This window comes from Fulvivirga sp., from assembly GCF_040218215.1.
In the GTDB taxonomy this organism is placed as follows: Bacteria; Bacteroidota; Bacteroidia; order Cytophagales; family Cyclobacteriaceae; genus Fulvivirga.
Map to the genome: position 1 here is coordinate 519042 of NZ_JAVJQL010000014.1, position 57671 is coordinate 576712.

47 protein-coding genes (2 of these 47 cut by a window edge) are annotated in these 57671 nt (G+C 38.3%); 21 read left to right on the plus strand and 26 right to left on the minus strand.

Annotation, left to right across the window (positions count from 1 at the left end; translation table 11 throughout):
- The 6 genes from RIB54_RS11040 to RIB54_RS11065 form a co-directional block, all read right to left on the minus strand.
- Window positions 1–467, minus strand: partial view of an ABC transporter permease gene (locus RIB54_RS11040; protein WP_350100963.1) — the beginning only. Its footprint begins 1951 nt before the window's first position; 467 of the gene's 2418 nt are visible here — the first part of the coding sequence; the start codon lies at window positions 465–467; the stop codon falls past the left edge of the window.
- Window positions 468–623: 156 nt separating this feature from the next.
- Window positions 624–1382, minus strand: a complete 759-nt coding sequence (locus tag RIB54_RS11045) for a LytR/AlgR family response regulator transcription factor (RefSeq protein ID WP_350100964.1) — start codon at window positions 1380–1382, stop codon at window positions 624–626.
- A gap of 1 nt (window position 1383) precedes the next feature.
- On the minus strand, window positions 1384–2394 hold the full coding sequence (locus RIB54_RS11050) for a sensor histidine kinase (RefSeq protein ID WP_350100965.1): 1011 nt from the start codon (window positions 2392–2394) through the stop codon (window positions 1384–1386).
- A 32-nt stretch (window positions 2395–2426) separates the two neighbouring features.
- Window positions 2427–3665, minus strand: coding sequence for a hypothetical protein (locus tag RIB54_RS11055; protein WP_350100966.1), 1239 nt, complete (start codon window positions 3663–3665; stop codon window positions 2427–2429).
- 140 nt (window positions 3666–3805) lie between these two features.
- Window positions 3806–4156, minus strand: a complete 351-nt coding sequence (locus RIB54_RS11060; protein ID WP_350100967.1) for a translation initiation factor — start codon at window positions 4154–4156, stop codon at window positions 3806–3808.
- 12 nt (window positions 4157–4168) lie between these two features.
- The gene (locus RIB54_RS11065; protein ID WP_350100968.1) at window positions 4169–5230 is read right to left on the minus strand and encodes a PorP/SprF family type IX secretion system membrane protein; all 1062 of its coding nucleotides are present in this window, start codon (window positions 5228–5230) and stop codon (window positions 4169–4171) included.
- Window positions 5231–5425: 195 nt separating this feature from the next.
- On the opposite strand from RIB54_RS11065, the gene RIB54_RS11070 reads away from it, so the two are divergent.
- The 12 genes from RIB54_RS11070 (at window position 5426) to RIB54_RS11125 (ending at window position 22191) form a co-directional block, all read left to right on the plus strand.
- Window positions 5426–9838, plus strand: a complete 4413-nt coding sequence (locus RIB54_RS11070) for a T9SS type B sorting domain-containing protein (protein ID WP_350100969.1) — start codon at window positions 5426–5428, stop codon at window positions 9836–9838.
- A gap of 9 nt (window positions 9839–9847) precedes the next feature.
- Window positions 9848–10204, plus strand: a complete 357-nt coding sequence (locus RIB54_RS11075; protein WP_350100970.1) for a carboxypeptidase regulatory-like domain-containing protein — start codon at window positions 9848–9850, stop codon at window positions 10202–10204.
- Complete coding sequence (locus RIB54_RS11080) at window positions 10205–10765, plus strand: NUDIX hydrolase (protein ID WP_350100971.1); 561 nt, start codon at window positions 10205–10207, stop codon at window positions 10763–10765.
- 419 nt (window positions 10766–11184) lie between these two features.
- Window positions 11185–12144, plus strand: coding sequence for an L-threonylcarbamoyladenylate synthase (locus RIB54_RS11085; protein WP_350100972.1), 960 nt, complete (start codon window positions 11185–11187; stop codon window positions 12142–12144).
- Between the two features lie 12 nt (window positions 12145–12156).
- Window positions 12157–13344, plus strand: coding sequence for a phosphoglycerate kinase (locus RIB54_RS11090; protein ID WP_350100973.1), 1188 nt, complete (start codon window positions 12157–12159; stop codon window positions 13342–13344).
- A gap of 172 nt (window positions 13345–13516) precedes the next feature.
- Window positions 13517–16951: a T9SS type A sorting domain-containing protein gene (locus RIB54_RS11095; RefSeq protein ID WP_350100974.1), complete on the plus strand. Its 3435-nt coding sequence runs from the start codon at window positions 13517–13519 to the stop codon at window positions 16949–16951.
- Window positions 16952–17007: 56 nt separating this feature from the next.
- Window positions 17008–18186 (plus strand): MFS transporter, encoded by a 1179-nt coding sequence (locus tag RIB54_RS11100; protein ID WP_350100975.1) that lies wholly within the window; start codon window positions 17008–17010, stop codon window positions 18184–18186.
- 103 nt (window positions 18187–18289) lie between these two features.
- Window positions 18290–19132, plus strand: a complete 843-nt coding sequence (locus tag RIB54_RS11105) for an alpha/beta fold hydrolase (protein WP_350100976.1) — start codon at window positions 18290–18292, stop codon at window positions 19130–19132.
- Entirely contained in the window at window positions 19122–19613 is a 492-nt protein-coding gene (locus RIB54_RS11110) for an RNA polymerase sigma factor (RefSeq protein ID WP_350100977.1), read from the plus strand. The genes RIB54_RS11105 and RIB54_RS11110 overlap by 11 nt, the downstream gene beginning before the upstream one ends.
- The gene (locus RIB54_RS11115) at window positions 19610–20212 is read left to right on the plus strand and encodes a hypothetical protein (RefSeq protein ID WP_350100978.1); all 603 of its coding nucleotides are present in this window, start codon (window positions 19610–19612) and stop codon (window positions 20210–20212) included. Before RIB54_RS11110 ends, RIB54_RS11115 begins: the two co-directional genes overlap by 4 nt.
- Before the next feature lie 297 nt (window positions 20213–20509).
- Window positions 20510–21472: a hypothetical protein gene (locus RIB54_RS11120; protein WP_350100979.1), complete on the plus strand. Its 963-nt coding sequence runs from the start codon at window positions 20510–20512 to the stop codon at window positions 21470–21472.
- Complete coding sequence (locus RIB54_RS11125) at window positions 21469–22191, plus strand: EF-Tu C-terminal domain-related protein (protein ID WP_350100980.1); 723 nt, start codon at window positions 21469–21471, stop codon at window positions 22189–22191. Before RIB54_RS11120 ends, RIB54_RS11125 begins: the two co-directional genes overlap by 4 nt.
- 198 nt (window positions 22192–22389) lie before the next feature.
- Here the strand turns inward: RIB54_RS11125 and RIB54_RS11130 are convergent, their stop codons facing one another.
- Window positions 22390–25257, minus strand: coding sequence for a PD-(D/E)XK nuclease family protein (locus RIB54_RS11130; protein WP_350100981.1), 2868 nt, complete (start codon window positions 25255–25257; stop codon window positions 22390–22392).
- The gene (locus RIB54_RS11135; protein ID WP_350100982.1) at window positions 25247–28411 is read right to left on the minus strand and encodes a UvrD-helicase domain-containing protein; all 3165 of its coding nucleotides are present in this window, start codon (window positions 28409–28411) and stop codon (window positions 25247–25249) included. The genes RIB54_RS11130 and RIB54_RS11135 overlap by 11 nt, the downstream gene beginning before the upstream one ends.
- An 89-nt stretch (window positions 28412–28500) precedes the next feature.
- Between RIB54_RS11135 and RIB54_RS11140 the strand changes: the two genes are divergently transcribed.
- On the plus strand, window positions 28501–29022 hold the full coding sequence (locus RIB54_RS11140) for a hypothetical protein (RefSeq protein ID WP_350100983.1): 522 nt from the start codon (window positions 28501–28503) through the stop codon (window positions 29020–29022).
- A 74-nt stretch (window positions 29023–29096) separates the two neighbouring features.
- Here the strand turns inward: RIB54_RS11140 and dnaN are convergent, their stop codons facing one another.
- The 5 genes from dnaN to gldA all read right to left on the minus strand — a co-directional run bounded on the left by dnaN (window position 29097) and on the right by gldA (window position 34579).
- The gene (gene dnaN, locus RIB54_RS11145; protein ID WP_350069084.1) at window positions 29097–30221 is read right to left on the minus strand and encodes a DNA polymerase III subunit beta; all 1125 of its coding nucleotides are present in this window, start codon (window positions 30219–30221) and stop codon (window positions 29097–29099) included.
- Between the two features lie 84 nt (window positions 30222–30305).
- Entirely contained in the window at window positions 30306–31250 is a 945-nt protein-coding gene (locus RIB54_RS11150) for a DUF4340 domain-containing protein (protein WP_350100984.1), read from the minus strand.
- Window positions 31250–32941, minus strand: a complete 1692-nt coding sequence (gldG, locus tag RIB54_RS11155) for a gliding motility-associated ABC transporter substrate-binding protein GldG (RefSeq protein WP_350100985.1) — start codon at window positions 32939–32941, stop codon at window positions 31250–31252. Before gldG ends, RIB54_RS11150 begins: the two co-directional genes overlap by 1 nt.
- Window positions 32935–33663, minus strand: a complete 729-nt coding sequence (gene gldF / locus RIB54_RS11160; RefSeq protein WP_350100987.1) for a gliding motility-associated ABC transporter permease subunit GldF — start codon at window positions 33661–33663, stop codon at window positions 32935–32937. Before gldF ends, gldG begins: the two co-directional genes overlap by 7 nt.
- A complete protein-coding gene (gene gldA / locus RIB54_RS11165; RefSeq protein WP_350100988.1) occupies window positions 33656–34579 on the minus strand; it encodes a gliding motility-associated ABC transporter ATP-binding subunit GldA in 924 nt (307 codons plus the stop codon). Before gldA ends, gldF begins: the two co-directional genes overlap by 8 nt.
- A 134-nt stretch (window positions 34580–34713) precedes the next feature.
- Here gldA and RIB54_RS11170 point away from each other — a divergent pair, with 134 nt between their 5' ends.
- The 4 genes from RIB54_RS11170 (at window position 34714) to RIB54_RS11185 (ending at window position 42246) form a co-directional block, all read left to right on the plus strand.
- Window positions 34714–36132: a redoxin domain-containing protein gene (locus RIB54_RS11170; RefSeq protein WP_350100989.1), complete on the plus strand. Its 1419-nt coding sequence runs from the start codon at window positions 34714–34716 to the stop codon at window positions 36130–36132.
- Between the two features lie 71 nt (window positions 36133–36203).
- Complete coding sequence (locus RIB54_RS11175; protein WP_350063412.1) at window positions 36204–36665, plus strand: hypothetical protein; 462 nt, start codon at window positions 36204–36206, stop codon at window positions 36663–36665.
- A 471-nt stretch (window positions 36666–37136) separates the two neighbouring features.
- The gene (locus RIB54_RS11180) at window positions 37137–39011 is read left to right on the plus strand and encodes an outer membrane protein assembly factor BamB family protein (RefSeq protein ID WP_350100990.1); all 1875 of its coding nucleotides are present in this window, start codon (window positions 37137–37139) and stop codon (window positions 39009–39011) included.
- A gap of 70 nt (window positions 39012–39081) precedes the next feature.
- Window positions 39082–42246 carry a caspase family protein gene (locus tag RIB54_RS11185; RefSeq protein WP_350100991.1) on the plus strand — a complete coding sequence of 1055 codons (3165 nt, stop codon included), beginning with the start codon at window positions 39082–39084 and terminating at the stop codon, window positions 42244–42246.
- Window positions 42247–42367: 121 nt separating this feature from the next.
- Here the strand turns inward: RIB54_RS11185 and RIB54_RS11190 are convergent, their stop codons facing one another.
- Together RIB54_RS11190 and RIB54_RS11195 are read right to left on the minus strand one after the other, a co-directional pair.
- Window positions 42368–42940, minus strand: a complete 573-nt coding sequence (locus RIB54_RS11190; protein ID WP_350100992.1) for an outer membrane beta-barrel protein — start codon at window positions 42938–42940, stop codon at window positions 42368–42370.
- A 5-nt stretch (window positions 42941–42945) separates the two neighbouring features.
- Complete coding sequence (locus RIB54_RS11195; protein ID WP_350100993.1) at window positions 42946–43737, minus strand: hypothetical protein; 792 nt, start codon at window positions 43735–43737, stop codon at window positions 42946–42948.
- Between the two features lie 316 nt (window positions 43738–44053).
- Between RIB54_RS11195 and RIB54_RS11200 the strand changes: the two genes are divergently transcribed.
- Both RIB54_RS11200 and RIB54_RS11205 read left to right on the plus strand, forming a co-directional pair.
- Window positions 44054–46033 carry a tetratricopeptide repeat-containing sensor histidine kinase gene (locus RIB54_RS11200; protein WP_350100994.1) on the plus strand — a complete coding sequence of 660 codons (1980 nt, stop codon included), beginning with the start codon at window positions 44054–44056 and terminating at the stop codon, window positions 46031–46033.
- A gap of 122 nt (window positions 46034–46155) precedes the next feature.
- Window positions 46156–46779 (plus strand): response regulator, encoded by a 624-nt coding sequence (locus RIB54_RS11205; RefSeq protein WP_350063418.1) that lies wholly within the window; start codon window positions 46156–46158, stop codon window positions 46777–46779.
- A 22-nt stretch (window positions 46780–46801) separates the two neighbouring features.
- On the opposite strand, the gene RIB54_RS11210 is transcribed toward RIB54_RS11205, so the two are convergent.
- From RIB54_RS11210 to RIB54_RS11230, 5 genes are all read right to left on the minus strand, one after another.
- Window positions 46802–49195: a TonB-dependent receptor gene (locus tag RIB54_RS11210; RefSeq protein ID WP_350100995.1), complete on the minus strand. Its 2394-nt coding sequence runs from the start codon at window positions 49193–49195 to the stop codon at window positions 46802–46804.
- Between the two features lie 82 nt (window positions 49196–49277).
- A complete protein-coding gene (locus RIB54_RS11215) occupies window positions 49278–49631 on the minus strand; it encodes an MmcQ/YjbR family DNA-binding protein (RefSeq protein WP_350100996.1) in 354 nt (117 codons plus the stop codon).
- Window positions 49631–49843 (minus strand): DUF6728 family protein, encoded by a 213-nt coding sequence (locus RIB54_RS11220; RefSeq protein WP_350063421.1) that lies wholly within the window; start codon window positions 49841–49843, stop codon window positions 49631–49633. Before RIB54_RS11220 ends, RIB54_RS11215 begins: the two co-directional genes overlap by 1 nt.
- Window position 49844: 1 nt before the next feature.
- A complete protein-coding gene (ispG, locus tag RIB54_RS11225; RefSeq protein ID WP_350100997.1) occupies window positions 49845–51833 on the minus strand; it encodes a (E)-4-hydroxy-3-methylbut-2-enyl-diphosphate synthase in 1989 nt (662 codons plus the stop codon).
- A gap of 65 nt (window positions 51834–51898) precedes the next feature.
- Window positions 51899–52603: an SDR family oxidoreductase gene (locus RIB54_RS11230; protein WP_350100998.1), complete on the minus strand. Its 705-nt coding sequence runs from the start codon at window positions 52601–52603 to the stop codon at window positions 51899–51901.
- A 131-nt stretch (window positions 52604–52734) separates the two neighbouring features.
- Between RIB54_RS11230 and RIB54_RS11235 the strand changes: the two genes are divergently transcribed.
- Entirely contained in the window at window positions 52735–53463 is a 729-nt protein-coding gene (locus RIB54_RS11235) for an MlaE family ABC transporter permease (protein WP_350100999.1), read from the plus strand.
- Complete coding sequence (locus RIB54_RS11240; protein WP_350101000.1) at window positions 53464–54210, plus strand: ABC transporter ATP-binding protein; 747 nt, start codon at window positions 53464–53466, stop codon at window positions 54208–54210.
- 434 nt (window positions 54211–54644) lie between these two features.
- Here the strand turns inward: RIB54_RS11240 and RIB54_RS11245 are convergent, their stop codons facing one another.
- The 6 genes from RIB54_RS11245 to RIB54_RS11270 form a co-directional block, all read right to left on the minus strand.
- Complete coding sequence (locus RIB54_RS11245; RefSeq protein WP_350101001.1) at window positions 54645–55118, minus strand: DUF6265 family protein; 474 nt, start codon at window positions 55116–55118, stop codon at window positions 54645–54647.
- Between the two features lie 10 nt (window positions 55119–55128).
- Window positions 55129–55668 carry a YciI family protein gene (locus RIB54_RS11250; protein ID WP_350063427.1) on the minus strand — a complete coding sequence of 180 codons (540 nt, stop codon included), beginning with the start codon at window positions 55666–55668 and terminating at the stop codon, window positions 55129–55131.
- Window positions 55665–56180 (minus strand): RNA polymerase sigma factor, encoded by a 516-nt coding sequence (locus tag RIB54_RS11255; protein ID WP_350101002.1) that lies wholly within the window; start codon window positions 56178–56180, stop codon window positions 55665–55667. Before RIB54_RS11255 ends, RIB54_RS11250 begins: the two co-directional genes overlap by 4 nt.
- A 214-nt stretch (window positions 56181–56394) precedes the next feature.
- Window positions 56395–56688, minus strand: a complete 294-nt coding sequence (locus tag RIB54_RS11260; RefSeq protein ID WP_350101003.1) for a type II toxin-antitoxin system RelE/ParE family toxin — start codon at window positions 56686–56688, stop codon at window positions 56395–56397.
- Window positions 56595–56918, minus strand: coding sequence for a hypothetical protein (locus RIB54_RS11265; RefSeq protein WP_350101030.1), 324 nt, complete (start codon window positions 56916–56918; stop codon window positions 56595–56597). Before RIB54_RS11265 ends, RIB54_RS11260 begins: the two co-directional genes overlap by 94 nt.
- Window positions 56919–57211: 293 nt before the next feature.
- Window positions 57212–57671: the 3' portion of a DUF5063 domain-containing protein gene (locus RIB54_RS11270; protein WP_350101004.1), read on the minus strand. It continues 2 nt past the right edge of the window; the window shows 460 of its 462 coding nt (coding positions 3–462); the start codon is cut by the window's right edge — 1 of its three bases falls inside, at window position 57671; the stop codon is at window positions 57212–57214.

A 57671-nucleotide genomic window follows, 5' to 3' on the forward strand; every position in this document is an offset into this window, starting at 1 on the left:
TTTTTTGCAGCACGTTGCGTTAAAATGACACCATCCTTGCGCTTAAAAAAATCATTAGTAAGACTACCTTTTATAACAGGGGCGTGGAAAATATCAAAAAATCCTGAATCCACAGTGGTAATTTCCTGATCCCGAAGTTTGGTGCCTGAACGACCAAATGGTAAATCCTCCATTGTGACGTGTGTGTAGTTCTCCACCTCTGGAAGCAACTCTGTTATTGTTGGAGCCACTGGTACTGGAATAATTGCCCAATTGACTTCGTTTTGTGGGTATATGCGGTTTAACGCAATACGGTACAGGTTTTCAGACTGAGGGTGGTGCTTATCATAAGAGAGCTCGAAATTCACATAAATTGCGATAATAAAGCATGCTGCAAGGCCCACTCCTAAACCAATAATATTGAGAATAGAATGTAGTTGGTGTTTTAAAATGTTTCGCCAGGCAACGAGTAGATATTGAGATAACATAACATTGGTGGTTTAATGAAAATTAATCAATTAAAACCAAACCCAATGCCTAAAACATAAACATCTGAAAACCAACTACTTAAAATATAATGCATTAATGTATCGTATCATAATGATACAATTGATTGTGTCATTATCTTACGGAGTATCAAAATCTTACTGGTCCAGCCACTTTTTAAACTCTGGTGTCCTATCTGCACTAATGACAATTTCATCTTCGGCTTCAGGATTGAGGTTTATTTTAATCCTGCCTTTGAAATAAGGGTGTATCTCGCTAATGGCATCGAATTTCGTGATGTATTTTCTATTTGCTCTAAAGAATAGTTTTGGATCAACCTGCTGATCTACAACTTCAAGTGTTTGGTCATAAGGATACTTCTTGCCATCATAACCCACTATATAAGTCAGCTTGTTTATGCTGCTGAAATAGGCAATTTTCTCAACTGGAATCGCCAAAATCTTCTGCCCGGCCTTGATCATGAAGCGGCTCTTGAAATCCTTCTGCTGCGACTGCATCAAAGCAATAATTTCCTGATAAGGAATTTTATCAGCATTGCTGGCATTATTCTTTTGAACTTTTTTTAACGCCTGCTCCATTTTCTCCTTTTGAATAGGCTTAAGCAAATAGTCTACACTATTGACTTCAAATGCCTTAATGGCATACTGATCATAAGCCGTAGTAAAGATTACAGGGTTGTTGTATTCTATCGATTCAAAGAACTCAAAACTAAGTCCGTCAAGAAGGCGGATATCGCTGATGATTAAATCGGGAGTTTCATTCTCATCATACCAGGCCTTGGCATCTTCTACTGTTTTTATAATGTCCAAAATTTCTAAGCTATCATCTATCTCATGAAGCAGTTGCTTTACTTTCTGCCCTGCGAGTGTTTCATCTTCCAGTATTAATACCTTCATATCAAATGCTTTCTACCTCCAAAATAGGCACAGTAATACAGAATTCATCATTACTCTTGTTAATAACTACTTGCTCTTCAGTAAAATAGCTGTACCTACGTTTTATATTCTTTATTCCTGATCCTTCAGGTTGCCCCGGATCTTTTGGCCTTTCATTTAGATTATTGCACACTTTAAGGAGTTTCCCCTTCGTCTCCACATCAATTTTTAAAGGCTTCTTTTCACTGGCCACATTATGCTTAATAGCATTTTCAATCATCAGCTGAATGGTCAATGGTGGGATCATCATAAACCTTACAGACTTATCAATATCAATATTGAAGATTATGTTTTCTTCAAACCTGGTCTTAAGCAGATAGATATAGGCATTGATAAACTCCAGTTCATCTTCAATGGCTATGAGATCTTCATCTTTGGTTTTCAACAACGACCGATATACATCGGCAAACTTATCCAGAAAGCGTTTTGACTCTTCTTTGCTGGTATCTATCAAAGAAGACAGAATATTTAAATTGTTGAAAAGGAAATGCGGATCAAGATGACTTTTAAGGTTGTCCAGCTCAAACTTCAAAGTCTCCTTTTTGAACTTTTCGGTCTCCAGTACCGATTTCTGCCAATGTCTTAAAAAGTACATGCTGAAATAAACTGAAAATGCAGGGATAAAAAGTACAAGCCCATAAGCATTAGTAACTACCATCTGAGAGGTGGTTGGTGGCTCGTTCGTCAGCACCCATTTAAATAACAAATAGGCCAGGTTTATTATAATCAATGAGTAAACGATGCCGAAACCAAGGTGGGAAAACAACCTTCTACTGCCAAACTTTAACCAAGGTAGTTTTTTATCAAAAAGCATTGAAATAAAGCCGTTGCCTATTATCAATAATGCCACCACGGCAAGAATCCACCCAATGGTATAATAAACCTCTACGGCTAGGCTAAGTGCATATAAGATATAGGCAAATGCCAGAAGAAATACTGTAAGAATGGTAAGTAAGAGCTGCTTTTTCTTCAACGAATAGAGAATTGATGTTTTACGAATTTAACTTAATCGAAAACAATTTCCGTTACATTCTTCCACTCAATGTAAACAGGCTCGTTTCCACCTTTTGTATAAACCAAGAGCCCGGCATTTCTATCAGACACATCGCGTGCATCACCTAATAGAAGCTCATTTCCATTTCTCAAGACAACCATTGAGTAGTTATAGTTCTTTGGCCTTATAGACTTAATATTTCTGAAAGGTATTTTATATTCTACATCATCATCCTTGGCCTCAAGTATCTCCAACTCATAAGCTTCATCAAGGTCAAAAATGATCTGACCATTAATCTGCTCATCATCATAAGTATAAACCTTACCACTTAAGCCTTTGGGCACCGCATAGCTAGCATAAGATGGTCCAGATGCTTTTGCCTTTTCATAGGTAACAGACCTAAAACTACTCCAGGGAATATCTATCTTACCAACATTGTCTACACTCACGATTATTCCTCTATTACCACTATTCACATCATTCGATCCTGTTAAGAAAAGCTCTCTGCCAGAATACAATACAATCTGACTGCCATTACCGCTTCTCTCAATGCTTTTAATATTGTCAAAGGTTATTGAAACATCGCCATCTCGGGTATCGCCATCCAGCTTATCAGTACCAATACGTTCATCATGATCCCATTGAACATAGCCAGTAAAAGTACCTTTACGATGGGTGTCCACAGTACCGTACAAAGGTGCTCCCATAATTCTAGGGAGATTTTTAGGAGTTTCCATAAACTCAACTCGTCTTACCCTGCTCCACGGAATATTCACTACACCAAGCTCATCATCCAATATCACCACTTGAGAGCTACCATCATTATAACCAGATCCTGATAGCCTGATTTCTTCGCCATTTTTAAGCACAACAGTCATTCTCTCGTTTCCGTTGTTGTGCAGCTCTTTCATATCTCCAAACTGACAGGAAAATTGATGAACTGAGTTACTTGATTTATCATCCCAGATGGAAGAAATTCTCCAATCTAAATCCCTCCAGCTATCGCTACTGCTACTCTTTCTTCTTTTAAATTTCTCGTATTGGTTTTCAACCTTGGCAGCATTGAAGTGATCGTTCCAATAAGCCTCCTCTTTACCCCAGCGCAGCTGACCTGTATAACTATTGTCAGAGGTGTATACTCTTCCATAAATAAACCCCTCAGTATTTTGTGCCTTCAACGAGTTGATGGCAATTAACATGGCCACCGCAATTCCCAATATCAACTGCAGTGCTTTTCTATTCTTCTCCATAAAACATATTAAGTTCTCCAACGAATCCATGGCACAAATAACTTATAAATAAAGAGAAGCGGACAGGCATTGGGGCTATAACGGTATTTGAAAAGACTGAAATGAGAAATCAAGTTACTGAATCGGGCGGCACAAAATTGTTAGCCACCTGATTGTTTGGCTTTGTAGCCTTCGGCATGCAATAGCTCAAGGACTTTTTTTCTGAAATCCCCCTGAATAAGAATTTCGCCATCCTTGGCAGAACCACCAACACCACATTTAGATTTAAGGAGCTTGCCCAAATCCTTAAGGTCATCTTCACTTCCTACAAAACCTTCTATCAAAGTTACCTGCTTGCCGCCCCTGGACTTTTTGTCAAGCATCACCTTTAGTTGCTGGTGTTGAGGGTCAAGCGTTTCCTGCTCCTCGTCTCCTGAAGATTGATAGTCATAATCGTTGCTGGTGGAATAGACAACACCATCACGATTTTTCCATTGATTTTTTTTAGCCATCTTAAAATATTTTTAGAAATCAGGACATGGGATTTGCATCACATGCTTCGGTGGTTTTCTAGGATCCCGGTTAGACCATGAGTAAGATATTGATATCTCGTGTGCTCCTCCACTACCGGCACCGAGTTGTGAAATCGTATAATCATAACTATAGCCGATATTAAGCACATCATCCTTACCTTTTTTAGTAAAGCCTACAAGCATTACAATTGATTCATTATTACTAAAACCTTCTATCGATTTGGTTGGCAAGCCTCTATACCAAACACCAAAAATCATCGGCTCCATGGTTAAATAAAGGCCCAAATCCAGCTGGTCAAACTCGCCTTGAGATTTATATTGAAATGTTGGTGTAATGCTCCTTTCCTGCGGCCTGGTATACATACCTGATCCCATTATCCCCGACTTAAAAGGAATTCTTAACCCACCATGAAATGATGTTTTCATCGGCAACTCTTTAGGGTCTGCATCTTCTTCAAAAGCCTGATTAGGTGTATTAATATGATTCACAGTAGTACCCAGCCAAGCATTTTTTGTATAGAATACTCCGCCAAAAGAAAGGTCAAAAAAGCTCTTAGTCAGGTTTCCAAATGTTTCTAAAGAAGGGTTTTCTATCTCTCCCGTTACAGGATTAAACTGATCTCCAAAAGTTAAATCCGCAAAATTTACATTACGATTATAAAACCCAACCTGAACTCCCGGGCGAAAGGTCAGCCACTCTGTCAAATAAAGTTGGTAGGCGTATTGCAATCCCACCATGGTAGACTTCAGTCCGGCCTGTCCCTCCGTGTCACGCATCAGAAGAAAGCCCACACCGCTGTTATAATCTTCCAAATAAGTATCAAAATAGGCTGATAGCGTGACGAAATTAGCCTCAATAGCAGGCCATTGGTTTCTATAATTAAGACCAACCCGGGCTTGTTGAGTGGCTCCGGCAAATGCCGGATTTAAGTACAACGGTGCTGAATAAAACTGCGAGAATTGAGGATCCTGTGCAGTTACCAATACTGGTAATGTCAGCATAAACAGGCAAATTAACGTGAAGAATTTACGCATGAAAAATTGGTCTATCATTTGCTCCAAATAGCAAAATACGTATAAAAATTAAAACAAGTACCGCTTCCAAAAATAAACAAACTTAGATTCATACCATAACGGCATTTTGAGCTTATTTGTATAATTTAGTATTTAGACTTAAAAATTTTCTTGCGCTGTATGGCAATCAGAACCACACTAAAACAGTTTAATAGATAAATAAATTTTGTGAGAATGCTCCATAGTTTACCCCGCAGGTTATTTCTGCTTTTCATTTTCTTAGTTGGTGGTTTATTTCAGGTTTCTGCTCAGAGCAACGCTAACCTTAATTGGTATTTTGGCAACAACCAAAACAATTTCCGCTTTGTACGTCCTGACTACACCACTGAAAATGTAACGCTGCCGAATAATCTGGGAACAGGAGGTAGTGCAGTAGCTACCGACCCGGTAACAGGAGCATTATTATTTTACACTGACGGAGTAACAGTTTATGATGCATTTAATAGTGCCTTAAGCCCTAATTTAAATGGTAATTCGTCTTTCAATCAGGGAGTTGTAATCTGTACAAATCCCACTAACTCAGATGAGTTTTTCATCTTCACCAATAATGGAACAAATATCAGTAGATCAGTATTTGATAAAACGGCCTACGCACCAGGAGCAACACCTTTTCCTGCTCCTGGCCAAGGAAGTTTAAGTACTCCGATTAACGATATAACAAGCCTACCTTCAGGAACACTGTCTGAAGGTATGATCATAGTTCCTAACAACACCCGGGATGGCTTTTGGTTGATTACTTATGATGAAGCCTCGGACAATTATAATGTGACCAGCATTGATAATGCAGGGACAATTAATACTACTTCTGTTGCGATTGGCGGTACCCCAACTTCAGTAGAGAACTTTTCTTATAATTCATTTACAAATCAAATAGCGGTTGCACCATCAAACCCTGCGGAAGAGGTTGCTATACTCAACATAGACCCTGCTACAGGCACATTGACTTTTGTTTCAACCATAGCAGGGACCAATACCAGCGGTTTATCTTCCAATATCTACGATACTGAATGGAGTAATAATGGAGACATCCTTTACCTTTCCGGCAACTTTGGAGGTGGAATAGATGAATTGATGCAAATAAATTTCACAGACAGTCCACCTACCTTAAGACCAGTTAGTGGGCAGATATTATCCAGAAGTTTTGGTCTTCAAATGGGTCCCGACAGTACTATTTACCATCTTTATGAGGCGGGGTTTGGGCAATTCAGGGTTGGAAGGATCAATGCTCCTGATTCCGTGGTATCGCAAACACTATACAACCCAAGAGCATTTGGTAATGTAGCCTTTGCCGGGATGCAATTTCCCGCATTCTTACCTGATATAGACCCGATGGCCTCTGTGGATTTTACATTTGCAGGAATCTGTGCTAATGTACCAACTTTCTTTTTTCCAGAGATTAATCCTCCCGCTGACAGTGTAGTTTGGGATTTTGGTGACGGAAATTTTTCAAGACAATTGAACGGCATCAATACCTATGCTGCCGCAGGGCAGTATGATGCTAAACTATTCGCCTTTCTCAATGGGTCTGTTGACTCTGTTACTAAAACGGTAGATATTATTGATTTTGATATACAGATAAGTGGATTCCCTCAATCAGACACCTTATGTGCTGAGGATTTTCCCAAAGACTATACCGCTACTGCATCAGGCACCAATGCAGGAAGTGTTACTTTCCGATGGTCCAACAATGATGTGGATGGTGCAACTACCACTATAACAGAACCTGGCAGTTACTATGTAATAGCCACTGATCCTAATGGCTGCGAAGCCTATGCACCTTTACAGGTGGTGGAATATAGGGCAATTGAACAACGTGCTTTTATATGGTATTTTGGTAATAATGCCGGTATAGATTTTAATCCATTATCAGATGACCCACCAGGTCCGGCTGTGCCTATACCTTTCGGAGATGCTACTATTTACAATGGCGGTAATCAAATGCAGAGCTCCGAAGGAGCTGCCATTTATTGTGATGACAATGGAAACCCTATCTTCTATACTAATGGAGAAAGTGTTTTTGATAGAAGCGGAACTCCCGCAGGGTCACCATTCGCCACAGACATTGGTGGTGATCAAAATGCTGCTCAATCTTCTTTTATAGTACCCTTTCCAGGTGATGCCACCTTGTATTACATTTTCCTATCTAAGCCCACCTACAGTACGTCTGGGGCATTTGAATACCAGTTTAGTTATGTTATTTATGATCTTAAACAGCGCCAGGGACTTGGTGACCTGATAAGGGATAGTAATGGAGATGTAGTTTCTACAGTATTATATAATGGCAATACTGAAAGAATAACCGGAAACAACAATTGGGTGATTGTTCATGAGTTTGGCAATAACAATTTCAGGGCTTATCCAATAACAGCATTAGGGTTAGGTAACCCAGTGATTTCTAATGTTGGCACTTCGCATACAACTACTTCATCAACTGCCGGACAGGGTTACATGAAACTTTCAAATACTGGCCAGTTGGCAGTAGCCTTGTCAATATCAAGTACTGAAAATTTTGTTGAACTGTTTCAGTTTGACAATGCAACAGGAGCGGTTAGTATGCCTGTAAGTTTAGATTTTGGAAGTGAAACAGGTCAGGTTTATGGTGTTGAATTCTCTCCCGATGAAAATAAGGTTTTTGCTACTTTGCGAAATGCCAATGGAGGTGGTACTAAAATATTCTGGTGGGAAATTGACACTACTACAGTAGCTGGAGAAGTTACCGATCCTGACTATATAAGAAATTCGAGAGAAGAAGTGGCCTTTGAGGCTGGTGTTGATTTGGGAGCCTTGCAGCAGGGACCTGATGGCACCATATATATAGCCAAGGATGGCGCACCTAATCTGGCCACTATTACTAACCCTAATGGCATACCCGGCCAGACTGACCCGGGTTACAATGCTTCAGGCTTTAGTCTTGCAGGAGGAACAACCAGTACATTAGGCCTGCCCAACTTTATTAATCAATTTAATACCTCTCCACCAAATCTATTACTAGCAGTGTTTAATGGTTGTTCAGGTGAACAAAATGATTTTAGTATACTCAATACTTCCAGCCTTGAGCGCTACAGGTGGAGAATTAATGACATTGATGGAAATGAAGTACTAAGAAGTGCTGTAACAGATGATGGGGATTTCAGTTTTACAATTACAACTCCGGGCACCTACACTGCGATTGTTGATGTAATACCTGAATGCAGCACTTTTGATGTGCCTGTTTCTTCCGTCCAGCAGAATTTTACTATTAGCCCATTACCTTCTTTTACCATAGAAAATGCAACGGATCCTACCGGATGTAACATTAATGATGGAAGCTTTGATTTAGATATTACCAGTACTGGTACTTTTGTGTATGCTATTTCGGGTCCGGTTGGTGTAAGCCCTGATACGGTTACCGCACCTACTGTGGTGAATATCCCAAATCTTGCAGCTGGTGGTTATACAGTTACTGTGACAAACGCAGTAACAGGATGTATTGAAACAGATGCTGTAGCATTAAATGACCCAGCTCCATATGATGTGTTTGCTTCTGCTACTAATTCAGACTGTGAAGGAAACAATGGAACTATTGAAGTTATTGCAAATGGAGCTCCTCTTGACCTGACCTATGTATTAAGAATTCAGGCTAACTCTCAAGTGATAGCTACAGGAACAGAAAGTGTAAACTTATTTAGCATATCTGCACCAGTAGGCACCTATCTATTAGAGTTGACAGATGTAAATGGCTGTACCAAAACAGTTTCTGATCTAACAATCACTCCACCCCCATTGGCTGAATTGAACATTCCGGATGAAGTGATAGTTTGTGATGATGAAGTAGCCTTAATAATTTATTCATCGTCTAATGCTATATCTGTAAATGTCACCGGGCCTTCACAGCCGGTGTTTCAAAATGATAATAGCGCAGATGCTGATACTGTTACTGTAAGTACAGCTGGTGTTTATACTTTTGTAGCCACTGGCGATGGTATAAACATATGCGATAATGTAGATGCCTTGGAAGTTATCTTTAATTCACCTAGCGACAATCCATTTGACTCTCGATTTGTGATATGCCCACAGGACCCATCGCCAGATAATAGAACGGTCACTTTACCAAGTCCACCTGTTGGCTTCGAGTCTGTAAGGTGGTTCACGCCAAGCGGTAATGAGATTACAGGCAATCTGGCAGACTACCAATTTAATGCTGCTGGTGATTCATTACAAATATTAAATAATGGTGTTATCACGGCCGAACTTACCAACTTCTTTGGTTGTGTCACTGTTGCCGAAATTAACATTTTCGAGGATTGTAAGGCAAGAATAAACGCACCTACTGCCTTCTCTCCAAATGGTGATGGCAGAAATGACAGCTTCTTCGTATTCCCTGTTTTAGTTTCTGAAGAGGATTTTGAAATATTTATTTTCAACCGTTGGGGCGAATTGATTTTTCAGTCCAATCAGCTTGACTTTGCATGGAATGGTACGTATAATAACGAAGATTCACGACCATTGCCTGGTGGCACTTATGCATATAGGATAAACTTCAAAAGTGCAGCTAAGCCTGAGGAAGGCATTCAGGAAATGCGTGGAGGAGTAACTTTAATTAGATAAACAAAAAATATGAAAACAAGTAAATTATTGATCTTCTGTGGTTTAATGCTGGCTTTATCATCATTTTCCACCTTTCAGGTTTTTAATACTTCTATGAAAATCAATGTGCGCAACGAGCTGGGCAATATTGAAGAAGGTGTGTCTGTACAACTTTTTGGTAGCGAAGAGGATTACAGAAATGAAACCAATCCAGTTACTGAAAAACTAATGACCGACAAAAAGGGCAATGTTAAATTCAAAGAACTGGAAAGCAAGGTTTACTTTGTGAATGCAGTTAAAGGTGATAAAAACAATGTTGGTGCTGGTGTGGCAACTGCTAAATTAGAAGATGGTAAAATGAACAAGCTAACCATAATCATAGAGTAATTGCACAGGAAGAATTTAATTCAAAAATTAGAATACTACAGCCCTGAAGATGAAAATGAAAAAGCCTTCAGGGCTTCTTTTTTATCCTTTATTAATACTTACCCTAATTGTTTTGAAAGATCATTGCAAATAGGTCATATCACAGGGTCAGCCTGGATTGTGAATCAAGCCTATGACAAGGCACTCCTGACCCACCATAAAAAATTGAACAGATGGTTGCAGCTTGGAGGTCATGCAGACGGTGAAACCGATATCATCAAAGTATCGGCTGATGAAGCATTGGAAGAATCAGGTTTATCTTCAATTAAGTTAGTTAGCACAGATATTTTCGATATCGACATCCATACCATTCCCGCTCGCAAATCAGACCCAGAACATTTGCATTATGACGTGAGACTGCTTTTCACTGCTGATGAAAACGAGTCCTTCAGTATCAGTAATGAATCCAACGACTTGGGATGGATAGCCCTTAATGAGCTTAAGTCCTACTCAAAAAACAATGAATCTATACTTAGAATGGCCGAAAAGACAAGAAGGCTACTTGCCGGAAATAAACAATAAACCGAAGGCTATAACTACCATCCAAAACATGTGAGGTACCAGCACAGGTATGATGATGATTGACATTTTCATCAATACACAAAGTACTACAACTAATATGGCCACCAACTTTAGAATTGAACGTGTTTTGCTACTCATGTTATTTCTTTTGATTAGATAAGAGTAAAGATAATAATTATCTCAGATTGACCTAGACTCTATTTTATTGGAGTTGGAGATTCCTGACTCGCTGCGCCTGCCTACCGGACAGGCAGGCTCTCAGAAATGACGGTTTTCGATTTTGTCTTTTCTTCTCGTCATTCCTGCACGCGCATGTCGCTGAAGCTTTAGCGCAAACACAGGCAGGAATCTCAGCCGAGTATACAAACCCTACTCGCTAAAAAGATAAAAATCAATAAGTTTGCACATCAAATTGAATCATGGCTGAAATAGGCAAAGACATATTAAAAGCAAAAGCACTTCTGGAAGATGGACAGCTGGTAGCCATACCAACTGAAACGGTATATGGGCTGGCAGGAAATGCCTACAATCTGGATGCTGTTGCCAATATCTTTGCCACTAAAAACCGGCCTGCATTCGATCCTTTAATTGTGCATACTTACAGTCTGGATCAAGTGAAGAATCTTGTAACTGAGATTCCTGAAAAGGCTGCTATTTTGGCAGAACATTATTGGCCAGGGCCTTTGACAATGCTATTAAAAAGAAAAAGTATCATCCCAGATCTTGTCACCTCGGGACTTGACACTGTGGCTGTAAGAATTCCTAATAAGGAAATAACCCTTGAACTGCTAAGGTCACTGGACTTTCCATTGGTTGCGCCAAGTGCTAATCCTTTTGGGTACATAAGTCCTACTTCTGCACAGCATGTAGAAGATCAGTTGGGAAGCAAAATACCTTATATTTTAGACGGTGGAGAAAGCAATGTAGGTATTGAGTCTACCATCATTGGTTTTGAAAATGATGAGATTACCATTCATCGTTTAGGTGGTGTCAGTGTTGATGAAATAGAAGCTCTAGTTGGTAAAGTAAAAGTTAAAACACATTCCAGTTCTAACCCACTTGCTCCCGGAATGCTGGAAAATCATTATAGCCCTTTGACTCCAATTCTGTTAGGAGACATCGAATCAAACATTGAAGATCATAGTGGCAAAAAGATAGGCATACTCTCTTTTTCGGTCGATTTTGGACAGCAAACTCAAAAAATTTTAGCTCCTGATGGTAAAATGACCACTGCAGCAAAAAACTTATTCGCTTATTTGAGGTGGTTAGACCGACAGCCCTTAGATTTGATACTTGCAGAACTAGTGCCAGAAGAAGGCCTCGGTTTAGCCATTAATGACAGACTCAAAAGAGCTGCAGCAAAGAAAACAACACATTAAAAACATATACAGATGAAATCAATAGATGATATTAATTTCAGTGGTAAAAAGGCATTAATCCGCGTGGATTTTAATGTGCCATTGAATGCTAAATACGAAATAACTGATGACACAAGAATAAAAGCCGCAGTACCTACCATTAAAAAGATCTTAGATGATGGTGGTTCAGCGATATTAATGTCTCACCTAGGACGGCCTAAAGAAGGGCCAGAAGAGAAATTCTCTTTGAAGCATTTGGTGAAAGACCTTAGTGGCCGATTTGGCACCGAAGTGAAGTTTGCTTCTGACTGTATTAGTGCTGATGCCAAAACATTAGCAGAAGGCCTTAAAGCAGGTGAAGTATTGCTTTTGGAAAACCTTCGCTTTTACAAAGAAGAAGAAAAAGGTGACGCAGACTTTGCTAAAAAGCTTTCTGAACTTGGCGATATCTATGTCAATGATGCCTTTGGAACCGCCCACAGAGCTCATGCCTCCACTAGTATTGTTGCTCAGTTTTTTGATACAAAAGTAAGTGGTTATGTAATGGCTGCAGAGCTTGACAATGCTCAAAAGGTATTGGACAACGCCCAAAAGCCATATACAGCTATAATGGGTGGCGCTAAAATCTCTGACAAGATTTTAATCATAGAAAGACTACTAGACAAAGTGGACAACCTGATCATTGGTGGTGGTATGTCATACACCTTCTTCAAGGCCATGGGCGGACAGATTGGTTCTTCATTAGTTGAAGAAGATAAACTAGACCTTGCAAAAACGTTGATTACAAAGGCAAAAGAGAAAGGTGTCAACCTTGAGCTGCCTTTTGACAGTATCATTGCTGATAAGTTTGCTGCTGATGCCAATACTCAAACAGTAGCCAACACGAGCATACCTGATGGCTGGATGGGACTTGACATTGGCCCTCAGGCAACCGAAGTATTTAGCAACATTATTAAGAAATCTAAAACCATATTGTGGAATGGACCTATGGGCGTTTTCGAAATGGAGAAATTCTCGAACGGCACCAACAACGTGGCTAAAGCAGTTGTAGAAGCTACTAAAAATGGTGGTTTCTCATTGATTGGCGGTGGTGACTCAGCTTCAGCTGTCAACAACCTAGGCTATGGCGATGATGTGAGTTATGTATCTACAGGTGGTGGTGCATTATTAGAATATATGGAAGGCAAAGTACTTCCTGGTGTAGCCGCATTGGAAAATTAATCGATTGATAAATATAAAAGTTAAAAAGCAGCCAAGGCTGCTTTTTTTATGGTTTCGAACACTATATTTACACCGAAGTATATGGTATAGCGAATATTAAATAAATTATAACTTAACAAATATCTTAAGCCTTCAATTAAACTATTATTATAGCCTTCTTTGAGATAACTACATGAAAAACATTCTCCTCATTTTATTAGTGTTGATTACCTATCATTCAAACAGTCAACATCTGGTTGATAGCTTTAACATGCCCACACCAAAGACTTTTGCCTCAATCGATGAAATCAAAGTTACTCCCGATAACAAAATACTTCTTGCTGGGGACATTGACTTTCATAATGGTACTGAAGTTCAGAGTGTAATTAAGTTAAATTTAGATGGTTCACTGGATTCGAATTTTGAATTTACACACGAAAAAAGCATTAAGAAAATAGAGTTTCTATCGACAGGTGAAATTATAGCATTAGATCGTGATTCTTTATATAAGATAAATGAATTTGGAACAATTATCAGCTCGATTAACCTCGGGGTTTCAACGTTTTATTCAGATTTTAAAATCAAAAATGACTATATTTTTCTTGCAGCAAATGGACTAGGGCTAAAAAAATATGATTCCAATTTCACACTGGTTACAGGTTTCAATAATGACAATTTGTTTGAAAATGGTGTTGTGAGAACTTTGGCCTTTCAAAATGAAAAAATACTCGTTGCAGGAACCTTTAGTTCCGTTAATGGTTTCTTGAAGAATGATATTGCAAGGTTTGATTCAAATGGAAACTTAGATGAAACTTTTGATACTGGGTTAGGAACAAGTGATCCTTTGACTGCTATGGTTGTTCAAGATGACAATAAAATCATTTTGTCAGAATCCTTTATAAATAACTTTAATGGTATATCATGTAACGGTTTGGCAAGACTCAATGAAAATGGAAGTGTTGATCTTGAATTTTCACCTCCAATTATCAATAGTCATGTTGGCAGTAATGTTATTGTACACAATGACCAAATCTTAGTCACGGAATACTATTATGTTGGGGAAGATAGTTATGTCAGATTAGTAAAATTGAACTTGGATGGCGCTTTAAACAGTAGCTTCGACCTGAATGATCTCTCATTTAAAATTGCGCTTCACCCAGATGGAGATATTTTGATTGACACAGATGTCTTAAAGAAATACTCCATAGATGGAACAATAGACAGCGATTTCAATCCTATATTAGAACGCATAGGTTATTTTAATAACGCAGCATATTATGATGATTTCATAATAGTAACTGGCGATTTTCATAGCCTTAATGGCGTAGCAACCGATCAAATTGGGAAAATTGATCTCGAAGGAAATGTGGATTCAAATTTCATATTTACTAATGAAACAACTATTAGAACCTTACCAAAAGAAGTTAAGGTGAAACAGGAAAATGAAATATTCGTTTCATTTGGCAATAAACTTCTAAAACTTGATAATCTAGGAAACCGTGCTACTGACTTTAATACTCCTGAAGAAGTAATAGAGCCTTCAGGCAAAACAGATTCATATTTTGCTGAGAAGTTCGAATTTTTAAGCAATGGCAAAATTGTAATGGCGGGCCCTAATGGTTTATATATTTTGAATGAAGACGGTAGCCAAGACACATCATTTGATTTTGAAAATACAAGTAATATTAATAGCACTGCTTTTGCATTTGGTTTACAGTCTACAGAAAAGATAGTATACGGATCCTCATTTACCGAAGTCAATAATATAGAAGTTAATAGATTGGCAAGATTGAATATAGATGGTTCTTTAGACTTTTCTTTTGATATAGGTGAAGGTCCTAGCTCATCTATTAATTACATTACTATTACTTCAAATGATGAAGTAATAGTAGGTACTTATGGATTTAATGGATTCAGTAGTAACCTTGGAATTTTCAAACTTGGTACCGATGGCCTTCTAGATGAAGAATATATAGAAAACCTTAACTCTTCTTTTAACGAACAGTTCTACTTTATTAATGGACAAAATTTCAAAAATAATTCACTTCTGTTTTCAGGTGTTAACTCCCTAACTAATGAATTATTTATTGGAAAACTTAGTGAAGAAGGTTCATTAGAAACTGATTTTGTGATTGATCATGATATTTCCATATCCAGATATAATGCTAACCCGATTCCAATTAGTGATAACTTGTTTTTGCTTTTAGGTGACTTAACCCTTAATGCAACTAATACAAGAACTAAAGGATTGCTGTTTATTGATAATGACATTCCAGAAATAACCGCTGCGACTCATCTTTCCACCTTAGAGGAGACACCTTTGGCTATTTCATTGGATGATATTACTGTTGTTGATACTGATAATAATTTCCCCATAGACTTCACAATTTCTACATTGGAGGGGAACAATTACACAGTATCCAATAATCAAATAATCCCAGTTGAAAATTTTAATGGTACCCTTTCTGTTCCAATTACTGTTAATGATGGTTTAGATGACAGTGAGCCTTATTTGCTATCTATTGATGTAACAGCAATTAATGACATTCCAGAAATCACTGCAGCTGCATCTCTTTCAATTCCTGAAGAGACTCCTCTGCTAATTTTAATTGAGAACATCACTGTAGTTGATCCTGACAATGATTTTCCTACAGAATTCATACTATCTGTCTCAGAAGGGGACAATTATACGGTTTCAAATAATGAAATAATCCCAGTTGAAAATTTTAATGGTACCCTCTCTATTCCGATTACTGTTAATGATGGTTTAGATGACAGTGAGCCTTATTTGCTATCTGTTGATGTAACAGCAATTAATGACATTCCAGAAATCACTGCAGCTGTATCTCTTTCAACTCCTGAAGAGACTCCTCTACTAATTTTAATTGAGAACATCACTGTAGTTGATCCTGACAATGATTTTCCAGGTGACTTCACCCTATCAGTCTCAGAAGGGGACAATTATACGGTATCGAATAATGAAATAATCCCAGTTGAAAATTTTAATGGTACACTCTCTGTTCCGATTATTGTTAATGATGGTTTAGATTACAGCGAGCCTTATTTGCTATCTGTTGATGTAACAGCAATTAATGACATTCCAGAAATAATTTCTACTGAATCTTCCTTTTCCACAAATCAAGAAACATCTCTGCTAATCTCAATTGAGGACTTTACAGTTGAAGACCCTGACAATGATTTTCCAGGTGACTTCATATTAACCGTTATGCCCGGGAATAACTACACCATAACTGGAAACCAAGTGTTACCAGCAAAAGATTTTAGTGGATTACTAAGTGTTTTTGTTACTGTAAATGATGGTATCGATGAAAGTTCACCGTACAAAATTGAGGTAGATGTGATGGCCATTCTGAGTGTAAAAGAAGCATCTTCTCAATTTTTAATCTATCCCAATCCTGCCGAATCACATATAACTCTAAACAACATAGGCCAAGAAAGATATAATCAATTATTGATCTATGACGCAATGGGTACCTTAATAATTCAGAAAAATAACCTCAAGGAAGATAACCTAACCATAAACATAAGCTCAATACCAGAAGGCATGTATATTTTGATTCTAAAAAAGGATGAACATTCAGTAACAAGGAAATTTATAAAAATTTAACTTGACAGGATTCAAGTATTAACACAACGCTCTTGGCTGGTAATATAAAAAGCCCAATGAATCAAACAGAATCTTCAAAAATTGTCTTATTCATTGTCTTATCTCAGTTTTGCTGCACCTCATTATGGTTTGCCGGTAATGCCATTTTGAATGAGCTCGTTTTAAATTTCAATTTACCTTCTACCGCACTGGGTCATCTTACCTCCTCAGTTCAGTTTGGCTTTATCACTGGCACATTGATTTTTGCATTATTAACTATTGCCGATCGCTTCTCACCATCAAAAGTATTCCTAACCTGCGCTCTTATAGGCGCCTTTATTAATCTCGGTGTATTATTACCTAACAATGGCCTTTGGAGCTTGGTAGCCATAAGGTTCGGAACAGGATTCTTTCTGGCCGGCATTTACCCGGTAGGGATGAAGATTGCCGCTGATCATTTCGAGAAAGGTCTTGGTAAATCTCTGGGCTTTCTGGTTGGTGCGCTGGTATTAGGCACAGCCTTTCCACACTTTATCAAAAGCTTTATCAATTTTTCGGACTGGAAATCTGTGATTATCGGTACAACTTCCTTGGCGGCTACTGGAGGCTTGTTAATGGCGCTCTTTGTCCCCGATGGTCCTTTCAGAAAGGCTGGTCAACAATTAGATGTCTCAGCATTTTTTCGAGTATTTAAAAATTCAGACTTCCGGACAGCTGCCTTTGGCTATTTTGGCCATATGTGGGAGCTGTATACTTTTTGGGCCTTTGTGCCTTTTATTTTAATGGCTTACAATTCAGCCCATCTGGATTCTGTTATCAATGTTCCGTTATTGTCATTTTTAATCATAGGTATCGGTGGCCCCGCCTGTGTCATGGGTGGATATGCTGCTCAGAAGTTAGGCACTAAAAACATTGCAACCTTGGCATTAGCACTTTCCTGTATTTGTTGCCTGCTTTCACCACTGATATTAACCGTTAATTCCAGTTTGATCCTTATTGGTTTTCTGTTGTTTTGGGGAGTGACAGTAATTGCCGATTCACCGTTATTTTCTACGCTGGTGGCGCAAAATGCAAATCCTGAGATAAAAGGGACAGCGTTGACTATAGTAAATTGTATAGGGTTTGCCATAACCATAGTAAGCATTCAGGTCATCAGTTGGCTACAAACTTTTGTTGATGTTCAGTATTTATTTTTGACATTATCTATCGGACCAGTGCTGGGGCTTATCGCTTTATCTAAAAAGGCAGCCGTTTAACATAGTCGAAGCGCCATAGAAAGCTGTTTCTCAATTATTTTATCATCCATTGTAACAATCTCAGCCTTTTTGGATCAAAGGGGAAATTTAAAACAAAAAGACAATGAGAAAATCGATATTATTATTCAGCGCTCTGCTCCTTTCAGCACTTGCTTATGGCCAATCGGCTATCCAAATAGAAAAACAAGGAAATGGAGACCCCATCCTATTCTTACCCGGATTTACCAGTCCGGGAGCAGTTTGGAATGAAACAATAGAAAACCTTCCGCCCTCCTATCAAACTCATACGGTTTCATATGCAGGCTTTAACGGATTGGAACCTATTGGAACTCCATGGTACGCCCCTATTAAGCAGCAGTTGGTAGATTACATCAAAAAAGAAAAGCTATCAAACCTCACCATCATCGGCCATAGCATGGGCGGAAACCTGGCGGTAGAACTTGCTGCCGAACTCAAATCAGAAGTTACGGGATTGATATTGGTAGATGCCTTGCCATGTATGCGTGATTTGATGATGCCCAATGTACCTGCCAGTGCTTTGCAATATGATAGCCCCTATAACAATCAGATGCTTAATATGCCAGATGATAAGTTCAAAGAAGTGGCCTTTAACATGGCGAAAAACATGACGAACACTGACAGCAAAATAGAAGAAATGGCCAACTGGTCAATGATTGCAGATCGTAAGACATATGTGTATGGCTATACAGATTTGCTTAAATTAGATTTACGGCCAACACTTGCTGATATTGAAATCGAGACTTTAATTCTTGGGGCTACTTTCCCTACAGCAGATATGGCGAAACAAACTTTTGAAAATCAATATGCTAACCTGAATAACAAAACCATAAACCTTGCAGAAAATAGCAGGCACTTTATCATGTTTGATCAGCCAGAATGGCTTTATTCGCAAATCACCGATTATTTAAAAAAGAATGTCCAATAACAATGTGCTCTTTGAGCGGCTTTATGCTGAATTCTACCCGATGGTTCATCACATATGTGTAGGTTTCATGAAAGGCAATGGAGAGTTGGCTGAAGATCTTGCTCAAGAGACATTTATCAACACCTGGAGGTCCCTCGATAAATTTAAGGGTGCCTCCAGTTATAAAACATGGATTTATAGAATTACGATGAACACCTGCCTCAAATACATCAGGGATAATAAAATAAAAGATCAGGTTGCTCTCGATCAAAATAGCAAGGTGCTTAGCCAAGATAGTTCGCATCAAGACCATGGTGATGCACATCAAGAACTTTATCAGGCCATTGGCCAATTAAATGAAATTGACAGGCTAATAATAATGATGGTACTGGACGAACTGGAATATAAAGAAATAGCTGATGTAGTAGGAATAAGTGAAAGTAACCTCAGGGTGAAAATCCATAGAATCAAAAAAAGTTTAAAAGAAATGCTAAAAAAATGAGTGATATATTAGACGATTTTAAGGGCCAATGGGATGCTGCTAAAAAGGACAGCGCCAAACAAACAGTTAGTGCCAAAGATCTTGTTGCTGCGGCCCAACAGAAGATAAGAAGTGCTGTGCTCATGCACGTAGGTAATACTGCAGTATTGGTGGTCACCCTGATAGGCATCTGCCTGTTCTTTGTCTATGTTGCCCCGCTTCAGGAAACGCTAAGTCACATAGGCATGACTTTAATGATTGGCGGTTTGGTGCTCAGAATTCTAATTGAATTCCACAGTATCTATCGCTCCACTAAAATAGATTTGAGTGATACTGCTTTTGCCGTTAATAAAAGCTACATGAGCTTCTATACTTACCGAAAGAAAATACACGGATCTGTGACTATAGGAATATTAATAGCATACACAGTGGGTTTTTATATCCTACTGCCAGAATTTGGAAATTATTTTACCCAGGCACAGGTTATTTTATTAGCGCTTTCATATTTGGTAGCTGCTGCCATCTTTGGCTATTCTATTAAAATAGCAATCCGTAAAGAAGTTAAGCTTTTGAAATCACTTATTGATATGCAACAGGAAATAGCTGATGGTGAAGGTTAAGTCTAAACCATAGCTCAAAATCCATTTTGCAATAACAGTGGTTCATTATAAAATTAATTTGGTATTTTTATTACTTTAATAAAGAAAGGTGGCGTTTATCCGTAATATTAGTTGGCTATACGCCACTGGACATAAGTTGGCTATACGCAATTGCGGATAGCATATTGTTATGCACAATGCCGCGCGGACAGAGTAGTGGCCACCGCGCATGGGCACATTTGCTTGCCACACATTCCATCGCGACACCAAAGCAAGCAAAAGAGCCAATTCTTACCACGCTCAACGAAGGACAAGTAGATGGACAAGAAAAAGGAATCCGAACTGAATATTTTTCAAGTTGCTATTGATAAAAAGTCCTACAAAGACTTTCAGCATCGGGACAAACCAGATTTTTGGGTAGAAAGTGTATTTAGATCAACTCTTTATGGAGTAGAGGTTACAGAACTTTTCATTTCAGAAGCAGACGCGCGACTGCACAAAATTTCTGATTATACTGGTGAATTACTAGACCATAAAAAATATAGGCATAAAGATGACATCCAACGTTTGAATGTCAGTGACATAATCCTTGAAAGCCCTAACGGTGAAAGAATTACTGTACCGGCAATTAAGTTGGAGTCAATTACTTTCGCAGAGCATCAAAAGTTAATTGGCCAAAGAATAACGGAGAAGGATAGCCAATTTAATGACTACGCCAAGGAATTGCAGTTTCACCTGCTACTAATAAGGGATAGGACTAAAATTTTCAGAGACAAAAAGCTTGAAGATTTCTATGACATTTTTTTCAATGATGACTTAATTAGTCAAATTGTAAAGTCAAATTTCCGCGAACTTTTTTTAGTACTCGAAATTGAAAAGAAACTATTCAAGGTTCCATTAAAAGGAATGATTTTACTGTCTAAACTATACTTCTTTGATGAGATACTCAAAGAGAAGAAAGTCGAGGATGATGAAGAGATCGAATTGTATGAATTCTTAAAATCATTTTCGGAATTCCTCATTCACGAAGGTTATTCGGAGTTATACATTGAAAGGAGCGAAAATGAAATTGTGCTTATTTGTGGCTGCTGGGGAGTAACGATTGTAAACAATAGAATAACTGTACGAGACCACACCACGTTCGAGCCCGACTTTTTATCAATGGAAAAGATTGAGCGCAAAGATTTAGATGAAGAAACCCAAAAGATCATTGACACAACTAGGAAAAGGTTTGGTTTCAGTACTAGTTTTGCGTTCGAATTAAATGGTGAGAGTGAATGAGTAATGTAGATACGTTCAAGCTGTCTAGCCCTGAAATTGAGGCTGAGATCTATTATCTCTCCGAAGGAGAAGGTGGTCGCAAGACTCCGGTTGGTAATGGCTATCGTGGACAGCTTTACTACAACGGTAAAGATTGGGACGCTCCTCAACAGTTCATGAACAAGGTATGGTGCAATCCTGGAGAGACCGTGAAAGTACAATTACAAACTCTAAGTTCCGAGTATCACGTGGGACAGATAAAGCAAGGAATGGAAATTGAAACGCGCGAGGGATCAAAAACCGTTGGAAGAGGAAAGGTATTGAAAGTACTTCGTGACGATTTTGTGTACTGGGACCAAGAAACATTCATAAGAAACCTGGACAAGAACATAAAACCATATAGTGGAGATGATTTGCTGGGATTCCGAATTGACTTTGACGGCTATCTGACTGAAACTGAAATTATAGACGACATACAAATTGAAATCACAGATAGACCTGAATGCATGATTCTTGTAAAATGCACGTTACTGGACAAAGATTTACCTTGCCGACAAGTAGGTGACAGAATAATTGAGTGCTGGAAAAATGACTTAAGAATATCCAATCATTTATACAAAGTGGACTTGCAATGTAGCTTTGACGACCAGACTTTTAAAAGTCGACTTGAAAAATTCACATTGACTTTTGCAACATGGAGTTCAATCTACTTAACGGGACAGATTATTGTGACTAGATAACGAATGACAAATGACTGGCTCCGAAAAACCACACCAATACCAAAGCCGCACTTGCCGACACACAACCAAAGCTTTGGCATCCGTGTGGTTAAGATTCGTGCAGGCGCGGCACAGTGCATAACAAAATATATAAAACATGCCGGCACGGTTGACGATAATTTATTATTTTGGTGTGCCGGCACGTTTTATATACAGACGTTACCTCCCACAAATACCTATATACGGACAATAAGTGCACACCTTTTCATCCTCCACCTGATCAAATGCCACTTGAGGGTCATAGATTTCGGTGAGCATTTCTTCTAAAAATGATTCGTATTCTTTTGCCAGAGGTCTAAAGTCCAAAAGCTCAGTTTTGCCCTTTTTATTGATCACCCGCCAGCTAAAATCTTCTTTAAATAAATCTTTGCTATTGAATATACCTGGCTCTATGATGTGCTCATCCCCAAACTTTTTCCAGTACAGGTAGCTATAATAAAACACCTGCAAAATGGTCTTATTTTTATTGATGTCCTTTCTTTCTTTTAAGGCTTCAATGGTATCATACTCCTTCTCATCCTTGCCTGTTTTGTAATCAATAACCCGAACCTTTCCATCCTTAAAATCAATTCTATCAATAATGCCTTTGATTTTAACCTTTATAGCCTTGTCTCCAGACTTAATAGGGAATTCCAGATGATAACCTTCCCTGGTACTGGCCTCCAGTCCAAGCACCTTAAATGGCGCATATTGTTTATCATGTTTCAATATCTGATGTGCAAACTTCTTGAGCACTTCAGCCGCAATAATGGTACGGCCTTCTAATTTAAACTTGTCCTTTTTATCAATATGATAGTGCTTCATAAATGCCTTTTCCAAGGCACCAGCTACTCCTGATTCCAACAGAAAGAAATCCTGTTCATGGATAACATCACGCTTTTCTCTTTTGGTGAACTCACCATAAAGTATCTCCATGGCATTGTGCAGAATGTTGCCAAATACAGCAGCGTCCATATCTTCCTGCACCTCATCAGCCTCATAAAGCTTAGCCACATATTTAAAATAGAATTTCAACCTGCAATTGAGATAGGCAATAAGCGCAGATGGTGTCAGCTTAGATTGATCAATGCCTTCATAACCTTCGGTAAAACGAGCCATTCGTTTAAGTACCTCAGGTGTTTTGTGAATGACAATAGGATTGATAGTCTGAGTTTTTACAGGATTTGAAAGCAACCTCCTTTCAATCTTATGATTAGACTCCACCTCTAACTGACGAACAAATCGGCTGATCTCGCCATTGACATTAAACTCAGAAACCGTGTTGTAATAAAAATGCACTTCACTAGCCCTCTGTAGCAGCCTGTAAAACAAATAGGCATACATGGCATCATTGTTCTCATAAACAGGTAAATCAAATGCTCTGCGGATATTATAAGGCACGAACGAACCTCTTCGGGGCTGAGCAGGCCAGCTGCCTTCATTCATATTGAGGATATAAACCTTATCGAAATCCAGATTACGGGTTTCCAAGATCCCCATGATCTGAAGTCCGTCTAGAGGCTCACCAGTGAATGGAACTTTAAAGCTGCGCGCCAGACGTTTGAATAGTGCTGTAAAAAACTCAAAGGTCAATGCTTCTGATTTATCACCTATCATTCGCTCTAGTTGCTGCATTTGCTCATAAAAGCGGCTGATAAATTCAACTTCAAGCTCTTTATCCTTCTCATGCCAGTAGTCATACAATGAGCGCAGTAAACCCAATAGATAATCTATTGGGTGCTCTGACTTCTTAAAAAGTTGTTTTAGCAGTTCATGTTCAAAGTCAAACTCGCTTGCCGGAATGACTATTCTGTTTCGCTTTTTAATTTCATCAAGCCATTTGATTGCCTTTTCTTCCTCCACAGCACTGAGTAATGGATGTAGCAAAAGCTCCTGAACCGGACGGTGATAAAAACTAATGCCTTTAATTTCACTTTCCTTTCTAAGTCTTTGTAGGTCGAGCGCACTTTCCAGCAAACTATAAATTGAAGTATCCTTAAGCGGATAACCCATGGTAATATTTACCTTTTCAATCTCATCAGGAATGCTATGTAAAACCGGAAACAGCATATGCTCCTGAGGCAGCACCACTACTGTTTTCTTTGGCTCAAAATCAGGTGATTGCGCTATTTCTGATAGCACTTCTCCCAAAGCCTTAGCCTGACCAACTTCAAGTGAAACTCCCGTTGCAGTCATCCTTTTTTCAGTATCAATCAGTGCTGGGGGATCTTTAGGAAAAGTCTTGCCTAACAATGTGTCCTTGGAGTACTCACGTAAAAAAGTGCCAGCCTCCTGCTGCGGGTCGTTGAAATAATAAGCATCCAAATCCCAAACAATTTGAGCAGCGCATTCCCTGACAAAATATTTAAAAATTGCTTCTTCACTTTTTGTCAGTGCATTGAAACCCGCGAAATAGAGTTTCTTATCTGTCTTAACTTTATCCTGCTCAAGTCTTTCTGCCAGTGTTCTATAGATCATTCCTCCATAGCCTCTGCCCTGCTGTCTTAGTCGCTCTTTAAACCCTTCATACAGAGGAAGCAGTATCCTCCAAGTCTCCAAAAACAGTTTTTGTGTCTGTGTGGTATCAGGTAAAAAGCTACTCCAAAACGACTGGATAATTTCCTTGTCCTCATCATCTAGAAAATAGAAGGCCTCATCTAACTCTTTCTGGGACTTAATGCCTGTAAACAGATGTTTGGTATCTACCAGATAATGATCTATCTCTTCAAAATCCCTGAGGATCATTTCACCCCAAAAGAAGAACTTGTCAAAAGTCTCACTACGATTTGGGAAGGTTTTGTAAACCTCATACAATTCAAAAATAGCCTCCAACGTATCAATCTTCTCGAGGTGGGTAAACTGCATAAGATAGTCTTCCAGACTAAATACCTCCGGCATGAAAACCGGTTGATCTATTAATTTAGAAAGCTCATCCCTAAAAAACAGTCCCGCTCTTCGATTTGGAAAAATAACCACCGCATTATCCAATTGACTGTTTTCATTTTTGATCCGAATTGCCAACTCTTCAATAAAAGTCTTATGCTTCATGTTGCCCTCCTTCGACTTTCAAAATTTCCTGACTCTCCAGGTAAAAAAGCAATCCTTCTACAGGCTTTTTAATCATCTGACTTACCAGCCGCATGTATTCCCGCATCTGGGCTCTATCTTCATTTTTATCCCTCCCCGTTTTATAATCAATAAGTACGACCTTATCAGCCTTCTGATTGAGCCTGTCAATTCTTCGCATATCGCCATTAGGCAGTAAAACTGGCACCTCGGTTCTCACCTCCCAGTCTTTTTCAAAATACTCCGACAGCGCTAATACAGTTTTGGTTAAATCAGAAAATAAAGGATGATCTTTAAACTGATCTATCTGGTTGGCATAGTGTATCTTGCTTAATACATCGTGGAGTTTTATTCCATGAGCAGCGGCCTCGTTGAACTGTTCCTTGTTTTGGTTTGCTGAGTCACGCATTTGCAAGCGGACTTTACTTCTCCAGCTGTGGGAGCTGTAGTCTTTAAGACTCACTTCATTACCTTTTTGACTTGACTTAATGGGGGCAGGAAGTGTCCCTAAAGTATATTTTTGAGTCTCAACATCCCACTGCTCCTGACCGCTAACCAATTGATAAACCAAATCATTGACTTTGTTCAGGCTGCCTTCTTTTCCCTTAGGGGCAAACATATAAAGTGCCGATTCTGGCCTTGTTACAGCTACGTACAACACATTGAGGTTATCAAGCAAGTTCTTTAATTTCTCATGATGATATTCATCAGCCCAGTAGGTGTTTTGAAGTGCCGTTGCATACTTCAGCGGTACCATTGGCATTAAATTAAATGGCGGCTTATCGATGGTTTCACACCACATAATGCTGTCAACTGCATTATTCTGTTTATCCAATGACCAGCTTAAAAATGGAATGATGACCACGGGAAATTCAAGGCCTTTGGATTTATGAATGGTCAACACTTTGACCGCATTGTTTTCATCAGAAACAATAATTGATCTATTCTTCCTTACATCTTCCCACCAGACTAAGAATGCAGAAATGTCACCACGTTCATTTTTCGAATACTCTAAAACTGCATCCTGAAATCCTTGAAGATAGGTGTACTCTTCTTTGACTTTTGAAAGCTCAAAAATTCTGCAAAGCTCCTCCACTAGCTCATACAGTGGCAATGATTTTAGCTGATGTCTTAATTTGACGAAATCAGTGGGCACATTTTCAGCCCAGTTATCAAGCTGGAAATAGAGTTCACTTTCGTCATCAACTGATTTCTTTAAATACTTTAAATAGGTGCTAAACCAATGCGCCAGCTCTATTTTGTTCTTTTCATCGTGCAGCCATTTGATAACCGAAATTATAAACTGAACCACATGGCTGGTAGTCAAATAAAGCGCTTCTTTACTCACCACATCATACCTGAGGCCAGTAATAGCCTTGTCAGAAGTACTATGCTCTATAAAAGCCCTGGCAATGTTTTTTCCCTCTTGGGTTGTTCTTGTAAGTATGGCTATATCTCTGAGTTCATACCCAGCCTGTTGCAGCTCCTCAACCTTCTGAATGGTATACTCAATAGATAAATCCTTAAAACCTTCCTCAGCTCCTCTTTCTGCCTCAATAAATCGCAGTTCAACCAATCCCTGATCTTTGGCTTTGTGTTCAGGAAGTTTTTGAAATGACTCATTAAAACTGCCAAGTACCTCCTCCATTTTTGCAGCTATCAGTTCTGAAGGGTTATCTATGTAACTGTGCTGAATAAGAGGCTTTAGTCTTTCGAAAATATCATTGTTAAAGCCGATAACATTAGCGGTGCTTCTCCAATTGGTATCTAAATTATTCTCTATTGTGAGCACCTCACCAATATCATGTTTTACCTGATGTTGTAGGAGTTTCCAATCACCACCTCTGAACCGATAGATGGATTGTTTAGCGTCACCCACTACCATGCAAAACTGCCCCTGATCAGTAGCATTTTTAACCAACGGTTTAAAGTTGTTCCATTGATAAGATGAGGTGTCCTGAAATTCATCAATCAGATAATGATCAAATCGGGAACCTACTTTTTCGTAGATATAAGGTGTATCGCTATCAGAAATTATCTTATTCAAAAAATCAGGCAAATCAGAAATGAGCATTACATCATTTTCATCACGATATACCTGCAAATATTTATTGATATAGCTAAGAATACCGAAAGTATAGAAGTAGCGTTTTACCTCAATAGCCGAATAGTACTCCAGATAACCCTGATCATAAAAGTCAACCAGCTCATTGTATTTTGGTAGCACAAATTCACTCAATACATTTTCCAACAAGTCTTTTTGCTTGTCGGTTTTTGTGATCCAGGCTTCAAGATTATCTGCAGCAGCTCTTCTTGAATCTGTAATATCAAATTCAAGCTTTTCAAATTTAATAAACAAGCCAGCCGGACTTCGTGACTTCCCCTTAAAGCTCTCAGCAGACAGGCCTTTACTTTCTAAATAGGCTAACACCTCTTTACTTATAGTCTTCAGCTGCTTTTCAAAACCAAATTGGATTGAATCAAGCTGTTTTTTAATGTCTAGAAGCTGCTTTGGATTGTCGGCCAAGCCAATTATCCTATTAGAGAAGTGTTTGAAATCATCTTTTAATACCTCCTTAGCCAGCTTTCCAATGTCTTTCCTAAAATCCCAGGACTCCCCTTCTTCAACATTTTCTTCTGCATATTGAGTAAGCCAGCTTTTTATCTCCTTGTGCTCGTCATCTCCAATTTCCGAGAGCATTCTGTCAATTACCTGTTGCATTACACTATCAGTATCCAAATCAATTGAAAAAGTGCCTTGCAAGCCCATCTCCCTTGCAAATGACCTGATCACCTGATGAAAAAAGCTATCAATAGTGACAACAGAAAACCGACTGTAATTGTGAAGGATTTCTGAAAGCACTTCTCTGGCTCTCTTTTTAAGCGTAGACTCATCAATACCCAGTTCTGCACATAGCTCTTGAGCCAAGCCCTTTTCTTCGCCAGCCTTTAGCAGTGTTAAAAATTTTATAATCCTTTGTTTCATTTCCTCAGTGGCCTTATTGGTAAAGGTTACACCAAGAATTCGCCTAAACTTGCCCTTACCCATAAGAGCAAGTTTAAGGTATGATTTGGCCAGTGTATATGTCTTACCTGAACCTGCCGAAGAGCGGTAAATGGAGAAGGGTTTTATCATCAAGTCGATAAATTTAGCTAATTCTTAAAGTCGAAGGGTTACAAATATTCAATAAAAAGTATCTTTACATATTAACTAAATTATCAAAAATGAAATACACCTTTTTATTGATCGCCATTGCTCTTTTTACCTTTTCTTGCAGTGAAGAAGATGTTAAAGCTGCCTTAGAAACTGATGCTCCTATTGTCATAGACAAAACTTATGATGTAAACCTGACTGAGAATGATCCTAAAACTATTACAAAAGAAGAAACTCTTAGTACTTCTATTAGTGGACTAACTGTTACTGACGTTAAAATAGATGAATTGACTATTAGTATTGAAAACTACAGTTCTTCAATTGCTGCTGTAAAGCTGAATGAGCTAAATTTTACGATAGAAGGATCAGGCACCTCTGTTACTGTTAGAGATGTTGATATTAGTACAGTAAATGATTCTTATATTGTGACTCAATTCGAAGATATTGCTACATCAGTAATCTCGTTTTTTGAGGATTATCTCTTGGAAAATCCCGAAGCTAAAATTATTTTATCAGGAACGGTAAGTGATGTTCCTGTAAGTTTCGATTTGGTATTACATATGAAACTGACTGTTACAGGGCAGCCGTCATAAGAAAGAATATAACGCATGCTAATTAAAAAAGGGAACCAAATTGGTTCCCTTTTTTAATGGTGTTTGATGTTTTCTTACACGTAATTATTAAGCATAACGGGCATCACCAACATTAAGATGTCTTCATTGTCATCTTTGTCAATTGGTGTTAAAAGTCCTGCTTTATTTGGCTCAGACAGGTGCAAGTTTATTTTCTTAGCATCAAGATTAGAAAGCATCTCAATTAAGAACTTAGCATTGAAGCCAATTTCTATATCCCCGCCATCATGCTCACATGACAGACGCTCATTCGCCTCATTGGCAAAATCCAAATCCTCCGCTGATATCTGAAGCTCACTTCCAGTAATCTTCAATCTTACCTGATGGGTAGTTTTATTGGCATAAATGGCAATACGCTTTAGTGAGCTCAAAAACTCGCTTCTATCGATTGTCATTTTATTTTCATTCTGTTGTGGAATTACATTTTCATAATCAGGAAAACGTTCATCGATCAATCGGCAGATCATTTTAATATTACCGAACTTGAAAAACGCGTTAGATACATTAAACTCTACAGTAACATTTACATTCTCAGAAGGCAATGTTGTTTTCAAAAGGTTAAGCGCCTTTCTTGGGATAATGATAGCGTTACCATTATCAGAAGCTACATCAACCCTTCTGTATCTGATTAACCTGTGACCATCTGTTGACACAAACGTGCAGTTAGAATCCGTTAGATTCATATAAACCCCAGTCATTGCAGGCCTTAGTTCATCATTGCTTGTTGCAAAGATGGTATTGTTAATGGCACTTGATAATACGTCTGTTGACATATCCACAGAGAAGTCATCTGATACTGATGGTACCTTTGGGAAGTCTGTAGCATTTTCACCGGCCAACTTATACCTACCATTATCTGAGCTGATTTCAATACTATATGAATTTTCGTCAATGGTAAAGGTTACAGGCTGCTCAGGCAGGTTCTTTAAAGTTTCAAGCAGAATTCTGGCTGGCACTGCAATGTTGCCGCTCTCCTTAGATTCTACTTCTAATTCAGTGATCATGGAGGTCTGCAAATCAGAAGCCGTAACCACCAACTTATTCTCACTTATCTCAAACAAAAAATTCTCAAGAATAGGAACAACAGGATTGGTTGTAATAACACCATTAATACCTGAAAGTTGTTTAAGCAATACAGACGAAGAAACAATAAACTTCATTATATGTAAGTTAGTTAATGTGGTTTGATTTTAAAGCTCGGTAAAGTTAAAAATAAAATCATTTTTAGGAAACGTGTGAATACTTTATTGCGGCCTTTGATTTACCCTAAAATATTGCTTTGGTTTCGTTACTCGGTTGATAAGGCCTTCTTGCATCAAAGCATAATCTAAAGAATCAACTAAAACCAAATAATCCCCATTTTTCACCTTATCAAAAATAGTTAGCGAATAACTATTTCGCCCAACATCCTTGATCGTGATTTGTGCCTGCGGAGCGCTGGTCAGTTCGTTATACTCCTTAACCTCATCAGCGGAAAGATAGTCATTAACATACAATAATGACACATCATCGAGGTAATCTGTTAACTTCATGGAGTCTGCTTGCATTCCGGCAATTCCATAATCCCTGTCATCAAATTCAATAGTAAAGCCATTGGCCTCTTTTCCTATATACTCAGCCTGAACAGAAACCAGGTTAGCCCAGTTGATATCAAAAACCAAAGGATTACGCCAGCCATTAGCATCTAACTCAAAAAGTCCTGCCAAGTAACTCTTATACCCAGGTATCTCCACCAGATATTTTTCATCTGATTCAGAATGTGCCATATAAGACAATCCTTTTGCTTCCTCTCCCAACACCTGAAACTGTTTTACTTTCTGGCCTTGCTCAAATAATGATACAGTGACTCCTTGCGTAGCAAAACGCCCTGTAATTTGCTCTTCCTGACTTTTAGCAACCTTCCTACGTACCGATACTTGCTTAAGAATAGCAAAAAGAACGCTGATACGTTGAGGGTCTGCTTTATACTTTTCGTTGACAGTCCACTGATTGTTTCCAAAGCTCAAATCAACCTTAACACCCTGAGATTCTATTGTCACCTGATCAACCTCGTTTGTATTTTCATAAACAAACAGGGTTTTATCAATACTGCTATTGCCATCATTACCCTGAATAAAATAAGTAATTATAGTGACTGCTATTAAAACAGTTAAAACAATAATCAGACGTATGTTTTTCTTTCTTTGCATTAGTCTGTTTTGAAACCAGTGTATTTTCTCTTCCTAAGATAAAAGCGAATAACGCCATAGCCAATTAGCAAAATGATAGGCAGCACCAAATTAATCATTTGCCACTTCGTCTTCTCATTACTAATCTTCACTTTGTCCAATGGCCTGATTTTTATCTGCTTGTTCCTTGCTGTTATTAGCCCTTCATCATCAACAAGGTAATTAAGGGTATTTAGGATAAATTCTTCATTGGCATAATCTACACCAGAAAATGGATCGAAGCCTAGCGGCTGCGGACTACCAGTTCGTGGATTTACATCGTTTTTAGCAATGTCTCCATCACTTACAATTACAATCTTAGCATCAGTCGAGCTTTGATCTTTAAACTGCTGATCGTCAACTCCTTCGGGCTTAAACCTATTTTTATATAATGAGGTGAATCTACCTTCCAGTAAATAAGCCACTGGCAGGTTGGCCTTATTCAGCATTTCAGGAGTTAAATTTTTTCGCAAATCCTGAAGAGAAACATTCACAGGTGCTGTCATGGATCGCGAGTACTCTGAAGTAAACATGATAGGAGTTTTCTTTACTCCATCGGCCTTTACTGTATCCATAGTACTCATGAACTTACCAATTACTGCATCCATGTTTCGAGTGATCACATGGTCACCATAGCGATTGATGATCGGATAAAACCACCACTTTATCATCTTGATTTGCGGTTGATCACCAAAATTTCCAACATTCACAGGATAGTTAGAGGCGCTATTATCCTGAATCAGATCATTGTTAATTCTTACCCCATATTTGAACAGCATATCATCCAAATTCAGGTTGTATGGAAAGGAATAATTAGCCTCACTGGAAGCGCTATCCATGTTAGCCTGAAGTTTATCCAAAAGCATAAACAGCTTGCCCCCATTCATTAAATATTGATCAAGATTGTACTTCTCTTTCTCAGTAAATGATGTTGTTGGTTTGGCCAACAACACAGCACCTAAAGAAGGCAGAGGTTTACTAACATCAATAAAACTTAGGTTATAATTGGCATCTAACGAAGTTAGTAAGCTCGCCATTTCCACCTCATCCAGCTCACCATGTCCTCTAATAACTCCAACGGATTTTCTTTCAATACTCGTTAAACCATGAATGGTGGATGCTAAATTATATTCAATGCCTTCAATGGATTGATTGATCTTTTCTTCAGATGAGGCCGCTTTATTTCCACCCAGCAGCATTACTCCCTGCTCTACACCACCATAGGAGACAATGGCACCTGGAAAAATCAACTTTTCCACTCTGTTGCCATCTCTATTATCGATAACATTGGTTGGTTGTATGCCACGTGCCATCAAACCTTGCATAAACTCGCCTCTGGCCTGTTCATTTAGTGCAGATGAAGGGTCGACAAAGGAATATTGCAGCTTGTTGTCTGAATAGATCCTAAACTCCTCCAGCGTTTCTTTAATTGACTTCTGAAGTCTTTTGAAACTTGCATTAAGCTCGCCTTCCAAGTACACCTCAATGGTTACAACATCATCCAATTCCTCCAACAGCTTCTTTGTGGCTGGTTTAATAGTGTATCGCTTCTCTTCTGTTAAATCTATTCTGCCAAAGTATGAAGAGGCCAATAGGTTGATCCAAATGATCAGCACCAGGCCAATCAGTAATTTCAGAATATCTTCAAGTTTTGCTAAGTCTAATTTTACCATCTCCTACTTCCCAATATAAATTTGGTAAACATTAACATTACACCGATTACACTTAAAAAGTAAATTAGGTTTCTCGTGTCCAAAAGCCCTTTACTCATTGCTCTATAATGATAAACTATACCCAACTGCTCTAAAAACAAAGACGCTGCACCCCACACATTTATAGAGGCCAGCGATTCAAAACCGGTATAGAATATAAAGCATAGAAATACGGCTATTATAAAAGATACAATTTGGTTGGTGGTAATTAGTGAAGAGAACACTCCGATAGAAGTAAACACACCTCCCAGAAGCGCAAGACCTATATAAGAGCCTACAACTCCCGCAGTGTCAACATTACCTACCGGATTCCCAAGCTGATAAATAGTGTAGTAATAGACGAGCGTTGGTATAAGTGCAAAAAGCACCAATAAGAACCCAGAAAAATACTTTCCTAATATAATTTGCCAGTCAGTAAGTGGTTTTGTTAATAGAAGCTCTATTGTTCCAGCTTTCTTTTCTTCTGCAAACATCCGCATGGTAATGGCCGGTATTAAAAACATAAATACATATGGCCCTAATGCAAATAAAGTTTCCATATCGGCATAGCCGTACTCTAAAACAGATGTTTCTGGAAATACCCACATTAATAGGCCTATACCTGTTAAAAATACGCTGATAACTATATACGCAATCAGAGAGTTAAGAAATCCGTTAAGCTCCTTTCTCAGTATTTCAAACATTCTTGTTTTTGGTTAATTCCTGAAATACATTTTCCATTGTCACTTCTTCTTGTTGAAGTCCCAACAATGTGAAATTATGCTTAGAAGCAAAAGCAAATATCTTCGGTCTAATATCAGATTCCGTTGTTGCCTTAATCCTAATTTTATTTTCGGTGATGTGATCTGCTGATATTACACCTTCAATAGCCAGCAATCCCTCTACACCAATATTTTCTTCAAACTCAACTAAAACTATAGCGACTTCCACCTGATTAGATTTGAGTTGCTCTATTTTATCGTTGGCCACTATTTCGCCCCTATCTATTACCACTACCCTATCACACAAAGCCTGCACCTCTTGCATTATATGTGTACTGAAGATTACAGTTTTGTCCTTGCTTATCTTCTTAATGAGTGCTCTAATCTCAACGATTTGATTCGGATCGAGACCTGTTGTTGGTTCATCCAAAATCAATACTTCAGGGTCATGGATCAAAGCCTGAGCCAAGCCAACGCGCTGTCTGTAACCTTTAGACAACATCTCTATCTTTTTATTCTGCTCTCTTGTTAGACCACATAAAGTAATCATTTCATCAATTCTTGACTGTAAAGTCTTGCCTTTCAACCCGTGTACATTCCCGATAAATGCCAGGTATTCCCGTACATACATTTCAAGATATAAAGGATTGTTCTCAGGCAGGTAACCTACTTTAGATTTTATCAAAAGTGGCTCTTCAGTCACATCCAAACCACATACTTTAACCGAACCTGAAGATGGAGGCAAAAAGCAGGTAGTGATTTTCATGGTGGTAGATTTACCAGCACCATTAGGCCCCAAAAAACCAAGAATCTCACCCTTCCCTACTTCAAAGGATATATTATTTATAGCCTTCTGTTCTCCGAAAATTTTAGTGAGCTGCTGAACCTGTATTGACATAGTCTTGAATGAACGGCAAATCTATTGCATTGGTCTTACTATGACAATTATTTTTGGTCTAAAGGCGTTTACCGATTATAATTGAACCCAATTACAAAAAATCTGGTTTTCTTTGCTACATGAATTGTTTTAACATGAGGAAGATATTATTTTCTATTATTGTATTTGCTGGTATCAATGGTATGGTAATGGCTCAGGCGTATGAAATCAAATTTCATGTTGATGGGCTAGCCGATACTACAGTTTACATGGGTTACTTCTTTGGCGAAAGTACCTATGTTAAGGACACAGCGCAAGTGGATTCAAAAGGTGACTTTCAGTTTGATGGAAAGAATGCTTTAGATGAAGGAATGTACTTCCTTGTATTGAACAAGTCTCGAGTATTTGATTTCTTGGTCAGTGACGATCAAAATTTTAAGTTAAGTACTTCCACTGAAGATTATTTAGCCGATCTAAAAGTAGAGGGTGATATAGAAAACCAACTTTTTCTGGAAGACATCTTCTTCAACCAAAAAAGCAATAAGGAAGCTGAGCCTCATGTGGCTATAATGAGAGATTCAACAAGCAACCCTAAGCAAATAGCCGAGGCCAGAAAAGCTTTGGATGTATTAAATGACAAAGTAATGGCACATCAGGATGAGATCATTGCTAGTAATCCTGACAAATTAATTACCAAAATATTTTTAGCCAATCGCAGAATAGATATCCCGGCAGCCCCGGAAGGCAGTGATCCAAAAGAGTTTGGGTACTGGTACATGCGCAACCATTTTTGGGACAATTTTGACCTTGGCGATCCTTCATTGTTGAGGTTGGGCAGGGGTATTTATAAAGAGAAAGTAGAGGACTACCTCGATAGGTTATTATTACAACAGGCCGACACTATAACAGCAGAAATAAAGAAAATGGCAGATGTGGCAAAGAAGACTACCGACACTTATAAGTATCTTGTTTGGACAGCAACGTTGAAATATCAAAACCCAGAAATAATGGGACTCGATGAAGTTTTTGTCAACCTCTATGACACATATTTCGCAAGTGGGGAAATGGACTTTTGGGCCAATGAGCAATTAAAAAAGAATTTGAAAGAAAGGGCCGATCTGCTAAGATTAAGTCTTATTGGCAATACTGCCCCTAATATGGTGATGATGGATATCAACAAACAGATGAAGTCGATGTATGACATTAAAAAGAAGTACACCATTCTCTACTTTTTTGACCCTGATTGCGGCCATTGCAAAAAGGAAACACCTATTCTGAGCAAATTTTATAACAGCACCCAATTTGATGTTGAAGTGTTTGCGGTAAGTGCTGACACATCAATGGTAAAAATGGAAAAATATATAAAAGATATGAACCTCAATTGGATAACTGTCAATGGCCCTAGAACTGCAACAGGCTCTTATCATAATAGTTATGATGCCACAACTACTCCAACATTATATGTGCTGGATGATAAAAAGAAGATCATAGCCAAGAAGATACCAGCCACCAGATTAGAGGATTTTCTTGGTCAATATGAGCGCATACTGGCAAATAAGTCGGGTAATCCTTAAAATTTAAGTAACTTTACTGTTTCAAGATCGTACAGTATGTAGGTCAAATACTCAGAACAAAAACAACAAACATGTCAATTCTCAATTCATTATTCGGTAAAAAGAAAAAACAATTTAAAGCGCAGTGCAGCATTAGCAAGGAGCCAGTGGAACAAGGTTACGGCTACTTATTGACTACTGCCCAGGTGGTACAATCTAAAAAGTTTTGGGACAATATTATGACGGAGCCCGAGACAATGTCATACACAGTGTCGCATTTTAAAGGAAATGATAACATGGCAACTCAAATGCGCCAGATGATTTTCGAAAAGCACAGCACCGTAGAAAAACCCTGGATAGTTTCTGACTCTTACATCCATCTTTTTGAAGTTGACAAATCAGAATCTAAACAAAATGCCAAGATGTGGTGGGAAAAGGAAGGTGATTTTACACCGGAAAACACCGGAACTGCCGAGGAAACCCTTGATCCCAATACTTTCAATACAGTAAAAGAATATGCTGTAATGGAAGCTGGAAAGGAAAGAGTGGCCTAAATAACCGAATATTCTTCGGGTATAAAATCATTAACCTTAAATTTTAAGCACCTCTTTATTAGCACCTCTTTAAGAGTAGGCTTTTGCTAAAGCTTGGAGTATCATCTATACGAGATATGGAATTAATGAATTGAATAACTAGTTAAAAAAACTTAATAGTTAAATATTCATTGATTCCATTTTTTCAATCTCCATAATTCCAATTTAGCTTCTTCGACAATCCTCTAAATTAGAGCGCATAGAAGATATTGTAATAACATCATCCTATTAATGCTACTAAGTTATCCGCATCCCGCGGAGCCAATTTCACTTTGTATACTAAACCTTTCCCACCTATAAAATTTAATCATTATACCTACTACTAGGTATATCAAAATACCGAATCAGCGCTATTGAAGCAAGGCTTTGATTAACAGTTATTTGTGAAACGTTTTTTGAATAAACTAAATCCACAAATAAAATTTCAGAACCATGAAAAATGCTACTCTAAAAATGGCGCTTCTGCTTGTTTTACTGACTGTCGGTATAACAGAGATAAATGCTCAAGGCTTTAAAGGACTCAAAGATAAGATGAAATCAAAGCTTGGGGGAGGCGGACGAGATGTCTTTCCAGAAGTATGGAGTGGAAAAACAGAAAGCTCAGCCAATGTATACTCATGTGCGAGTCCTAATGGGAACTACGCTTTAACAACTTCAAGAAATGATATGGCATTAATTGACGGTACCTCAGGTGAACAACTTTGGTACAATAAATTTAAAGAAGCTACTGATGGAGTAATTACTAACACTAACTACCAATTCGTACTTTGGGAAGCCAATACCCTTCTACTGTTCGATTCAAAACTTGGTAAAAACGACAGAATAGCGGGAATCAATCTTGCTGATGGATCCATTATGTGGACACTTGATGGATTTCAGATTCCGAAAAATACAATTGAAGATGCTATTGCCTATATCCCAGAAATGAAAGCTTTTGCTTTTAGTTTACCAGAAAAGACTGTAATGATTGATGTGAAAGAGGGGGAAATAATTTGGGAAACTAATGAGTTCCGAGGGGCGATTGGTCGACATATTTATTTGGAAGACAAAGGGGAGATCGTTATGATTAATTATATGCGAAATTCTGTTGACATATTAGCCGCAGGTTTCCAAAACATAAATGCTATCGCAAAACTCAACATTAAAACTGGGGATGTAATATGGAAGACAGAGCATCAAGGCTTTGGTGGCAAAAAATATATCACTAAAGAAAGACAAGGTGAATTGAAAATAGAAGGTGATCGAATCTTCGTGATTTATAATGGCATTCAGGTATTTGACCTAGCTTCAGGCAAGAATGTATGGAGTGCATTTTACAATGAGTCTATCAGAATTTTAGTTGAGCCGGCAAACTTAAAAAAAGGCATCAACATTGGAGGGGGTAAAACTGGTGGACTTAAAGGTGAGACCTATGATGCTATTGCTGAGCCATTAATTACAGAAGATGCTGTGTATGTAGTGCTGCAGGAAAAAGACAATAAAGTACGTAGGAAGTACCTACAAAAATTTGATCTGGCTACAGGTAAACTACTTTGGACTTCCGAAAAAATAAGTGATGCAAAAGCATTACCGAGACTTGCTTTAATAGATGGAGTTTTGGTAGCACAAATCGGTGGATTAGTGAATCAGCAATATTATGGTTTATTCAAAGGTTACTCTTCAACTGATCCTTCTGAGTATTGGGCTTGGGTAAATGAGTGGGTTTGGGCAGGTAAATTTGGGCTAAAAGGTTTTGATGCCTCTACTGGAGCCAATATCTGGGAGTCTGATAAATTCAAAGGAAGTATTACTAAAATGGCTACTGATGGTCAAAATGTTTTTGCAGCCAGCAATAAATATTTCTACTCTATAAAGGCCAAAAGTGGGGCAGAAAACTATCAGGTGGATTTTAAAGCTACAAAAGTTGGTCAACCAAAATTTTCTTTTGACATTGGCGAAGCAGTGACCATTATGGGGACTAAAGGTGTCACAGCATTCCAAAAGAGCGATGGCGAAGCATTGTATTCTTCAGAGAAGATAAAGAATATAGAAAGAACCTATGAAAGGGGTGGAAAGCTTTATGTTCAGGATGATAAGGATGACTTAACACTTTTAGATCTTGAAACTGGAGAGACACTAGGCACAATAAAAATCCCAAAGCATAATTCCGAGAAAAAGACATTAAAGCAAATGGCTGTTGGTGGTGACGGAAATGAAGAACAATATGCTGTTGTCCGTGAACTAAGCGGAGGTGCAGATCTTACAGAAGATGGTAAATATATTTATGTTTTTGATGGTAATAAGGTGATCAAGTATCAAGCAGAGTAGCAGTCTTGATTCATGTAGACCGGCCTCAAAAGAGGCCGGTCTTATTTTTTCATCCCTAACAAACATCATCATGAAAAAATGGATATTAATTTCTTATCTTATTATCTCCCGCTTTAGCCCGTGCTTCTCTCAAGATATAGAGCTTGTCCTTCAAGCTGGTCATGGACTACAGATCAATGATATTGAGTATTCACCTGATGGCACTAAAATAGCCACCTGTAGCGAAGACTTCACTATAAAAATTTGGGAAATAGCCACTGGTAAGGAGATGACCACCATGTTTGGTCATACTAAAGCCGTTAATGATTTGGCTTTTGCACCTGATTCTAAGACACTGGTATCAGTGAGTGATGACCGCAAGGTGATCATTTGGGATGTGGAAACCGGAAAATCTTTAAAAGTTATCACAGAACACAAGAACAAGGTTTTAGGAGTTGACTATTCTTCAAACGGAGAATATTTCGCCACTTGCGGTACGGACAAAGTGGTGTTACTTCATGATGTGTCAACCGGTAAAATCAAAGAGCTTTATGAGTTTAATAGTGAAGTCAATCGGGTAAAATTTCTTAACAGTGGAGATGTATTGTACACAGAAACGGATAAACTATTAAGTAAAAATGCATTCTTCACTATACCACAAGGTAAAATGTTGACATGGATACCTGGTGGTGGTGCTACCTCCATTAGCTTCGATTCAGAAGATAAAAAATTCATGATAGGGCGTGTTGTGTATGGTACATCAACGGTCAATATTATCAAGGACTGGAACATGATTACAGACTGGAAAAAAAGCAAAGAGCCACTTTGGAAGAGCCTATACCCCTACAACTTTCAGGATACTACTGGTGACTTCAGGGTATTAAAACAGAAGGACAATTTCGACATGAGTAAATCAGAAACTGATATTGTTCGTGGAGGAGGTATTGAAATCGGTTTATCGGCTTTTTTCTCAAAGGATGGTAAAGATGATGTCATTGCGGCCAATCAGTTCGGAGAATTACTCTGGTGGAAATATGATGACATCAAGTTTTTTCCAAGAACAGCCAATCCATATGCCAAGCTTGATGAGAAAATGGGAAATATGTATGTAACACCATACAAGTTTATAAAAGCGCATAAGGCGCCTATCCTACATGCTGTATCATCAAAGGATGGTAACTACATCTTTACCTCTGCAGATAATGGAGAAATGAAACTTTGGGACACTGATCTGATGAGAAATATTCAAACTTTTACTTCCGGAGCTGTACTACCCATGTATGCAGCAGCTTTTGGAGGCGATGCCAAGACTATGATCTTATCCACAGGCTTAAAGGACAGGTATTTAATAGATTTAACGAGCATGGAGATTATCGAATCCTTTGAGATGGAAGAGATCATCGAGCGCTATGCTTTCAATAAGGATCGCAGCAAAGCACTGATGGGGTTTTACAATAGCTCATATTTCCATCTCATGGATATGCAGACCAAAGAAATATTAAGGACTTTCAAAGGTCATTTGGGTGAAATCACATCCTTATCTTTTTCAGAGGATGAATCCAGTGCCATCTCAACCGCGACCGAAGGAAAAAGAATAACCTGGAGTTTGTCTTCAGGAGAAATTCTTAACAACGAAGTAATCGGCAAGTCAGAAATAGCATCAGCTAAAAATAACAGTAGCTTAGACATAAATAAAGATAAAACCGTTGTGACTCTGAAGTCGGATAAAGGAACTTCAGAACTTACCCACCTCAATAAGATAACTTCGTGGGGTTATACACCTGATGAAAAGTATGCATTCACTGCCAGCATGGATGGCTCTATTGCTTTATGGAATCCAATATCAGGAGAAAATGTAGCCAAGATCATGGTGACTCGAGAGAAGGAAGTGATCGCCATCACCCCTGACTATTACTTTTTGGCGAGTAAGAATGCACTCAAAGGTATTGCCTTCAAATACCAAGGCAAGATGTATCCATTTGAGCAATTCGATTATCAATTGAACCGACCAGATATTGTATTGGAAAGAATAGGATATGCGGATAGCAGGTTGATTCGCGCATATAATGTCGCATTTAAAAAGAGACAAACACAACTTGGTGTGCCTGATGAAGGTATCATGAATTTTAATGTGCCCAAAGTAGATGTAAACTTAGTCGGTTTACCCAGGTCAACACCCTCCAGAAGGTACAAATTCACGGTTACAGGATCTGATGAAAAGGAAGAATTATCTTCTCTTTTAGTGAAAGTCAACGGTGTGCCATTGCCTCAAATAAAAGTTAGTGGTAAGCAAATTACCAAGGAAATTGCTGTGGAGCTTAGTACTGGAGACAATACCGTGGAAGTCAGCCTGATTAATTCCAAAGGCATCTCCTCTTTGGTGCAGTCTTTCGAAGTGAATTATATCAACGAATCACCAAAGCGAGATTTATACCTCATAACTGTTGGCGTATCCAAATATGCTAACCAAGATTTCAACCTCACTTATGCTACCAAAGACGCTGGTGATATTAAAGAATTGCTAAGTGCTCAAAGTGAAATGTTTGAGAATATCCATCATCTCAATTTCTTAGATAATCAGGCGACACCGGAGAATATAACTGCCACCAAAAGCAAGCTTAATCAATCAAAAATTGATGATTATGTTATTTTCTTCTTCGCAGGCCATGGATTGCTTGATAAGAATCTCAACTATTACCTTGGAGCACATAATATTGACTTCTCAAACCCTAATGATGGTGGATTGGCTTATGAAAGTGTACAAGATTTATTGAGCAATATCAAAGCTAGAAATAAGCTTATTCTTATTGATGCTTGCCATTCAGGCGAGCTTGAAAATCAAGCTGTTACAGTCTCCAAAAGTTCTATTAAACCCGAAGGAAAACTTAGTTCCAGGGGTTTTATGCAAGTTCAAGAACGAACAGGGGTGCAAAGAATTATAGGGTTCGGTAATCTTTTCAACTTTATGAAATCGCAATTTGCTGACCTCAGAGAAAACACCGGCACCATTGTAATATCCAGTGCAGGAGGTGCAGAGTTTGCCTTTGAAAGTGACAAATGGAAAAATGGTGTGTTCACTTTTTTCCTTAAGCAAGGCCTTTACTCCAAAGAGGCTGATTTGGATGGAGATGGAAGTATTTATGCCAGCGAATTGCAGCAGTATCTGTCTGAGAAAGTTTATGATGCCACTGATGGTAAACAGCGCCCAACAACTCGGGTGGAGAATTTAAATTATGATATGCTGCTTTATAAATAATACCTGTTAATTAGATTCCGTTTTGTCACAGATTTCTAAAGTTTAGAAAATATTGTTGAGGTACGTGGAATAATTGCATTTCCTTTTACCTAAATCCCTAATATGTGAGTATTAACGCTACTCACTTAGTAATCATTTTATACCTCAGTGTCAAGTTGATGCTGTTGTTATAGGCATCCTGATTTTTAAAAATTGGAAGTACTGAATATTGCAACTTAATAGCAGCTGACAGTACTTCTGATAATGCATATTGAGGCCCAACTGTTAGAAACAGGTCACCATTATAAAGTGATTTATCTTCTTTGACATCAGATTTTACGTTAACAAAAACACCATATCCAGCCCCTGCCAATAAACTCCACTTTTCATCAAAAAAATGATGGCCAACAAGTGAAAAGTCAATATAGTCAACCCGCCTGATCGAGAAATTATCTAAGCTCAGTTGTTCATCTGTAGCTCTACTTCCTCTCTGATAATAAGTAATCTCTTGTTGCAGCTTCCACTGATCATTTAACTTGAAGGCTGTGGCACCACCAAACACCCCACCACCTTTATTATAACCACTTAGTTTATCTCCATCAATTTGTGAAACATCAAACCCTGCGATTAGGTAAGCTTCAAAACTTTGGGCTTTAACTTTATTAGAAGCTAAAAGGGTAAGTAACAGAAAAACGGATAAAAACGTGGCTTTCATTAATACTAAAAGTCCTCCTCACCATCATCTTCATCATTTGATGGAGTATTTGCGGGATCGTCAGGCGTTTCCTTTTCTTTAGGCTCTTTTTTCTTTTTTTCTTTTTTCTTGAACAGGCCAAATTTCTTCTTTTTGGTAGTACCATCATCCAAGCCAGTAGCGGACGTCTCTACATCAAATTTGGTGCTATCAGATTTATTTTTCTTACCAAACAAACGCTTGAAAAACCCTTTCTTCTCTCCTGACTCTTTTTGTAAGGCCTTGTTGTTTTCCGCATCCTGCTCCATTTGTAGCTTAACATCAGGATAGACAAGATAATCTTTGAGGTACCAGAGATAAAGCTCCTGATCAATATTAAACTTCTCTTTCTTTATAGAGATCACATAAACACCACTATCACTGGCGGAAGCTAAAGCACCTGGCTCTGAAGGTCTTTCAGCTACAAGTGCTGCAGAATCATATAAATCACCAGATTTGGTTTCGCGTTCCGCTAGTGCAAACTCGTCATCAAACAGTAAAGAATCAGGCTTTTGAGGGTAAATATCCTTCATTTCTACCGTCTGCAAACTGCGCATGCGTTTACGATAGGTGACTGGGTCTATAAGTAAGTGTCTGTCCTTACTGGCCTCTAAGATTTTAGGCATTGAGTCTTCACCAAAATAGCTGAATTTTCTATCTAGGGTAGCTTTATCATGAATAAATGCACTTTGGTAGGCAGGGCAAATCATTCGTTGCGTACACGAACTGACCGCCACAACGAGGATAATGCCAACTATATATTGCCTAATTCTGACCATTCAAATGATTATCAACGACACGGATTCTAAAAACGTATTTTTCCCTTGTCAATTGTATACAATTCACCAATCGATAAAGGTAAGGTCAAAATATCAATACTTAAAGGAAAAAAGGGTAATTTATATTAACGATAGACAGCGACTTATTAGGGCTGATAACTATGTAATTAGTTTCCATAGGCAAGAAAATCGTGATGGTATTATAACATACCTGAATAAAAATAGAGTCCTCTTCATAATAACATGAAACAAAAGTTAATCCACTGACTAGCAGATATATTTACTATTTTAGTTCCTTGAAATTGCTTTTTTACTTATGAGAAAAGTATTAACCTGCATTGGAATGGTCTTGATGATGAATAGTATTTTTGGCCAGCCAAGTGAAATTGATAGTATTAAAAACGTTCTGATAACTCAAACTCAACTTGATCAGGTAAGGTCCCTAAATGAACTGGCTTGGTACTATAGAAATTTTGATATTGATAGCTCCTTTTATTTTGCCAACAAGGCATTACATATAGGATTAAAACAGCAGTCTCAGGCTGCCATATCTCAATCTTATAATAGCCTGGCAAACAATCATGAGGCCGTTGGCAATTTGGACAGTGCATTATTTCTATTCGAAAAAGTCCTTGAAATAAAGACCGAGCTGAATGATACCCTTGGACGTGCCGGGGCACAGAACAATATTGGTTTGGTGTATGATGAACAATCAAATTATCCCGAGTCACTGGATCACTATTTCAAATCCCTGCGGTTGTATGAATCCCTAAATGACCAGGAATTTAATACAGCAATGGTTCTGGGAAATATTGGTATTGTTTACAAAAAACAAAAGGACTATGACAAGTCGTTTGAATACTATAATCGCTCACTAAAACTTTATACTCAGGGGGGGTCAGAATTTGGCAAAACAGTCACCATGGGAAATATCGGCAGCCTGCTGATCCAACTCAAGCGTTTTGAAGAATCAATTTCATATTCTGAATCTGCGCTTAGTGGTTATAGAGAGTTGGGGTACTCAAGGTATGAGCCATATATGAATGCTAATATTGGTATTGCGTATGACAGCCTCAATCAAACCCTTAAGGCCAGGGGATATTATAACTCTGCACTTTCAGGTCATTATGAACATAACAATCAATTTGAAATTACAAATGTCACCTTATTGCTTTCAAAAAATTATAGAAGATCCGGGGAAAACCGAAAAGCACTGGATTTAGCGAAAAAAGCACTGGAGAATTCAGAATTATTAGAGGCCCTTGATTTTAAGATAAAAGCTACTTTCGAATTAGCTGAAAGCTACTTTGCCCTTGGTAATCTTAAAATGGGATCATTATACCTTAGTAGGTATGACAGTCTGAAGGATGCCCTCTATGAAGAGCAAAGGTCAAAGCAAATAGTAGAAGTAGAAGTTAAATATGAGACCGAGAAGAAAGAGCAAAAAATTGCCCTGCAAACCGCTGAGCTTGAAGCCAAAGACCTGGCTATTCAGCGCAATACTATTTTCACAATGGCATTATTGCTCATCATACTACTAATCATTGTTAGTATAGCTTTTTGGAGAAAAAGGGAAGTGTCAAAGCAGTATGCTGTGGCCCAGGAGCAAAAAATAAGGCTAAGGGAAGCCCAAATGACTGCGGTGGTAGAATCACAGGAAAAAGAGCGGAAAAGGTTTGCCGCAGACCTTCATGATGGAATGGGGCAACTGATTGCTGCACTACAAATGAATATCCTGTCATTAAAAACAACCAAGGAAGTGGAGAAACAGGATGGCTTATATGAGAATTCAAAATCGTTGTTAAAAGATATCCACACAGAAATAAGAAATATTGCCTTCAACCTCATGCCTCAAACACTTGTTAAAGAGGGGTTTATAAGCGCCATTCAGGAACTGGTATTAAAAATCAATAGAGCAGGTCAGGTCAAAGTTCATTTCAACCATCTGGATGTACCGCAGTTAAATGAAGTTACTCAAATCTCCCTTTACAGAATAGTACAGGAGTTTGTTTCCAACATTTTGAAACATGGGGATGCAAACAAAATATTTATAGACATCACCGGCCATGAAAAAGAATTGGTTTTAACAATTGAAGATGATGGCAATGGTTTTGATAAAAATAGACTTGAAAATGGTGAAGGTAATGGTTGGAGAAATATAAATACAAGGCTTAATCTATTAAATGCCCACCTTGAGATTAACTCAACCCCTGATCAAAAAGGTAATTCTATTTTAATTGATCTTCCCATTCCAAGCCTGATTATAAACACGACAAGTAAACAGACCAATACCTGATTCTGGGTATCTGTAATTACCCAGTCTTACTGATTTCCAGTAATCAGAAAGTAAAATAGCTTAGAGGAAAAAGCTATATTGTGAAACTATTCGATAATCGATATCTTCAACGACTGAAGCTTATGGAAAAGTACCGCATTCTACTCGTTGATGATCATCAAATATTATTGGAAGGCACCAAAAATCTAATCAACTCATCAGATTTATTTTGGGTGGCTGACACTGCCAATAGTGCTGAAAAGGCCAAAACACTTCTTATTAACAATGATTATGATATTTTAATTACCGACTACCAAATGGATGGAATGGATGGCAGTGAGCTTATCCAAATCGCCAAGTCTGTAATTCCGGATTTAAAAGTGATTGTACTAAGCATGCATGATGATTCCCATATTGTGAAAGACCTGCTCAAAAAAGGCATTGACGGTTATGTTTTAAAAAGCGACTCGCACGAAAGTATTATACACGCACTCTCAAAAGTGACCGAAGGCAAGCGATATTTAAGTGATGACATTGCAGATTTACTCATTCAAGGTATAGATGACAATAACAACTCAGAGTTAACACCTCGCGAGGAAGAAATTGTAAGGCTCATTGTCAAGGAATATAGCACCAAACAAATAGCCGATATATTGTTTATTAGTGAGCGAACTGTTGAGACCCACAGAAAGAATATCCTGAAAAAGACCAAGAGTTCAAATTTGGTGGCGTTAATAAAATATGCCTACCAGCATAAGTTAGCTTAAGTTTTTCTCTATCCTACCTAAGTCAAAAATCAAGGACTATTCCTATTGAAGGCAACACAGAGCTGGCATCTAAATCCTCTATTTGTTTTAAAGTTCTCGGCTGAACTACATTTCCATCATCATCCCTAACTAAGCCAAATGTAGGTTCTGAAGGGTTTTGCTGAGAGAATAAATTCTGAAATTCAAGGAAAAGGTTAAATGTGAATCCCTTAAAATTCCACTTTTTATCTATTCTTAAATCGGTTTGATTAAAAGGGTCTAGCGTTACCGTTCCCTGCCTTGAATAGTCCCTGACTATAGCTGGATAATTTGCCAAAGTAGCAGATTGATCAACTGGTGCATATGGTGTTTCGCCCAGGTACCTGACCCTGGCGCTTACCTCCCAGTTTCTTCCAAATTTGTATCCTCCTGTAAACGTTAAAAGTGTTCCATTGTCCCAGGTAGATGATATGTACTTTTCTCTGTCAAAGGCTGTGTATTCACTTTTATAGAAGGTATAGGCGAGAATACCATAGAAGTTTTTGGTGAACTTCTTCTGAATTAGTAACTCAAGCCCATAGGTTCTGCCAAGACCAACACTCAATATAGGTTCATTACCCAAAACTGAAAAATCGCCCCCCAAATTTGCTAGTGAAACACTGTCAGTTAAAGAGACTGGGTAATTGTCATACTTTTTATAAAACCCTTCAAGTGAAATTCTTGTAGTGGATGTTAGTAAATGTTCAACTCCTGCTACAATATGATCGCTTTGAATGTATTCAGCATCCTTGTTGGCATATACACCATTGTTGTCAGTAAAACCAAGAATGGTATAAGGTGGTATTTTGAAATATCTGCCTAAAGAAGCATTGGCTGTCCATTTACCCTCCGCATCCAGTTTGTAAGAAATAGAAAACCTTGGGCTTAAAGTGCTCAAGAAATCATTCCCGCTATTTGTAAAAGAGTTGCCATCTAACCTAAACCCACCAGATAGCCCTAACCTCTCGCTGAGGAAATTTCTGGACGTTTGAAAATAGGCACCATATCTCCAGAAATTCAGTTCATTACTGAATTGAAAACCATTTACAATATCTTCAGTATTGTTCGAGTAATCTGCATTTTGAATAATAAAACCAGAGTTCAAGGTCCAGGTATCTGCAAACCGTGTGTAATTATACCTCAGCTTTGTCTCCTGCTCCTGACTTTCATTAGTCAAGTATAATTCCGTTTCAGTTGCAGGTTCTCTGTATCGCTTAAAATTATTGTTTAAAACATTGGTGCTTAGTGCAGTTGTCATAAAGCCTTGTCCATTCTTAAACCTTCTCTTCCAGCTCAAACCAGAGGTTGTGCTCCATTGTTTTATAATTGGCAACTGGTCTAAAGTGGCTTGCTGCTCCTCATCATAATCATCAGGAACATTGATTGAAAAGTCATCGATTGAGCCAACCCCTGTAAAGGTAAGGTCATTATAGTCATCAATCTTATGGTTAATCTTATACTGGTAATCCCAATAATCAGGTAAGAATGGCAAATCCAGCACCTGAAACAGCAATTGTAAGTATGACCTTCGTGCTGAAACGATGAAGGATGTATTACTTTGTTCTTTCCCATTTCTGAAAAGTGGCCCTTCAAGGGTCAATGCAGCCTCGCTACTACTCACTCTGATATTAGTCCTGAAATTTCGATTGTTACCATTTCGCTGATCAAATTGCAACACCCCTGATAGCACGTTATCATATTGAGCTCCAAAAGAACTGGTAGTAAGTGTAACACCCTCAAAAAAAGAAACATTAAGCAAACCTACCGGGCCACCTGCACTGCCTTGGGTTGAGAAGTGATTAATATTTGGAATCTCGATTCCATCAAGAAAGTAAACATTTTCGTTAGGTGCTCCGCCTCGTATTATAACATCGTTTCTAAAACCGCCCACAGATCCGCTAACGCCAGGCAAAGACTGAACAACCTTGGCAATATCATTATTACCACCAGGGTATGTCGCTATCTCTTCCTGAGACAAGCGCTGCACTGACAATGGGGTTTCCTGTAATTTTTCAAAAGGATTTGCAATAATCTCCACACCTTCCAGCTCTTCAGCTGTCTCTTCAAGATCAAAATTCAGGTCGGGGTTACCCCCAGAACGGATAACTACATTATAAACATTTTGAGTTTTATAACCGACAAAAGAAGCTGCGATGGCATAGGTCTGTGGTTCTATATTTTCAATGCGATAGAATCCATCCAAATCTGTGACAGCACCAGTGTTAGTGCCCACCAGTTGTACAGTAGCACCGATCAACGGTTCTTCTGTTTTTGCATCTTTAACATAGCCGGAAAGCGTGGCTTTATTCTGCTGTATTGCCAAAGTGTTTTGAAAAACTAAAAAGAGGCTGACGACAAGAATTAATTTTACAAAATTGAAATTTGTTACCGGATACATATTAAGATTTAATGCATTTAAAGATTCAGCAAATTTTAACAGGCGAGTAAAAAGATTGTTCCGAAATAAAAGAGGAATTATTTTACAGGTTTGACAACTCTTCTTTCGATTTTTTCGGTAAACTATTCACTATCAGCTCATAAGAGTGATCTATCAGTTCTAAAAATAATTTATCAGGAATTGTACCATCCATTTGAATTGTATTCCAATGCGTTTTATTCATATGATAGCCAGGAATAATGCCTTCGTACTGTTCTCTAAGTTGTACTGACCGCTCAGGATCACATTTTAGGTTTACACTGGTAAACAAATCGACATCGCAGAGCGCGAACATCTTATTCATTACCTTAAATACTAGTATGTTATTATCAAATGGAAAGCTTTCGGTGACACCAGGCTTCTTAATGCAGTACTCCCTGTAAAATTCAATATCCACTAAAACAAACGCTTGATGATCAAGTAAATAATACCAATAAGAAATACGCTCATCGATATTTTATTGATGACATGCATTGACTTAATGCTAAAATTTGAAGGCCGGTTTGGATCCTTTTTTCTAAAGAAATATCCAGCCACCTCTCCTAGCTGAAAGTATTCTTTCAAGGAGTTTTTATCTTCATTTTGATTAGACTCTTTATTCTTCTCCATCTTAATTAGTCGTTTCTTCTAATTCAATCCAATTGCCATCCTGACGGATGATTTCTATTAATTCATCAACAGCTTTTTCTGAAGGCACACCACGTTTCATCACTTCCTTACCTTTATAAAGCGTAATCTTCCCTTTCCCTGACCCTACATATCCATAATCAGCATCTGCCATCTCACCAGGGCCATTTACTATACAGCCCATGATACCAATCTTAATGCCTTTGAGATGATCTGTGCGCTTCCTAATCATTGCTGTAGTTTCTTGCAGATCAAAGAGCGTTCTTCCGCAAGACGGGCAAGAAATATACTCAGTCTTTGTCATTCTGGTACGTGCTGCCTGTAGAATGCCAAAAGTGGTTTTGTTGTAAAGGTTAACCAGCTCTAGTTGATTTTCCTTATCTAATTCAGGAGCGCTTAGTTCTGTGCCTAACATAGCCCCATCTCCTAAACCATCTATAAGTAAACCGCCAATATCTGTGGCAGCATAAATCTGCAGATGATCTTCACTGATTTTAGCATAAGCCCTTTTAATTACCACCGGGGTTTGAACACCCTGTTCAATAAATTCAAAGAAAGCTCTTCTTACAGCGGCAAGAGCATGTTGCTCAGTAGTTTCAAAAACCACAACAACATTTTCTGATAATTTCAATTTTAAAATCAGCTCATTAGACAACTCAACTGCCTCAACTAGTACAAAATTAATGGCTGGATGCAGCTTGTTGCCGCTTAAAAACTCATCCACCTTAAGCAGCGGAAGTTTGTTAGGATCATTTGAGTTTTTCCAAACTTCGTAATCGACTATTTCCTTCAACCCATTGGGCAACATAAACGGAATTGTGTTTTTCCCTGAATAGACATAGTCAGCGCCAGTGTCATTCATTTTCCATTTGTCCAACTCAGGTAGATAGAAATGGCCAATTTGCTTAAGATCTTTGTAATCTTCAATCTTAACCTGGCTTAGGTCTGCAATGACCCTGGGCACATTGGAACCTCCAAAATTAACTACCTCATGGGTCACTCTTCTGGAATAACTAAATGGGTCAATTGGCAAGTTGCTTAACGGCTTTATCTTGGTCTTAAGCGTTCTGTTTAAATATCTATCAACCATAATTTGGGCAACAGGCGCCTCAAACTCTGGCTCCTCAGTTAATGACACCCTTACTGTATCACCAAGGCCATCTTCCAGCAACGTGCCGATGCCTACAGCACTTTTAATGCGGCCATCCTCGCCTTCTCCAGCTTCAGTAACGCCAAGGTGTAACGGATAAGGTTCAAAACCCTCCTCATCCAATTTCTGAACAAGCAATCTATAGGCCTGCACCATCACCTGGGTATTACTTGCTTTCATGGAAAGTACAATATCATGATAATCAAGATCAGCACAGATTCTTAAAAATTCCAGGGCAGATTCCACCATACCAAGTGGTGTATCTCCATATCTGCTTAATATCCGGTCAGATAGCGACCCATGGTTGGTGCCTATCCTCATGGCAGTGCCATTCTCCTTGCATATATTTACCAGAGGGGTAAACTTCTCCCTTATTCTTTCTAGCTCTGCAAAATAGGTTTCATCGGTATATTCTATTTCCTCGAAACGTTTTTTGTCTGCATAATTACCAGGATTCACCCTTACTTTTTCTACTATTTTGGCCGCCAATTCAGCGGCATTGGGTGTGAAATGAATATCCGCAACCAAAGGAACATTGCAACCTCTTTTGGCCAACTCTTTTTTAATCTCAGCCAAATTCTGCGCTTCTTTTATACTTGGCGCAGTTATACGCACATATTCACAACCAGACTCCACCATTCTGAGCACCTGTTCCACACTTCCCATAGTGTCCATGGTATCAACCGTGGTCATGGACTGAACCCTGATAGGGTTATCTCCACCCATAGGCACATCTCCTATAAATACCTCTCTCGTCTTGCGTCTTGAATAGCCTGTAAGTGAATTACAATACTGCTTTGCTTTGATTACTTGCGTGTCCAAATTAATTTCCTTTTACGTTACAAAGATAACCGATTTCGTCATTGAAAGTTCAAATTCAACACTCTCTAAATGTCACCTAATTGTGGCCTCATTACTATTTCTTCAATAACTGTTCTGTCAGACATAGAATAGGCATTAAAAACTGCATCAGCTACATCTTCAGGTTTCATAAACCGCTCTTCAGGAAGTTCCACCCCTTCCCAGCTCGCAGTTAGCGTGGCACCAGGCATAATAGAAGTCACTCGCACATTATGCTCCTTCATTTCTTCTCTCAGCACTTTACTCATCCCTAGTAGTGCAAACTTTGATATGCAATACGATCCACCATTGACATAAGGTACAAAAGAGGCCGTTGAACACATATTAAAAATATGCCCCGCCCTTTTCTCTTTCATACCATGGATCAAGCCTCTGGTTAAATGATAGGCACTGTATAGATTTGTATCAATCATTTGTTCTAAAGCGCCATCTTCTTCTTCATGAGCAGCACCTGGTATAAACAAACCTGCGTTATTGATCAGCACATTAACATGTGATGATATTTTAGATATATCATCAGCAAAACCCTGTACCTCAGCCTTCTTGCTCATATCAACTTTAAAGGTATGAATGCTGACACCAAACTTTGAAGAGACATCATCTGAAAGCCTTTTTAGATCCTCTTCATTTCTTGAACAGGTTATAATATCGAACTGCTGATCAGCAAACTTCTCAATCAATGCTTTGCCTATTCCTTTGGTGCCACCAGTAATTACTGCTAGTTTTTTCATGTTTATTCTGAGATTATCAATTAAAACGATTTAGGAACAAAATCATTTGTAGTATTATTGTTTAACTTTCGCAAGTTGGCTGATTTAGCACTAAATAACATATGATAAATCGGTTAATTTTAAACTATTGAATGGAAACACTCGGGAAGTATTTTATTTTTTTAGGTAAACTGTTCGTTAATACTGAGAGTTTTAAAACCTACTTTAAGCTTACCATTGATGAGGCCATAAATATTGGAATCAACTCCATATTTCTGGTATCTCTGGTATCTTTTTTCATGGGGGCGGTAACTACCATTCAAACAGCTTACAATCTTATAAGCCCTTTGATCCCTGATTATGTTATCTCTTTAGTAGTTAGGGACATGACTATACTTGAGCTGGCACCAACTATTATTGGAGTAATATATGCTGGAAAAGTAGGATCGAGCATGGCCAGTGGATTAGGTACGATGAGAATTACAGAGCAGATAGATGCTTTAGAAGTAATGGGAATCAACTCCACGAGCTACCTGGTACTGCCAAAAATATTGGGGGCACTATTAACTTACCCGGTTTTAGTGATTATTGCTGGCCTATTAAATATTGCTGGAGGTTATTTGGCCGGAACGTTATCCGATGTGATCACACCTTATGAATATATCTATGGCATCCGCTTTGAATTTAACCCTTACACTGTAACTTTTGCACTTATAAAATCTGTGGTTTTTGCGTTTTTAGTGTCCTCTATTTCTTCATTTAAGGGATATTATACTGTTGGTGGATCTTTAGAAGTAGGTAAAGCCAGTACTGCCGCAGTAACTCAAAGTGTAATTGCTATTTTATTGGCGGATTATCTTTTAGCACAATTGTTACTATAAATGATTAGAGTAGAAAATATCGCCAAAGCATTTAATGGAAAGGAAGTTCTTAAAGGGATTTCTGGGACATTTGAAAAAGGTAAACCAAATCTAATCATAGGATCGAGCGGAACAGGTAAGTCAGTATTATTAAAATGCATGGTGGGGCTTATTCAGCCAGACGAAGGTTTTGTATACTATAAAACCAAAGAATTTACATTTGCCTCCCGAAATGATAAAACAGAAGTTCGAAGAGAAATCGGAATGCTTTTTCAAGGTGGTGCTTTGTTTGATTCAAAGACTGTGGAGCAAAATGTAATGTTTCCATTAGATGTACTCACCAAGATGCCGTTGGCAGAAAAGCTTGATAGGGTAAACTTCTGTTTGGAACGTGTAGGCCTTCAGGGTCAGAATAAAAAAATGCCTTCTGAGATTAGCGGTGGTATGCAAAAACGGGTTGGCATTGCCAGAGCTATTGTCAATGATAGCAAATACCTGTTTTGCGATGAGCCTAATTCAGGTTTAGATCCTCAAACTTCTATTTTGATAGATGATCTTATATTAGAGATCACTGAAGAATATAATACCACAACCGTTGTGGTAACTCATGACATGAACTCTGTAATGGGTATTGGCGAAAAGATCATGTTCCTATATCAGGGACATAAACTTTGGGAAGGCAACAAAGATGACATCATGCACTCTGGAGTAAAGGAGTTTGATGACTTTGTTTTCGCAAACAAAGTCATGCAGAAGCTTCGCAAATAATCTGAGTTCGATATAAAACCTAACAAAAACGTCATTCATAGGCTCTATTGGGCTGTTTGAGGGTGGCAGCGGTGGAATCTCACTTAATTTAAAGACTCCACGCCTTTCCGAACGCACTTACTCATGCAAAAGGCTCTAAGTAACGTTAGGGCTAAGTTTTTTATTAACCTGAACTCGATTAATAAAAACGGACGTCATGCCGGAAAATTAAGGTTTACATTTTAAAAACCTTTATTTATCCGGTATCTCGAAAATATTTTCATGAGATTACGGACAATTTTCTTCATTTTGAAAAAAGGAATGAAGAAAATTTCCGCAATAGCCTGCCCCGTACTTAAGTTACGGGGACGATCTAGATGTATTTTCTACCAATTATTAATCGAACTCAGGTTGTTAGGTTTTACGCATGCTTATTTCAAGCTGACTTTAAATTGCTACTTCTGCCTGGCAAATTGAAAAGTTTCTATTTTAATTTCGCCTTTGTTGTTCAGCCTCAATTCCATTTTGATGTTGTCATCATCAACCTTGTAGATTTTCAAAGCATCAAAGACCAAAGTATTTTCATCATAATCCAGAAGTTCAAATTTTACCATTTCCTCTTTATCTTCCCATGCTACCAGGTCAGATTTGAAATGTTTCAATCGCAGACCCTCCTTTGATAAGTTTATGAATTCATAAAAAGAGACTTTCCCATTTTGCACATTTCTATACATGCCCATCATTACACCATCTACAGGGGGTGCCCACATCTCTTCAGATACTCCTCCAAAACCATCTCCTACCCAGTGGCCGACCAGCCATTGATAGTCATTAATATCAAATTCCTTTTCCTGAGCAGAAACAGGGTTGATTAAAAGGAACGAAATGGCTACAGCCATTATCGTCCCAAGAGAGTTTGTTGCTTTCATAATTTTGAGTTTATCTTATCATAAATTCTTTTACTTCAATTGTGCCTCCATATTTCAGGTGGGGACTCGACTGAGCAACCTTTACCGCTTCCTCCTGAGAGCTGGCATAAAGTACGAAATACCCTCCAACAGTTTTGGCCGCTGCATTGCTCACTTCTTTTCCCTCCAGTAGCAAAGAAGAGGTCTTCATCTCCTGACCATCGATAGCCATACCGTTTTGATAAATACTCTGCATCCAATGAGAATATTCATCAAACATCTCTTCAGGAGGCCCAGGTTTAAAATTGGCATCCTCGTAAAGAACCAACATGTAATTATAGGCCGGGCTTTCGTTGCTATTTAAATAAGGGAATACCGAATACCCCAATATAAAAAAGGCAATGGCTGCGGCTACTCGATAAACCCAAATCATTTTGTTTTGAGATTGAATCAGACCTTCTGCTTTCAATTTTGATATTGTTTCTTCTTCCATTTCGATAGGTGGCTTTATGCCTTTAAGTTTTTCAAAAAGGTCTCTTTCCTCCCCCGATAGTTCATTTTCGTTTGTCATGACCTTATTTTTAATTCAGATAACTTACTTCTTAATAATTTTCTTGCCTGAAACAATTGGCTTTTGCTGGTACCCTCTTTAATATCCAATAATTCGGCTATCTCCTGATGTTTGTAACCCTCGATATCATGCAACACAAAAACCTGCTTATAACCATCACTCAGCGTGTTTACAGACTTAATAATGTCCTGCATATCCAGATTAAATTCACCATAGGATTCCTCTGAAACCATTTGCTTCTCGACAGTTTTAGGATAATACCGCTTCAAAATATTGAGTAAAATACTTGTGAGCCACGTGTTTAAAGAAGACCTCCACTCGAACTTGTCCACTTTCCGAAGTGCTACTATCCACATTTCCTGAACAGCATCTTTTGCCCAGTATTGGTTATAGCTGAGCATATGCATGGCCAGGCGAAATAACTTGTCATTATGCTTTTGATAGATAATTCGAAAGTCTTGCTCCCGCTTATGTTTCAAATAGCGCCTAACAACCTGTTCATCTTGCACCATAATTATAGTTTATATGTATTAGTGGCTCACCAAAGGAAAAAGGTTGTAAGGACAAATTAAATTAATAAAAAAAAGCTTTACGCTCTGTTTTGCCCTTTTGATGTGAGGAGTGAAGCAGCTATAAACACCCAACTATTACAAATTGCCCATAAGTTAAGAGATGAAAGAGAGCTCATGCAGAGCCCAGATGTTCAGTGGATGTTGCAAAGCATTATTATTTTGTCTCTCTTTTCAGCCTCTTTGGATCCATCCTGGTGTCAAAAATTGTAACTACTTTAATTGATTTGCTGTCAAACTTATAATAAGCCGTTGTCTGTTTGGTGACTATAACTCTATGTAGACCTTTAACCAAATCTGACTTTTGAGCACTTTCCGGATATTGACTGATATGCTCTAAAGTCTTGTCAAGCTTGCTTATGAAATTATTCTTGACCTTATAAGACCATTCAAGTTCGAGGTATTCAAGAAGTTTTTCCAGTTTATTAGATGCTCTTTTTGAGAGTAGCACCTTTCTGATTCTCTGTGTTTAGCCATGAAGTCATTGTAATTAACAACTTGTCCGTTGTCAACCTCTTCAATTCCTTTTAGGATATCTTCTTTATGCTCATCAGAAAGATTTGTCCAAAAGTCAGCAGAGTTTTCTTTATTGAATATGCTCTTAATTGATTCCAAGATGCTAGTGTTGTCTGTCTCTAAAATCATCTTCATTATTTTCAATTTTTCAGCTTGAATATTCATTTCAGTCCTTTTTTATTAAAGATATGGATTCTTACGCAGTCTTGGAAAGTAAGTTTTACAAAACATGCTTTACAAAGCTCTTTGCAATGAATGTTTGTTTACTTGTTTTCAGTGTGCTGAAATTAGCATGTTTTTGGTTTAGTTCATAGTCAGTAAACTAGTGGCCATTACTTCTGTGCACATTTTATCGTCAACCGAATTGAGATGAATGGGGGATGTGAGAAGCCACCCCAAAGCATTTAAGGGCTTCGCACGGTGAAGTCCAAATGCGTTCTTACAACTTGTTAGCAATCTTATTTGTCGACTCCTAAATAGTTCAATAAACCAATAAGATGGTCATTTGTATGAGCCCTAAAGTTGAACTTAAAATGCCATATGGCCTCAATTTCAGAACTGTTATTTGCCCGCCAAATAAATTCAGTTAGGTCTTTAATGATATCAGTTAAATCATCGACAGCATCAGCAGTTCCTATTTTTGGATCTTCTGATATATTAAGTGGGTTCAAAACTTTGTGGTAATAGCCTAATTCGGGAAGATTTTTTTCAATACCTTTTCGTACTGAATCGAACTTAAAATCAGGCGGAGTTAAGTTGTCTTCAAATTCCTCGAAAGATGGTTCCAGAAATGTTCTTTCAAGAACATACAAGTGGAGTAGCTGCTTTTGTAAAAATACCACTCTATTTGGTAGTTTACTTCTATCCGAACTGCCCCACCTACATATGTCTTCAGCAATAACCTTCAGATTTTCTACC

What these genes read in the sequence shown, in the direction of transcription:
- RIB54_RS11205 (WP_350063418.1), top strand. Translation starts at nt 46,156, where the DNA reads ATGGAAAAGTACCGCATTCTACTCGTTGATGATCATCAAATATTATTG.
- RIB54_RS11070 (WP_350100969.1), top strand. Translation starts at nt 5,426, where the DNA reads ATGCTCCATAGTTTACCCCGCAGGTTATTTCTGCTTTTCATTTTCTTA.
- RIB54_RS11210 (WP_350100995.1), bottom strand. Translation starts at nt 49,195, where the DNA reads ATGTATCCGGTAACAAATTTCAATTTTGTAAAATTAATTCTTGTCGTC.
- RIB54_RS11190 (WP_350100992.1), bottom strand. Translation starts at nt 42,940, where the DNA reads ATGAAAGCCACGTTTTTATCCGTTTTTCTGTTACTTACCCTTTTAGCT.
- gldA (WP_350100988.1), bottom strand. Translation starts at nt 34,579, where the DNA reads ATGTCAATACAGGTTCAGCAGCTCACTAAAATTTTCGGAGAACAGAAG.
- RIB54_RS11095 (WP_350100974.1), top strand. Translation starts at nt 13,517, where the DNA reads ATGAAAAACATTCTCCTCATTTTATTAGTGTTGATTACCTATCATTCA.
- RIB54_RS11265 (WP_350101030.1), bottom strand. Translation starts at nt 56,918, where the DNA reads ATGAATATTCAAGCTGAAAAATTGAAAATAATGAAGATGATTTTAGAG.
- RIB54_RS11180 (WP_350100990.1), top strand. Translation starts at nt 37,137, where the DNA reads ATGAAAAATGCTACTCTAAAAATGGCGCTTCTGCTTGTTTTACTGACT.
- RIB54_RS11255 (WP_350101002.1), bottom strand. Translation starts at nt 56,180, where the DNA reads ATGGTGCAAGATGAACAGGTTGTTAGGCGCTATTTGAAACATAAGCGG.
- RIB54_RS11140 (WP_350100983.1), top strand. Translation starts at nt 28,501, where the DNA reads ATGAAATACACCTTTTTATTGATCGCCATTGCTCTTTTTACCTTTTCT.
- RIB54_RS11090 (WP_350100973.1), top strand. Translation starts at nt 12,157, where the DNA reads ATGAAATCAATAGATGATATTAATTTCAGTGGTAAAAAGGCATTAATC.
- RIB54_RS11185 (WP_350100991.1), top strand. Translation starts at nt 39,082, where the DNA reads ATGAAAAAATGGATATTAATTTCTTATCTTATTATCTCCCGCTTTAGC.
- RIB54_RS11100 (WP_350100975.1), top strand. Translation starts at nt 17,008, where the DNA reads ATGAATCAAACAGAATCTTCAAAAATTGTCTTATTCATTGTCTTATCT.
- RIB54_RS11200 (WP_350100994.1), top strand. Translation starts at nt 44,054, where the DNA reads ATGAGAAAAGTATTAACCTGCATTGGAATGGTCTTGATGATGAATAGT.
- RIB54_RS11235 (WP_350100999.1), top strand. Translation starts at nt 52,735, where the DNA reads ATGGAAACACTCGGGAAGTATTTTATTTTTTTAGGTAAACTGTTCGTT.
- RIB54_RS11110 (WP_350100977.1), top strand. Translation starts at nt 19,122, where the DNA reads ATGTCCAATAACAATGTGCTCTTTGAGCGGCTTTATGCTGAATTCTAC.
- RIB54_RS11150 (WP_350100984.1), bottom strand. Translation starts at nt 31,250, where the DNA reads ATGCAAAGAAAGAAAAACATACGTCTGATTATTGTTTTAACTGTTTTA.
- RIB54_RS11130 (WP_350100981.1), bottom strand. Translation starts at nt 25,257, where the DNA reads ATGAAGCATAAGACTTTTATTGAAGAGTTGGCAATTCGGATCAAAAAT.
- RIB54_RS11125 (WP_350100980.1), top strand. Translation starts at nt 21,469, where the DNA reads ATGAGTAATGTAGATACGTTCAAGCTGTCTAGCCCTGAAATTGAGGCT.
- RIB54_RS11230 (WP_350100998.1), bottom strand. Translation starts at nt 52,603, where the DNA reads ATGAAAAAACTAGCAGTAATTACTGGTGGCACCAAAGGAATAGGCAAA.
- gldG (WP_350100985.1), bottom strand. Translation starts at nt 32,941, where the DNA reads ATGGTAAAATTAGACTTAGCAAAACTTGAAGATATTCTGAAATTACTG.
- RIB54_RS11240 (WP_350101000.1), top strand. Translation starts at nt 53,464, where the DNA reads ATGATTAGAGTAGAAAATATCGCCAAAGCATTTAATGGAAAGGAAGTT.
- RIB54_RS11105 (WP_350100976.1), top strand. Translation starts at nt 18,290, where the DNA reads ATGAGAAAATCGATATTATTATTCAGCGCTCTGCTCCTTTCAGCACTT.
- gldF (WP_350100987.1), bottom strand. Translation starts at nt 33,663, where the DNA reads ATGTTTGAAATACTGAGAAAGGAGCTTAACGGATTTCTTAACTCTCTG.
- RIB54_RS11195 (WP_350100993.1), bottom strand. Translation starts at nt 43,737, where the DNA reads ATGGTCAGAATTAGGCAATATATAGTTGGCATTATCCTCGTTGTGGCG.
- RIB54_RS11045 (WP_350100964.1), bottom strand. Translation starts at nt 1,382, where the DNA reads ATGAAGGTATTAATACTGGAAGATGAAACACTCGCAGGGCAGAAAGTA.
- RIB54_RS11060 (WP_350100967.1), bottom strand. Translation starts at nt 4,156, where the DNA reads ATGGCTAAAAAAAATCAATGGAAAAATCGTGATGGTGTTGTCTATTCC.
- RIB54_RS11065 (WP_350100968.1), bottom strand. Translation starts at nt 5,230, where the DNA reads ATGATAGACCAATTTTTCATGCGTAAATTCTTCACGTTAATTTGCCTG.
- RIB54_RS11245 (WP_350101001.1), bottom strand. Translation starts at nt 55,118, where the DNA reads ATGAAAGCAACAAACTCTCTTGGGACGATAATGGCTGTAGCCATTTCG.
- dnaN (WP_350069084.1), bottom strand. Translation starts at nt 30,221, where the DNA reads ATGAAGTTTATTGTTTCTTCGTCTGTATTGCTTAAACAACTTTCAGGT.
- RIB54_RS11175 (WP_350063412.1), top strand. Translation starts at nt 36,204, where the DNA reads ATGTCAATTCTCAATTCATTATTCGGTAAAAAGAAAAAACAATTTAAA.
- RIB54_RS11135 (WP_350100982.1), bottom strand. Translation starts at nt 28,411, where the DNA reads ATGATAAAACCCTTCTCCATTTACCGCTCTTCGGCAGGTTCAGGTAAG.
- RIB54_RS11115 (WP_350100978.1), top strand. Translation starts at nt 19,610, where the DNA reads ATGAGTGATATATTAGACGATTTTAAGGGCCAATGGGATGCTGCTAAA.
- RIB54_RS11220 (WP_350063421.1), bottom strand. Translation starts at nt 49,843, where the DNA reads ATGGAGAAGAATAAAGAGTCTAATCAAAATGAAGATAAAAACTCCTTG.
- RIB54_RS11075 (WP_350100970.1), top strand. Translation starts at nt 9,848, where the DNA reads ATGAAAACAAGTAAATTATTGATCTTCTGTGGTTTAATGCTGGCTTTA.
- RIB54_RS11055 (WP_350100966.1), bottom strand. Translation starts at nt 3,665, where the DNA reads ATGGAGAAGAATAGAAAAGCACTGCAGTTGATATTGGGAATTGCGGTG.
- RIB54_RS11250 (WP_350063427.1), bottom strand. Translation starts at nt 55,668, where the DNA reads ATGACAAACGAAAATGAACTATCGGGGGAGGAAAGAGACCTTTTTGAA.
- RIB54_RS11085 (WP_350100972.1), top strand. Translation starts at nt 11,185, where the DNA reads ATGGCTGAAATAGGCAAAGACATATTAAAAGCAAAAGCACTTCTGGAA.
- RIB54_RS11170 (WP_350100989.1), top strand. Translation starts at nt 34,714, where the DNA reads ATGAGGAAGATATTATTTTCTATTATTGTATTTGCTGGTATCAATGGT.
- RIB54_RS11120 (WP_350100979.1), top strand. Translation starts at nt 20,510, where the DNA reads ATGGACAAGAAAAAGGAATCCGAACTGAATATTTTTCAAGTTGCTATT.